This window comes from Sphingobium fluviale (genome assembly GCF_004122115.1).
Lineage (GTDB): Bacteria > Pseudomonadota > Alphaproteobacteria > Sphingomonadales > Sphingomonadaceae > Sphingobium > Sphingobium fluviale.
In genome coordinates, this window is record NZ_SBKP01000008.1 from 1 (window position 1) to 56101 (window position 56101).

Here is a 56101-nt window from a genome sequence, read left to right on the forward strand (position 1 = left end):
CTACGGCGTCTTGCACTTCCAACTCCCTTGATCGTCCAAATTATAAGCAAAACACAATGGACAGGCTTATCGTCGACAACCCATTGAAACTACAACATAAGACACGACTTGGTGTTGATATATGTTATATCATGATCCCTGCTGCCATGAGCGCGCCGAGAGAAAGGACCGCCGAAACGCTTTCGCGGCCCATCCCTGCCTGAAAAAGCGCGCCGGCTACGGCCGGGGTTATTGCGGCTCCGATGCGTCCCGCTCCCATGACAAATCCGACGCCGGTTGATCGCACATCAGGATCGAATGTTTCTACAATGGCAGAATAAAGTCCGAGTATAGACGTATAGAGAAAGGTGCCCACCAGGGCTGCCAGCATCAGCAGAACGGCAACTCCATGGGACGCCAGACCAAAAGCGACGATCGCCGCAGCCAGACCGGTGGTTTGACAAACTACCAGCCAGCGCAGCGGGATAAACTTTCCCCATATGCCCAGAGCCAGGCTGGCTACCACGCCCGCGCATGCGGCCATTGCTGATGCGAGGGTGGCGAAGGAGGCGCTGTGGCCAATGTCGGCGACTAATTGTGGCATCCAACTCAGAATGTAATAGACCGAGGTCATGAAAAGTACGTTCACCGCGGTAATCGATATTGTGTCGGCCCTGCGCGACGGGCCGAATATCTCGGCATAGGACGACGCGGATTTCAGAAGGGCAGCAGGCGCTGGCAACGACGAAACCGGAGGCTTGCCGCAGCGCCGCAGAAAATCATTCAGCTTGTCCAGTGCATTGGTGGGGCGTTTGGCAAGGAGGAACGCGGGCGGTTCCGGTAGCCAAAGGAGAGAAGCAGCCAGCAGAAGCAGGGCGGCTCCCGCACCGATGAGAAAAATGATGTGCCATGAGAAGTGCTGCAAAAGCGCCGCAGCAGCGAGGCCGCCTAACGTTCCCCCCAGCGGATAGCCGACGGACATGACGGCCATCGCAAAGCGCCTGTGCTGCGAATTTGCGAACTCGGCCGCCAGCGGAGCAATAACGGGAATGAGCGCGCCGATGCCTATACCGGTAAATATCCGCCAGCCGGACAGCGTTGCAACGGACCCCGCAAAGGCTGACATCAGCATGCCGACACCCATCAACACCAGACTGAAAAGGACGACGAAGCGCCGACCATAGCGGTCGCCCAATGGGGCGACGAAGAAGGATCCCAGCGCCATTCCGGCAAGACCGCTCGACAGGGCGATACCCAGCTCGGCCTTGTCGATGCCAAATTCCTTCGAGACACCGGGTGCCGCGAAGGTCATCGCCAGAACATCGTAACCATCGAGCGCCGAGAGCAATCCGATGATGGCGACGGCCGTCCATTGCGCGCGACTCATTGGCGTTTCGTCAAGCAGCTTCTGCACGTCGTTCACTATGCCTAATCCTCCCGTCATTGCAGCGAAGATTGGCCGCGTACGGCATATGCCTCGCCGGATCCGCCGCCGCACTGTCTCGTGCCGGTCTAAGGGATTCGCGGATCGGTATCAGATGGCGATGCAGGTCGAGCGATATATATTATGCTATCGGTCAGCTATCACGAGACATCCCACGGCAAGCTGGGGGCGTTGCCGTCGTTTTAGATGCCTTATAATCTCTGCAGGGCATTCCGTTCTCGCGCTCTCTCCAACACATGGTTGTTCGCGGCCTTGCGGATGAGGTCGCTGAACTGTTCCGCCATCGGCGTGAGCGGCAGTCCTTGGCTGCGTACGAGGCACATCGGAGCGGCGCTGATCGGCTCGATCAGATCAAACGCCTGCAGCAGGCTGGCAACCGCCTCGAAATTGAACCACTGTTGTGGAAGCATGGTCAACAGGTCCGTGTTCGCGACGGCCATGATCGTGATCAGCGAAGAGCGGGCGTGAATCATGACTCTGGGCGGGGGCAGATCGGCCCGCTCGAAAACGCCATCGAAATCGGCCTCGGTATTGCGGGTTGAAAGCGTCGGCCGCACCCAGTGCGCATCGACCAGATCAGCAAGACTGCTCGCCGATGATAGCGGGTGCCCTTTGCGCGCCACCACCCTGCGATTGTTTTCGAACAGGGTTTCGACAGCGAACTGGGATGAGACACCGGAAGGATCGAGCGGGCCTACCCAGAAATCGAACTTGCCGGACGCCAGGTCGTTCTCGATCGGCTGGAACAGGCTTTCGGAGATTTTGACGACGACGTCAGGATGCCGCTTGGTGAAACTCTCCAGCGCTTTGGGCAACAGGCTCATGCAGGTCGCCGTCGATAGAGCGACGGACACTTCACCTACCCACCGGCCTTTCAACTGCTCGACTTCCTGCTGCGCCAGCCGAAGCTGGTTCTGGAAAGCCTCAACGCGCCGGACAAATTTAGCGCCGATCTCTGTCAGGCGGATGCCCTTGGCGTGACGCTCGAACAGTGTCACTCCGAGCTCACGCTCCAGTTCCTTTATGCTGCGCGTGATGGCGGGTTGCGCGACTCCCAGATGGCGGCCAGCGGCGCGGAGACTGCCGGTTTCGACCACGGCCAGCACGTCACGGAAATGTGACAATTTCATTCGGGTCTCCTTCTTGCGTACCGCTCATCAGATGGCGGCGTCTCCCATGCATACTCGCCCGCCGATCGTCGCAAGGGCGGACAGCACTGATGCAGGTTGCGATAACATTCACGTTATCGCAACCTACGAAATTCAATCTCTACGTTCACCCCCTGCAAGGGCTACTGATGAGCCTAACAAAAAATCGGAACTGCGAAGGTCGTCCTTCGCCCCACCGAACTAAGATTATGGGAGGGAAGCAGATGATATCGAAATATTCGACACCTTTTGTCCTTGCGGCACTTATGGTGCCCAGCGTCGCTTTCGCGCAAGACGCAGCGAGCGCAGACGATGCGGGCGCCATTGCTGACATTGTCGTGACCGCCCAGAAACGCAGTGAGCGGCTGCGCGACATTCCAATCGCCGTGTCGGCGCTGACCTCCGAGCAACTGAAGGACGCGCAGGTTAATGACATTCTGTCGGTCGCGTCCCTTGCCCCCGGCCTGCAGGTTTCGAGCGCACTGGGCACGGCCCGCGTATTCATTCGCGGTATAGGCCTCACCAATTTTGCGGCCGGTGGCGAATCCAGTGTCGCCTATCATGTCAATGGCGTCGTGGTTGCGCGCCCGACGGCGCAGACCACGTCCTTCTACGATCTGGAGCGGATAGAGGTGCTGCGCGGTCCTCAGGGCACGCTCTACGGGCGCAACGCGACCGGCGGATCGCTGAACGTCATCACCAAGCGCCCGACGAAAGAATTCTCCGGCTATGCCGAGGTGACGCTGGGCAATTACTCCCTGATGACGGCGGAAGGCGCGATCGGCGGGCAGATCCTGCCGGGCTTGAACGCGCGGTTGGCAGGACGCGTTGACCGGCGCGACGGCTTTGGCAAAAATAATGTCAACGGGGGCGAAATTGACGATGAAAATATCAATTCCTTCCGCGTTAGCCTTGATTATGTCGGGTCGGATGTCCTCGGCGTCGCACTGACCTATTCCCGTTTCGAGCGTAACGACGCCGGTGGGCTGTTCCATGCGATCGGTATCGGCAATCCTCTGGTCGTTCCGCCCGAAATCGCCGCAGGTGGGAATTTCGCGGCCAACACCCGCGACCTTGACTCGGAAGTGAACATCAAGGTCCGCAACGTGATTGACCAGGCGTCAGGCGAAGTGACCCTGAACATCGCTGACGATATTCAGATCAAGTCATTGACCGGCTATCTTAAGCAGTCGCGGTTCAGCGCCGGCGACCTCAATGCGACCCGGGTGCAGTTCTTGCGCAGCGACAACACGGATAATACCAAGCAGTTCACGCAGGAATTGCAGCTGACCTGGGATTTCAACAATTTCAAGACGCTGTTTGGCGCCTATTATTTCCATGAGGATATTTTCGCCGACACCCATGTTCAGGGGCCTGTCGCCTACACCAATGTCTTGAAGCGGCCATTCATCGTCTTCAACGGCGCTCTGACCAGCAAGTCTTACGCCTTTTTCGGCAATGTGACGTGGAATATCACGGACCAGTTCGCCTTTACCGGCGGCCTGCGGTACAGCCATGACCAGAAGGATGATGCCGGCTACCAGCAGACGCCGACCGGTGCGGTGATCCCGCTGGCGCGCCATGGCAAATGGTCGGCCTGGACCCCGCGCTTCACGCTGGAATACAAGCCCAGCAACCGGACGATGATCTACGGCACGGTCACGCGCGGTTACAAGGCAGGCGTGATCAATATCGGCTCGGCCGGCAATCCGGTAAATCCGGAATTTGTGTGGAGCTACGAGGCCGGGGTCAAGACCGATGCGTTCGATGGCGCCTTGTCGATCAACGCCGACGTATTCTACACCACCATATCCGATTTGCAGGTGCAGCGGCCGATCAACGGTACACTCGTGACCGTCAACGCCGCGAAGGCCACCACCAAGGGTCTGGAACTGGAAGCCAATGCGAGGCTCGGCGGAGGCTTCGGTTTTCACCTCAACGCGGCCTATGTCGATGCCAAATATGACAGGTTCGATACGGCGAACTCGACATTCGCACCGCGGGTGGGGCCGGCACCGACCAACACGCCGATCGATCCGGTTTGCGCCGTTCCGGCAAATACCGACTCACGACCGGGCTGCTACTACAATGCCGCCGGCAACTATCTGACCAGCGCGCCCAAATATCAGGCGGAAACGGCGCTGTCCTATGAAACCGAGTTCGCTAATGGCTGGGGGCTGCGTGCCCGTGTTCAGGGCATTTACGAAAGCAAGAAATATTTCAACGAGTTTAACGAAGCGATTGCCATGCAGGGTGAAACCTTCACCCTCAACGCGAACCTGCGCGTCAACCTGCCGGGCGATCGTCTCTATGTGAATTTCTGGGGACGCAACCTGACGGACGAATATGCGCTGACCTTCGTTAACGTGACGTCGCGGCCGATCGGCCATGTCCGACTGGCGACCCTCGCGCCGCCCCGGACCTTTGGCGCCTCGCTTGGCTTCAAATTCTAGACTGAACAAAGCCCCGGCCGCGAGGTCGGGGCATATTTCCTTCCGGACGCAGGAAAGCAAATGCTTCGCGCCGGTCAGGATTCTCCGGGTCACTTCGGGGTCGAAAGTTTCAGATATGCGTGTTGTTCAGGCTCCCGGGAGGAAAGCTCTATCGCCAGGCGCGTTGCTCGGCGGAACAGACCTTTGCTTGGGTCTCACCATTTCCCGTCGGCATCAATCGAACGGAAATACTCCACGCTCCACGCGAGCACATCCTTGATAGCGTCCTGCCTTGTGCCCATCGCGTGGAGAAGGAACGCGACCGTCGTGTCGATATATGCGTCCATCTGTGTGATCTTGCGGCTCAGGATCACGCGAATGGCCGTGTGGTTTATGCCCATGACGAATTCGCTCGCCGCCTGCACGTCGGCGATGGCGAACTGGCCGGTCCGGATGCCCTGCTCCATGTCCTGTTCGATGAATTTGAGAAGCTTCGACTCATGATCGGTGAGATTGGCTCTCAGCAGATATCCGGCCCATTCAGGATCGCGGGCCGCCCGGCGCAAGATAAGCATCGTACCGACGCAGGCGCGCTTCACCGGATCGTCGAGCACGTTGTAGACCGGCAGAATTGCTTGAGAGAATTCGTCAGCGGTCTGCTTGCCCAATTGCTCAAGGGCGTCGCTGGCCGATTCGAAATAGCGATAGAAACCGCCTTTCGAAATTCTCGCAGTTTCAATGATGTCATCGATCTTGGGCAAGGAGTTTTCCTGGATCGAGCATACTTTCATCGTCGCGTCGAGGATGCGCTGGCGCATGGCCGTGCGCTTCTTCTGCGCCACGATGGTCCGATGATCGACCTTTTCCTTCGATGCTTTGGGAAAACTCATCTGATCCTGTCTCTTTGCTTTGATGCCCATCGCGGGCCTTGTTTGGTCCAGTCTACCGCCTGTCGGCGGACCTCGTCAACGAAGCCACCGGGTAACCATTCGGGATGGCGCAGACCAGCTTTTGTGTGGACGACATATTCATAATGTACTAAATAGTCATTCAAATATTATCGGAAGGTGAGGACGCTATGCGGCTCGAAACAGTTCTCTTTGGTGCGGTGCAGGCGCTGCGTCTCACGGCGTGGCGGTTTCCGGAATTTCGGGCGCGGCTTGGCGAGCATAACGCCATCGTACAGCTCAAGCTCGCTGACGATTCGGTAGGGCGCTATATCGAATTTCGCGATGGCAAAATCCTGACCAGGCCGGTTATCCATCCTGCGCCCGATGTTGTTATCTTCTTCAAGGATCGGCGGATCGCGCTGAAGCTGCTGGCGCCCAAACAGGATTTTCTGTTCCGCATCGATGCGATGAAGAATTTCAAGATGGGCATGCTCGGGCCGGACGAGCTGACCGTCTGGGTCAATGAAATTGTCAGCCTCGGTCAGTCAAGCTGGTGGAAGCAAGGGGAAGATATAGGCGGCGGCGTCACGCGTTTCACCAACAACACCAATGGCGGGCCGGTTCAAGTTTACGTCAAGGACGGCAAGATCCTGCGCATCACGCCTATCGACTTCACGGATAAAGACCCGGATACCTGGGCTATTCAGGCACGCGGGCAGGAGTTCAGGCCTCCTCGCCGCGCGACAGCGGCACCCTATGCGATCGCTTCCAAGTCGATGGTATACGCAAACAACCGCAATCTGTACCCGATGAAGCGGGTCGATTTTGATCCCCATGGCGAGCGCAACCCCCAGAACCGGGGCAAATCCGGCTACGAACGCATCAGTTGGGACGAGGCGCTTACCATCGTCACGGATGAGTTCAAGCGGGTCAAGAAGGAGTGCGGCCCGGGTGCCATCGCAGTGTCCCATGGTTCCCATCATCTGTGGGGCAATGTCGGCTATTATCTCAGCGCGATGCAGCGGTTCTTCAACAATGTCGGATTCACGCGCGTCCACCATAACCCCGACAGCTGGGAAGGCTGGTATTGGGGGGCGCAGCATCATTGGGGCCACAGCATGCGCCTGGGTATCGGCGAGGTGACCGGCCAGGTTGAGGATATCCTCAAGGAATGCGAGATGATGGTCTTCTGGTCAAGCGACCCGGAGGCGACCAATGGCTGTTATGCCGCTTATGAGGGCACCGTTCGCCGCTTGTGGGCCAAGCAGTTGGGCATCAAGTTCGTTCATATTGACCCCTATTGGAACCACACGGCAGCGCTGCTGAAAGGGAAGTGGATCGCTCCGCGTCCCGGCACCGACCCGGCGCTGGCGCAGGCGATCAGCTATGTGTGGCTCACCGAGGAATTGTACGACAAGAAATTCGTGGCCGAGCGCACCACCGGGTTCGAGGAGTGGGCGGAATATCTCGCCGGGCGCAAGGATGGCGTACCCAAGACGCCGGAATGGGCGGAGGCCGAAACCGGCGTCGCCGCGCGTGATATTCGGGCGCTGGCTCGCGAATGGGGCAAGCGCAAGACCTACCTCGCTGCAGGCGGCTATGGAAACGGCTTCGGCGGCGCCTGCCGCACTGCAACGGGCGCGCAATGGGCGCGGATGATGGTCATGATGATGGCCATGCAGGGCATCGGCAAGCCGGGCGTGAATTTCGGCAACATGCAGACGGGCGTGCCGCACGATTACAGTTTCTGGTTTCCCGGCTATGCAGAGGGCGGCATTTCCGGCGATCTCAATTTTACCGGGGCCGCCGTCAATTCCTATCAGCGCATACCGCTGATCCTGTCGATGAACCCTGTCAAGCAGGTGGTCCCGCGCCTGCAGCTTCCAGAAGCGATCATGGAGGGCAAGGCGCAAGGCTTTTTCACCGAACCGTCCTGCAAGGAAGGGCAGTTCATTCCTTATTTCTACCCGGCGCCGGGCTACTCGCCGATTCAGATTCTGTATAAATATGGCGGTGCGCAAATCGGCACGATGCCCGACAGCAACCGTTGGGCGCGCATGTACCGCTCGGAAAACCTCCCTTTTGTGGTCAGCCAGTCGATCTGGTTCGAAGGCGAGGCCCAGTTCGCGGACATCATTCTCCCTGCTTGCACCAACTTCGAGCGTACCGATGTCAGCGAATGGTGCTCGGCAGGCGGTTATGGCCACCAGTTCTTCACCCAGCTCAATCACCGCATGGTGATCATGCAGCACAAGTGCATCGAGCCGCTGGGCGAATCCAAATCCGACTATCAAATCTTCCTGGAACTTTCCAAACGCCTCGGACTGGGGCCCGTCTTTTCCGAGGGGATGACCGAGCTTGATTGGGTCAAACGCATTTTCGAGGGGTCCGATGCAGCCGACCTGATCAGCTGGAAGGAGTTTTTAAAGAAGGGCTATGTCGTTGTGCCGCCCGAAAAGGAAAAGCTCCGGGCGCCGAGAGCCTATGCCTGGTTCAATGAGGGGCGCAAAAAGGACATTCCCGAACCCCATCCGCTGCCGGGTGATTATAGCGGCGAGTGGCTGGAAGGACTGGGAACGCAATCGGGCAAGTTCGAGTTCATTCCTAACAGCCTCCTGAAGGTCGACGATCCTGACCGGCCTGCGCTCAACCGCTATGAACGCAGCTGGGAAGGGGCGAACACAACCGAGTTGCTGGGCCGCTTCCCGTTGCAATTGATGTCCGCGCATTCGCGCTACAGCTTCCATTCCATGGGTGACGGCAAGGGCTCTGCGCTCAACGATATCGAGGACCACCGCCTACTGGTCGATGGCCATTATTACTGGCGTGCGCGGATCAGCGTGGAGGATGCCCGGTCTCGGGGTATCGCGCAGAACGACCTTATCCGCCTGTTCAACGACAGGGGGTCGGTGGTGTGCGCCGCGCAGATCACCAGCCGCGTCCGTCCCGGCATTGTGCACAGCTATGAATCTTCGGCTGTTTACAAACCGGTCGGAGAAGCGGGGACGTCGACCGACATTGGCGGTTGCGTGAACATTCTGACTAGCAACCGCTCGCAGGGCGCACGATCGACATCGATGGGGCCGAATGCGACGCTCATCCAGATGGAAAAGTGGAATCCCGCTATGGCGGAGGCGGCAGAATGAAAAAGTGGAACCTTATCGTCGACGTCGAGAAGTGCGAGAATTGCTACAACTGTTTCGTCGCCACCAAGGACGAGCATGTCGGCAATGATTTTCCCGGCTACGCGGCACCGCAGCCGGAGCACGGGCATGAATGGATAAGGCTCAATACCTTCGAGCGTGGCGAAATGCCGATGGCCGAGGCCAATTTCATGCCGACGATGTGCAACCATTGCGACGAGCCTGCCTGCATGAAGCTTGCGCAAAACGGGGCAGTGCAAAAGCGCCCTGACGGGATCGTCATCATTGATCCGGTGCGGAGCAAAGGGCAGCGTGCGATCGTCGACGCTTGCCCTTATGGCGCGATCTTCTGGAACGAGGAGCTGGAAATCCCGCAGGCGTGGATTTTCGATGCGCATTTGCTAGATCAGGGATGGACCAAGCCGCGTGCCGAGCAGGTTTGCCCCACGGGAGCGATAAGTTCGGCGAAAATCAGCGACGAGGATATGGCCGAGCGGGTGGCGCAGGAAAATCTGCGCGTGCTGAAGCCGGAATTGGGGACAAAGCCCCGTATCTATTACAAGAACTTGCATCTTACGGACAGCCTGTTTGTCGGCGGCACCGTGGTGGACAGCAAGACGGACGATTGTGTCGAAGGAGCCGAAATCCGCCTGCTGAAAGGTGAAGCGGAGATCGCGACAACCCGCAGTGACTGCTTCGGCGAATTCCGGGTCGATGGGCTACCGCCGGACGACGCCGCCTATCGATTGGAGCTGAGCCAGGGCGATCGCGTCACAACGCATGAATGCCGCACGTCAGGCAGTCTCTATCTTGGGATTATTAGACTGTAATTCAACATAATTCAGGAGATGTACCATGAACGCCGTAACCAAAACGAGCTATGCACCCAACTTGAAGTTCAGCCATATGGGCTTTGCCACCTCCGACCTTGCCGCGATGGAAGATTTCTACACGCGTGTCCTCGGCTTTTCCGTGACGGACCGTGGCGAAGTCCTTGGCATGTCGCTGGTATTCCTGTCTCGCGACCCGGACGATCATCATCAGCTGGTGCTGGTCAGCGGCCGTCCGGACGATCTTCCCGCTAATCCCTATCATCCGCAGTTCGGATGCGTCATTAACCAGATTTCTTTCAAGGTTTCGTCGCTGCAGGAGCTGCGCAAGCTGAACGACATTTTCCTGAAAGAGGGCGTCAAGAACATGATGCCGTCCAACCACGGCATCGCCTACAGCATTTATTGCCACGACCCCGACGGCAACAATCTGGAGTTCTTCGTCGATACCGACTGGTATTTTCCGCAGCCCTTCCTCATCCCGCTGGATTTTTCCAAGAGTGACGAGGAAATCGTCAAAGAAACCGAGGAGTTCTCAAGACAGCAGCCAGGCTTCGAGCCCTATCCTGAATGGCGTGCGCGCTTCGGCGGGATCATGAATTTGTACCGGCCACAGGCATGACGGAAAGCATCCGCTAGACAAAGAAAGGAAATAGATATGTGGGTGCGTTCAGCATTCTGGGTAGGCAGGCCCAAGCAAGGTGAGGACGATGCGTTCGTTCAGGGCGTCAACAATATCATTGTGCCGGGGTTAAAAACATTGCCCGGTGTGCTGGACGCCGAAGCATTCTGGCCTCGCCGTCTGGAGGACAGCCCTCCAGACGTGTGCTGCCAGATCATCGTCCGCTTCGAATCCGTCTCGGATATCGACCGGATGCTCGCTTCCCCTGAACGCGCCGCCATGCGCGAAAGGGTGCTCGCAGTAACGCAGCACTTCGAAGGCGCGCTCAGCCATATCGACTATGAGGTGGGGCAGGCCTGACCCGCCCGAACCGAGAAGAAATTCCTTTCCGATCAGGAGTAATGCCGATGCCGACAACCATGGTCGTGCATATGCGGATTCATGATAGTGGCTGGTTGCGGGAATATTCCGAGGCAGTCCCTCCGCTTCTCGCCGAATATGGCGCATATTCATTTTCGGCGGGCAAGCAGGTGCATCGCCTGGAAGGAACGGCGCCACCTCCTGACCGGATTGCGGTAATCGAGTTCCCGTCCCGCGAAGCGGTGGAGGCTTTCATGGCGGATGAACGGTATCAGAAATACAAGCACATGCGCGAGGCAGGCTCGTCCTCTCAGATTTTTATCTATCCGAACGCCGTTCCTGCCAGAGGTTTTGCATGACATTGCTGCATATTCCTAGCATCCGCAAGACGCCAATGGTCCGCGTTACCGGCATTGGCGCGTTGGCTTACGCCGCGTTGCTGCTCGGCGGATGCGGCGATCATCCCCCGCAAGCGCTGGACGTAAAACCGCAGGGTGGTCGAATTATACTGACGGGCGCCACTGTAGTCGATGTCCGGGCCGGAAACCTGCAGGGGCCGGTCGATCTTACCCTGGATCAGGGCAAGATCGTTGCTATCACTCCCTCAGGCTCGCCTCCTGCGGGCGAGGCCGCCCATATTGTCAATGTCGCCGGTAAGTTTGTTGTTCCGGGCTTCAATGACATGCATGCCCATGTTCTGGGGACGCCCGATCCTACCGGCCCTCTCGCCCTGATGCTGGCAAACGGCATAACAGGTTTTCGACAGATGCAGGGTTCTGCCTTGCTGCTCCAGCAGCGCAGGAACGGCACATTGCCGTTGTTCCGGCAGGCGCCCGCGCTGCTCGCCTTGCCGGGGGAGCCATTGCTCCCGCTCAATGCCGGGACCGTCGACGACGCCGTTGCCGCTGTCCGCCAACAGAAGCAGGAAGGTGCCGATTTCATCAAGGTTGTCATGGTCAGTCCGCCCGCGTTCCTTGCCGCCCAAAAGGAGGCGAAACGGTTGGGTTTGCCATTCGCGGGGCACATCCCCCCTGGCACGGATGCCCTGCCTGCCATCCGCGGTGGCATGAAATCGATAGAACATATGGGCCCCGGAGCGGCACTCCTCATCCCCGCCTCTGCTGACCAGAACGAATTGCAGCATATGGCCGCTGCGCTCCCACCCCTCAAGGCACCGCCGAAATGGTTGCCTTTCAAGGATGCCATCGGCGCCTTTCTGTTTAAGAAAACGGCAGTAAACCCGCTCGCGAGCGTTTCCGATGATACGATACGGATCAGCGACAAGGCGCTGGCAACCGTGGACCCGCGAAAATTTCACGCGCTTGCGCAGACCCTCGCCGCAAGCGGAACATGGCAGGTTCCGACGCTGATCCGCGGAAAAACGATGGCGATGGGCGACGCGGCTGAATTCCGTCATGATCCGCATTTGCGCTATATGCCGTCCAAGACTGTCGACCTGTGGAACGGCGTCGCCGAGGATTTTTCCAAGCTTTCCCCTGCCGCCAAGCATACGCTCCGAAGCTCTTATGCGATGCAGTTGCGCATGGTGAAAGCCTTCGACGAGGCAGGTGTCAAAATGCTGGTGGGAACCGATTTCGGTGGCGGATGGCTGGTACCCGGCTTTTCCATTCATCAGGAGTTTGACGAACTGGCGAAGGCAGGCCTGCCGCCACTACGCATCCTGCAAATGACGACCATCGACCCTGCAGAATTCCTTGGCAAGACCCTACAGATGGGCACCGTGGAGGCGGGCAAGGCCGCAGATTTGGTCATCCTGGACAAGAATCCGCTGACAGACGCGAAAAACCTGCATCACATTCACGCAGTGGTTCGGCGAGGAGATTATTATTCGCCCGCTGCACTCAGGCAACTTCTGGAACAGGCGCGTCGACTCCAGCCATCGCAATAAGCCGACGCTTTAACTGCCTGGCCTGCGCTTATATCGCGCAGGTATCGAGCGGCAGCGCTGCTTTTTTACTACAGGCCGCAGCGCGAAGCTGGTCGTAACCTGCGCAATGCCTTTGATCTTGGCAAGCTTGAAGCGCAAGAAATCCTCGAAGGCTGCGAGGGATTCTACCGGCACGCGCAACTGATAATCAGCATCCCCAGACATCAGCTAACATTCCATTACCTCGGGAAATCCGGTGATTACGCTTTCGAAAAGAGCGAGATGGCGGTCGTCTTCCTGGTCTAGGGTCAGGGCACTGGGCGTTATGAGAGCGGCGCATAGATGGCAAAGGAAATATCGGACTTTGATCCTGACTTGATCATCCAGTTCTCGCCGGACCATTTTCACGGGTTCCATTATGACAACATGCCAAGTTTCTGCGTCGGCGCAGCGGCGGAGTCCTATGGCGATTATGGAACAGCCAAAGGGCCGCTCAATGTCGATGAAGACTTAGCACTTGCACGCGAGTCCGGGTTGCTGTTTGAGGGGCGTCAAGCCGGTCCTGTGTCCGGGTCGGCCTCGCCAGATGGTGCATCAGCTTCATCCGATCCTGGCGCTACGGCGCCTCTGCCAGCCGCTTCGACAGGCGAAGGCGGCGTACAAGATCGCAAGGCAGCGTTCGTCGCCACGCTCGATCCCCGCAGCGATGTCAATCCGCATGCGGTAAAGCCACCGCCATCGCCCTACACGCTGATGGCGGGGAGCGTCATCGTGGCGAGCCTCATCACTGGTATCAATTCCGATCTGCCGGGCCTGGTCACCGCGCAGGTCACCGAGAACGCCTATGACAGCGCAACCGGCAGGATCCTGCTCGTGCCGCAGGGCGCCCGCCTGATCGGGAGCTATGACAGCGTCGTTGCGTTCGGCCAGCGCCGCGCGCTCATCGTCTGGCAACGGATCATCCTGCCAGACGGCAGCTCGCTACGGATCGATAATGTCCCTGCGACCGACGCCGCAGGCTATGCCGGGCTTGCCGACAAGGTCGACTTTCACACCTGGGCGTTGCTGAAGGGCGTGGCGCTGGCGACTTTGCTTGGGGTCGGAACCGAACTCACGGTCACCGGTGAGAGCGACTTGGTCCAGGCAATCCGTGAATCCACCCAGCAGAATGTCGCGAGGGCAGGGGACCAGATCACGAGAGCCAATCTCGACATTCAGCCGACCATCCGCATCCGACCGGGCGCGCCGGTCAGATTGGTGGTCCACAAGGACTTGGTGCTTGCACCCTGGAATGGAGGAGAAAGGCCATGAGCGCTATCCGATTGCCTAAGCTTCCCGATCGGACGCCGGTCAAGCTTGCCATCAGCATCCTACCGGACCTCCATCAGCGCTTGCAGGATTACGCCGCAGCCTATGCCGAGCATTATGGCTGTGAGGAACCGGTCGCCGAACTTATCCCGGCGATGCTGACGGCCTTTCTTGAGAGTGACCGCGAGTTTGCACGATGGCGTGGTGGTCGTCAGACCATCTGACAGGATCGGTGACTATGCTCACCCTGAAAGACGCTGCCGACCTGCTGTGCGTGCATCCCAATACACTTCGCAGATGGATCAAGATCGGGCGCGTACCTGCGGTGCGACTTGGCAGGCATTGGCGGTTCATCGAAGCCGATCTTGTGGCGGCTGCGCGAGAGAGCTATTCTGCTCGCGCACGGATGCAACTGAGTGCCGACATCAAGGAGGCATTATGGCACTCTGGAAACGTGCAGGAACATATTACGTCAAACTCACAGCACATGACGGAACGCTCATTAGACGCTCTTCTGGAACGACCGACAGGAAAAAGGCCGAAGAATATCACGACAAGCTGAAGGCCCAGCTGTGGGATCTTGCCAGACTGAAGCAGAAGCCGAAGCGGACATGGGACGAAGCGGCTTTGCGGTGGTTGCAGGAGAAGAAACACAAGAAGTCCTATCAGGATGATGTGTTTCGGATCCGGTTTTTCACCCGCTTCTTGCGCGGCAAGACAATGGATCAGGTGAGCCGGGACATGATCGACGGGATCATATCGCGCCATCTCGCCCGGACCAGTAACGCGACCAAGGATCTCTATGTGGCGCTTATTCGCGCCATCTTCCGGATCGCGATGCGGGAATGGGAGTGGATCGATACGATGCCGGCTTTCAAAACCTACCGGCGGTCCGAGAAGCCTCGTGTGCGGTGGCTGACACACGCACAAGCGGATCGGCTGCTGGAAGAGTTGCCCGACCATCAAAAGGAACTGATGTGTTCGCACTGGCCACCGGCCTGCGTCAGCGCAACATTCTCGGTTTACGCTGGGATCAGATTGATCTGGCCCGCAAGGTCGCGACAATCGAGCATGGAGATACGAAAAACGGTGATGCCCTTGGTGTGCCGTTAAATGATCTCGCGCTGTCCGTGCTGGGACGTCAGAAAGGCAAGCATGAGCAGAATGTATTCACCTATTGCAGCAAGCCGATCGGTCAGGTGAATACGAAGGCCTGGAAGAACGCATTGAAGCGGGCGGGGATCGACAATTTCCGCTGGCACGATTTGCGCCACACTTGGGCCAGTTGGCTCCGGCAGAATGATGTGCCCACATGGGTGCTTCAGGAGCTGGGAGGCTGGAAATCGGAAGTGATGGTGCGCCGCTATGCGCACATGTCAGTGAAGCATTTGCAGCCTTTTGCCGACCAGCTGAATTTTGAGGTCACAAAAGGCGATTGCCAAGTGACTGAAATGGTTGGCACGCAAGGTCACAAAAATGGTCACACCAAAGGGCGTTCGACGCTCTTTCTTGTGAAATAAGGTGGGTAAGTCATTGAAAATATGGTGAGCCCTGCTGGATTCGAACCAGCGACCTACTGATTAAAAGTCAGTTGCTCTACCGACTGAGCTAAGGGCCCTCGGCGCGCAGGCTTTGCTGCGCGCGTGAGACAGGAGGCACCTAAAGGCCACGGGCGGTCTGGTCAACCGCTTCATCGCGGTTTGCGCGGTTTTTCGAGCCGGGCGAGGAGGTGGCGGGGGGAAAGCCCGCTCAGCGGATCGCGCCAGCGCGATGAGACCTCTGCCAGCGGCTTCAAAACAAAGCCGCGCGCGCGATAAGCGGGGTGGGGGATGACGAGACCATCGCTGCCCCACATGCCGCCACTCCACAGGATGATGTCAAGATCGAGCGTGCGCGCGCCCCATGTACGCTGGCGCTTGCGCCCGGCCTTGCGCTCGATCTTGTGCAGCTTGTCGAGTAGCTCCGGCGGATCGAGCCGCGTCTCGATGATCATGCATCCATTGGCATAGCGGCGGCGGGACGGGCCGAGTGGCGAGGTTTCGATGATTATGGACCGCGCAATCGCTGCGAAGGGCTTGTGCGACAGCCGCTCCATCGCCTTCTCCACCAGCCTGCGCGGGGTGAGCGTGCGTGAGCGCGGCTGGTTGGAGCCGAGCGCGATCGCGTAAATGTGGCTGGTTTTGCCGCCCACTCAAATGTCCTGTACGAGGCGCTGATAGAGATCTGGCCGCCGGTCGCGGAAGAAGCCCATCCCTGCGCGATGCCTGCGCGCGCGCTCCAGATCCAGCGTGGCGACCAGCGCCCCGGTCTGCCAATCCTCGACCTCCGCAACCAGGTCTCCCCATTCGTCGGCAATGAAGCTGTGGCCATAATAGCTCTGCCCACCCTCGACACCGTCATTGCCGATGCGGTTGGCAGCGATCACCGGCATGCAGTTGGACACGGCATGGCCGACCATTGCGCGCCGCCACATGCGGCTGGTGTCAAGCTCCGTGTCATACGGCTCCGAGCCGATGGCGGTTGGGAAGAGCAGCATTTCCGCGCCCATAAGCGCCATGATCCGCGCGGTTTCGGGATACCACTGGTCCCAGCATATGCCGACGCCGATGGTGCCGTATTTGGTGGGCCACACCTTGAATCCGCTGTTGCCGGGGCGGAAATAATATTTCTCCTCATATCCCGGCCCATCGGGGATATGGCTCTTGCGATAGACGCCCATGATCGCGCCCGTGTCGTCGATCATCGCAAGGCTGTTGTAATGATGCTGGCCGTCCCGCTCGAAGAAGCTGGTGGGGATGTAGACACCAAGCTCAGCCGCGAGCGCCTGCATCGCGAGCACGGCGGGGTGCTCGGCCGTGGGCAAAGCGTGGGCGAACAGCGACTCATTCTCCACCGTGCAGAAATACGGCCCCTCGAACAATTCTGGTGGCAGGATGATCTTCGCCCCACGCGCCGCAGCCTGACGCGCGGCGCTTTCCACCGCGGCGATATTGGCCGCCATGTCATCGGTGAAGGCGAGTTGCAGCGCGGCGACGGTGGCTTTGGTCATGAGGTTACCTGTCAGTGGGTGCGGGCATCTGCTGGCTGGTGCAGTGGAAGCTGCCTCCGCCTGCCAATATCGCATCAGACGGCAGGGCTACAACCTCTCGCCCCAGAAAAAATGGCCGGAGCGCTTCTACCGCCGCCGCGTCGTTCGGGCGGCCATAGGCAGGGACGATGACGGCCGCATTGCCGATGAGGAAGTTCATATAGGATGCGGGGATCACCGCTCCGTCCGCCTCCACCCGGCCCGGCGAGGGCATGGGCGCGACGGTGAGGCCATGCGCTTTGGCCCTCTCGCAAGCGTCGGCATAGATTGCGGCATTGGGGTCATCGTCCGTGCTCGCCTCAGGGATCGCGATCACGCCGGGTGCTACGAAGCGGGCAAGGTTGTCGACATGGCCGTCGGTATGATCATTCACGAGGCCATCGCCCAGCCACAGCATGTCGGTCAGGCCGAGGCTGCCCGCCAACAGCGTCTCGATCTGGCGGCGGTCCAGCCCCGGATTGCGATTGGGGTTGAGCAGGCAATCCTCGGTGGTGACGAACAGCCCGGTGCCATCACTATCGACCGCCCCGCCCTCGAAGATCAGCGGCACCGAGCGGCAGGGCAGGGGGGTGCCAGCCGCGAGCCGCGCGCCGATGTCTTCATCACCCGGCATCTCATATTTGCCGCCCCAGCCGTTGAAGCGAAAGTCGGTGAGCGAGCGATTGCCCGCGCCATCGACCACAGCAATCGGCCCGGTATCACGCAGCCAAACGTCGCCAATAGGTTCTATGACGATCTTCACATCACTTGTGAGCAGTATGCTGGCCTGTGCGGCGCTGGCCCCGTCATTGCAGACGAGGCGCACTTCCTCGCCCTTTCCACCCGCGCGCACGGCATCGGCAAAGGCACAGAGCTGCGCCTGCGCCCGCGCCAGCGTCTCCGCGCCGCCCCATTCGTCGGCGTTCCAGGGAAAGCCGATCCACAGCCATTCATGCGGTTCCCACTCGGCGGGCATGCGGATGGTCATCTGCGGCAATTCCTCAAACGAAAAGGGCGGCTCCTGCGAACCGCCCTTTGCATAATTCGTTGCTGTCCGAAAGCTTAGCGCGAATAGAATTCGACGACGAGGTTCGGTTCCATCTTCACCGGATAGGGCACCTCGTCCAGCGTCGGCACGCGAACATAGGTGACTTTCGCCGCGCCATCGGGGGCGACATAATCCGGGATGTCGCGCTCGGCGAGGCTCTGCGCCTCCATCACGAGGGCCATCTCGCGGGCTTTCTTGCCCAGCGTGATCTCGTCACCCACCTTCACGAGGCGGCTGGCGATGTTGCACTTCACGCCGTTCACATAGATGTGGCCGTGAGACACGATCTGGCGGGCGGAAAAGATCGTCGGCGCGAACTTGGCGCGATAGACGACCGCATCGAGGCGGCGCTCCAGCAGGCCAATCAGGTTCTGGCCGGTATCGCCCTTCATGCGCGATGCTTCGGTGTAGTTCTTCTTGAACTGCTTCTCGGTGATGTCGCCGTAATAGCCCTTCAGCTTCTGCTTGGCGCGCAGCTGGATGCCATAGTCGGAAACCTTGCCCTTGCGGCGCTGGCCATGCTGGCCGGGGCCATATTCACGCTTGTTGACCGGGGACTTCGGGCGACCCCAGATGTTTTCGCCCATCCGGCGGTCGAGTTTATACTTGGAAGAAGTACGTTTCGTCACGAATATTTCCTTACAATTGCAACAACTTGAACCATCCAGCCGACCCGAAGGCCGGATGGACGGCAAAATTCCCGGTATTCGCTCTGGTCAGCTCATGTCTGGCAGGGCTTCCGCTTCACCGGGGTGCGGAGCCAATTGCGAAGGCGCGCCTATGGCGGGGCCGGGTGCAATTGTCAAGCGGGAGAGGGCGGCAACCGCTTTCCATCAATCGCGCGGATGCGGATCGGCGAGACTGGAGAGAACACCGCGCAGCGTCCGCACCTCCAGATGGTTCCAGCCCGGCTTGGTGAGCAGGTTGCGCAGCGTGCGGCGCGTAGCGGGTGCGCGGTCTGGCGGGAAGAAATAGCCCGCCCTCTCCAGCAGCGCCTCGAACTGGGCGATCATGCCTTCCAGCTCTTCCTGTGGGGCGGGGGGCAAAAGCTCCTCCTCGGTCGGCTGAACCAGCTCCGCGTCGCTGCCTTTCGACCATTCATAGGCCACGAGGATCACCGCCTGCGCCAGATTGAGCGAGGCGAAATCGGGGTTGATCGGCACGGTCAGGATCGTGCGGCATAGCGCAACTTCTTCTGTCTCTAGCCCGGAGCGCTCCGGCCCGAATACCACTGCGCTGCGGCCCGGTGCGACATGGATTGCGCGGACGGCCTCCTCCGGCGTCACCACCGGCTTGGTCACGCCGCGCTTGCGCACCGTGGTGGCATAGACATGGGCGCAATCGGCCACCGCCTCGGCCAGCGTGCCATAGATTTGCGCCTGATCCAGCACCGCATCCGCGCCGGCCGCCGATGGCCCGGCATCTGGGTTGGGCCAGCCATCGCGCGGGGCGACGAGGCGCAGCTCCGTAAGCCCGAAATTGAGCATCGCCCGCGCCGCCTTGCCAATATTTTCACCCAGTTGCGGGCGGACGAGGACAATGACGGGCTTGGCGCCGGTCAGGGCGTCACTCACCCCCCGCTTCCTTCACAGCGGAGGCGAAATCCTCGAAATCCTGTGCTTCGCGAAAGTCCTTATAGACCGAGGCGAAGCGGATATAGGCCACGCTGTCCAGCTCTTTCAGCGCAGACATCACCAGCTCACCGATGGATTGCGCGCTGACCTCGTTCTCTCCATTGGTCTCGATCTGCCGCTGGATGCCGGAGGTGAGTTTCTCTATCCGCGCCGGGTCGATCGGGCGCTTGCGGCAGGCGATCTCCAGCGAGCGGGCAAGCTTGTCCCGGTCAAACGGCTGGCGCTCGCCATTGCTCTTGACCACCCATATGTCGCGCAGCTGGATGCGCTCGAACGTGGTGAAGCGCGCGGCGCAGGCCTCGCACTGACGGCGGCGGCGGATGGCCGCCCCGTCGTCCGTGGGGCGGCTGTCCTTCACCTGGCTGTCTTCATGTCCGCAGAATGGACAGCGCACTCGCTCTTACCCCTCGTAGATCGGGAAACGGGCGCACAGCGCCGCCACGCGCTCGCGCACATTGGCCTCGATCGCCGGGTCGCCCGCCTCGCCTTTGTCCTTGAGGCCGCCGAGCACGTCCGCGATCATGTCGCCGATCGCCTCGAACTCCACGACGCCGAAGCCGCGGGTGGTGCCCGCCGGGCTGCCGACGCGGATGCCGCTGGTCTTGGTCGGGGGCAGGGGGTCGCCGGGAATCCCGTTCTTGTTGCAGGTGATGCAGCTGCGCTCCAGCGCCTCGTCCGCATCCTTGCCACTGATCCCGTAAGGCCGCAGGTCGATGAGGGAGAGGTGAGTATCCGTTCCGCCCGAAACCACGGCGAGGCCGCGCGCTTCCAGCCGCGCCGCAAGCGCCTTGCTGTTCGCCAGCACCGCCTTGGCATAGGCCTTGAATTCCGGCGTCAGCGCCTCTCCGAACGCGACCGCCTTGGCGGCAATCACGTGCATCAGCGGCCCGCCCTGCAGGCCGGGGAAGATGGCGGAGTTGATCTTTTTCGCAATCGCCTCGTCATCGGTCAGGATCATGCCGCCGCGTGGGCCGCGCAGGGTCTTGTGCGTGGTGGTGGTTACAACATGCGCGTGGCCGAACGGGGTCGGGTGAACGCCGCCCGCCACCAGACCCGCAAAGTGCGCCATATCCACCATGAACAGCGCGCCGACCTTGTCCGCAATGGCGCGGAAGCGGGCGAAATCGATATGGCGGGGATAGGCGCTGCCGCCGGTGATGATGAGCGTGGGCTTCGATTCTACCGCAAGGCGCTCGACCTCGTCATAGTCGATGAGGTGCGTATCCTCGCGCACGCCATATTGCACCGCGTTGAACCATTTGCCGGACATGGCGGGCTTGGCGCCGTGGGTGAGGTGGCCGCCTGCGTCGAGGCTGAGGCCCATGATCGTGTCGCCTGGCTTCGTCAGGGCCAGCATCACGCCGCCGTTCGCCTGCGCACCCGAATGGGGTTGGACATTGGCAAAGCCGCAGCCGAACAGCGCCTTGGCGCGGTCAATGGCGAGCTGCTCGACATCATCGGACGGCGCGCAGCCTTGATAATAGCGCTTGCCCGGATAGCCCTCGGCATATTTGTTGGTGAAGACAGAGCCTTGCGCTTCCAGTACCGCTTTCGACACGATGTTCTCGCTCGCGATCAGCTCGATCTGGTTCTGCTCGCGCTTCAGCTCCTTGCCGATCGCGGCGGCAACCAGCGGATCGCGGCTGGCAACGCCTGCGGTGAAGAAGTCGGCGGCACGAATGTCATTCGCGGCTTCGAGGGTGGCAGGGGCGGTGCTCATGGGCGATATCCTTTCAGAGCGAAGGGTTCGAGAGTTTGTCGACGCGGCGCTGATGACGATCGCCGCCAAATTCGGTGGAGAGGAAGGCGGTAACGCAGGCTTTGGCCATTTCAGGGCCGATGAGGCGTGCGCCAAGAGCGATCACGTTGGCGTCATTATGCTCGCGCGCCAACTGCGCCGACAGAGGCTCGCTGACCAGCGCCGCGCGGCAGGCGGGGTTGCGGTTGACCGCGATGGAGATGCCGATGCCCGATCCACAGATCGCGATACCGCGCTCTGCTTCGCCCGCTGCAATGGCGGCGGCCAGCTTATAGCCATAATCCGGGTAATCGACCGACGTGCCATCATGCGGGCCAAGATCGCTCACCTCGTGGCCCTGCTCATGCAGCCAGCCAGCCAGCAGCGCTTTCAGCTCTATGGCGGCGTGGTCCGATGCTAGGGCGATGCGCATAAGCGGGCGGCTTTCTGTATAGGCGATTCGGCTGTGGCGCCTATCTAGGCGCGATGCCCCGGAATTGCCACCACCCCATTGGTGCATTATGCGCATGATCGATTAAGGAGAGATAGCCCATGAATGCCGCACCCGTTTCGGGAACCGTGCTCTCTGTGCTGATGCTGGCCGGATTGGTGCTGGCGGCGGGCGGATGCGTCTTGTTCGTGCGCCAGCCGGAAAGCCGCAAGCGCGCTTGGCTGATGATCATCGCCGGGCTGGTCATGTTTGCCAATGTGGCGATCTGGACGATCCCGGTCTAGGGACAGAATCCCTACAGCCGCCAGACTTTTCAACGCCTTGTCGTGAAAGCATGCGGCTCATCTCATTGGCTGGAACACTATGGGCAGCAGGCTGGTTTCCTCTCATGTGTCCGCATGTGGACACGCCAGTACAGGAGTTGAACATGGCTAACCCCAACCAGAACCAGAATGACAAAAGCCGTCAGCAGGGCGATCAGAATACGCCCGGCGGCCAGCAGAGCCAGCAGGATGCGGAGCGCCGCAAGCAACAGGGCGAAAATGCCGGCAACAAGCAGGACGATGAGTCCAGGCGCGAACAGCGCTAAAAGCGAACACTATGGAAAAGGCCGCCCAAGGAGGCGGCCTTTTTCACGTTTGGCGACGCTGGCCCCGGCGGATTTTATTTGATCGGGCTATCCGGGGAGAGGCGCATGTCGAGATAATTGTCGACCGACATCATCACCTGATCCAGCTCATTTTCGAAGAAATGATTGGCGTTGCGAATTTCGTCATGATGGATCGTGATGCCCTTTTGTGTGCGCAGCTTGTCCACCAGCTTTTGCACGGCAGGCGCCGTAACCACCTCGTCATGCGTACCCTGCACAATGATGCCCGATGCCGGGCAAGGGGCGAGGAAGCTGAAGTCATACATATTGGCAGGTGGCGCTACTGAAATGAAGCCGCGTATTTCCGGGCGGCGCATCAACAGCTGCATCCCGATCCACGCGCCGAAGCTGAACCCAGCGATCCATGTGGTCTGCGCTTCGGGGTGAAAGCTCTGCACCCAATCGAGCGCCGAGGCGGCATCAGATAACTCGCCAATGCCGTTGTCGAACGTGCCCTGGCTGCGGCCCACACCGCGAAAGTTGAAGCGCAGCACGGCAAAACCGCGCCGCACGAAGGTCTTGTAGAGCGCCTGTGTGATGCGGTCGTTCATCGTGCCGCCGCCCTGAGGATGCGGATGCAGGATCATCGCGACCGGAGCGCGCGGGCGGGGCGGGGGGCTGAAACGGCCCTCTAAACGGCCTTCGGGGCCGGGAAAAATTACGTCGGGCATGGCACCTGGCTGTCTGCTAAAATTTGCGGGTCCGCGCACCTGCGCTCTGCGCTGGCCACGAATGAAAGAGCGCCTATATAGGACCGAACCGCGATTTCGCAATAAAATGAGTCATTTCGTGCCAAACTCCCCGTCTTCAGCCTCCGCAGGACGCATCTATCTCGATCATGCGGCGACCACGCCCGTGTGCGATGCCGCGCGCGCTGCGATGAGGGAAGGCATGGAGCGCTGGGCTAATCCCTCCTCTCCGCATGCCGAAGGGCGGGCGGCGCGGGCCGCGCTGGAGGATGCGCGGGCGCGGATCAAGGCGGCTTTGGGGTGGGACGGAGAGTTGATTTTTACCTCTGGCGCGAGCGAGGCGATCGCGCTTGCGCTGGGTCGGGCTAAGGCAGAGCGCGTCGTCGTGTCCCCGACCGAGCATGATGCGGTGATGCGCATTGCTGGTGAGGAGGCTGGTCAGCTGGCGGTGGACGATGCCGGACGCGTGACTGAGGTGCGCACAGGCGCGCTCCATGCCATCCAGCATGTGAACAACGAGACGGGCGTGATCCAGCCGATCGCTGAACTGGCGGAGCGCATCGATTCGGAGGGCGGCTGGCTCTTTTGCGATTGCGCCCAAAGTGCGGGCAAGATTGATCTGCCGAGACAAGCCGACATGATCGCCATCTCAGCGCATAAATTCGGCGGGCCGCCGGGCGTCGGCGCGCTGCTGGTGCGGGATTTATCGCTTCTGCTGCCCACAGGCGGGCAGGAACAAGGCTATCGCGGCGGCACAGAAAATCTGCCGGGCGTACTGGCTATGGCTGTGGCGCTGGAGCAGGATCGCGGTTGGATGCGCGAGGCCGCACGGTTGCGGGATATGCTCGATGCAGCGATTGTCGAAGCAGGCGGCATGGTGGTGGCGCAGACGACAGAGCGCATCCCCACCATCGCCAGCTATCATATGCCCGGCGTATCGGCGCGGGTGCAGCTCATCCGGTTCGATGCGGCGGGGATCGCGGTTTCGGCGGGGGCGGCCTGTTCGTCCGGCACGCTGAAGACCAGCCCGGTGCTGCGCGCGCTGGGGTGGAGCGGGCAAGCGGCGGACGAGGTGATCCGCGTCAGCTTTGGCCCACAGACCAGCGAAGCCGAGCTACACCGCTTCATCGCGGCATGGCGCGGCATGGCCAAGGCGCAGGCGGCATGATCTACCTCGATTATCAGGCGACGACGCCGCTCGCGCCTGAAGCCTTTGAAGCCATGACGCCGTGGCTGCGGGATCATTTCGCCAATCCGCATAGCGCGCACCGGCCGGGCCGGGTGGCTGCCGCGGCGGTCGAGGTGGCGCGCGATCAGGTGGCGGCCCTTCTGCCGTCCAGCGGGCGGGTTGTGTTCACATCGGGCGCTACGGAAGCGCTCAACATAGGGCTTGTGGGCGCGGCGCGAATGATGCGTGGGCGAGATCCTGGCCGCACCCGGATCCTGTTGCCTGATACCGAACATGCCGCCGTGCGCGATACGGCGCTGGCGTTGCGGGCGGAGGGATTTGAGCCGGTGTTGCTGCCAGTGCGGCCCGATGGCCTGCTCGATCTGGCCGTGGTGCAGGCCTCGCTCGATGCGCGCGCTGCCCTGCTGGCGGTAATGCTGGTCAACAACGAGATCGGCGTGATCCAGCCGGTCGATACGCTCGCGAAGAGTGCGCATGACGCGGGCGCGCTGTTCCTGTGCGATGCGGTGCAGGGCGCTGGGCGGGTCGACCTGCCGGTGGAGGCGGACATGATCGCGATTTCCGCGCACAAGATTCATGGCCCGAAGGGCATCGGCGCTTTGTGGTTGCGGGACGGGTTGGAGATACCCCCGCTGATCCACGGTGGAGGGCAGGAGGGTGGCTTGCGGTCGGGGACGCTCTCTCCCGCGCTCTGCGCAGGATTCGGCGTGGCGGCGCGGCTGATGGCGGAGCGACGCGCGGACGATGCCGCGCATGTGACGGCGCTCAGCGCGCGCGCGAAGGAGCTGTTCGCAGGATGGACACTCAATGGCAGCGCCGATCATCGCTACCCCGGTAACCTCAATCTGCGGCGAGACGGGCTGGACGCCGCGCGGCTGATGGCCGATTGCCGCGACGTGGCCTTCTCGCTCGGTTCGGCCTGCGCCAGCGGATCGGGGCGGCCCAGCCATGTGCTGAGGGCGCTGGGGTTGTCGGATGCAGAGGCGCGGTCCTCGATCCGGCTGGGCTTCGGGCGCACCACCACGCTGGACGAGATCGAGCGCGCCGCTGACGCCATAAACCGCGCCGCAGACGCTCAAGGGTAAGGAAAGTCATGCCGACAGTTCGTTTCATCAGCGCTGATGGCGAGGATATTCAAGAGGTTATCGCTAATAGCGGAGACTGCCTGTTAGATATTGCTCAGGCAGCGGGTCAACCGCTTGAAGGCACGTGTGAGGGGCAGATGGCCTGCTCGACATGCCATGTCATCGTCTCGGCGGAGGATTTCGCGCGCCTGCCCCCTGCCAGCGAGGCAGAGGAAGACATGCTCGATCTCGCCGCCGCCGCCACGCGCACCAGCCGCCTCGCATGCCAGATCATCCTGCCGCCGGATATGGACAGCCTGAGCGTGCGGATGCCCGGCGAATGGCGGGATATGAAAGGCGTATGAAGAAAAAGTAGGAGCCGGAACGACCCGCAGCGGAATCACTGTGGCTGCTTCCGTCAGGACCTGACCAGGTTGGCGACGGCCACGTCCGCCCGGCTCCCGCGCCGCATATGGCGGGGGCGGCGCGCAAATGCAAGAGGGGGGGCGCGGCGCTGTTCATCCTTCGACAAGCGCCGGGCAAGCCGTTAGAACAGCCGCATGACCGATTCCCCGCCCACCACCGGCAGCGCCTATCGCGTGCTTGCCCGCAAATATCGGCCGCAGACCTTTGCCGAGCTGATCGGGCAGGATGCTATGGTGCAGACGCTGGGCAACGCCATCAGGCGGGGGCGGCTCGCCCATGCCTTCCTGATGACCGGCGTGCGTGGGGTGGGCAAGACCTCGACCGCGCGCCTCATTGCCAAGGCGCTGAACTGTATCGGCCCGGATGGGCAGAGCGGCCCGACGATCGATCCCTGCGGCGTTTGCGAACCTTGCCTCGCCATCGCCGAGGGGCGCCACATCGATGTGATCGAGATGGACGCGGCCAGCCACACCGGCGTTGACGATGTGCGCGAGATCATCGAGGCGGTGCGCTATTCGGCGGTGTCGGCGCGCTACAAGGTCTACATCATCGACGAAGTGCACATGCTCTCCAAAAACGCCTTCAACGCGCTGTTGAAGACGCTGGAGGAGCCGCCCGCCCATGTGAAATTCCTGTTCGCCACCACCGAGGTCAACAAGGTGCCGGTCACGGTGCTTTCCCGGTGCCAGCGGTTCGATCTGCGGCGGATTTCGGCGGAAAAGCTCGCCGCGCATTTCGCTCATGTGGTGCGCGAGGAGGGTGTGGAGGCGGAGGCCGAAGCGCTGTCGCTCATCGCGCAGGCGGCGGAAGGTTCCGCGCGTGATGGCCTCTCGATCCTCGATCAGGCGATCGCCCATGCCGAGACAGAGGGGGCAGGGGAAGGGGCGCGCGTCACCGCCGCGCAGGTGCGCGAAATGCTCGGCCTGTCGGACCGGGGCGCGATCCGCCGGCTGTTCGGATTGCTGCTGGTGGGAGACGCGCAAGGCGCACTGGCGATGATGCGCGAGCAGCATGATCTCGGCGTCGAGCCGCTTTCCATCCTGCGCGGCCTGCTGGAGACAGTGCACGGCGTCACGCTGCTGAAGGCGGGCGGCAGGGGCGATGACCCCGCGCAATCGGTGGAGGAGCGCGAGGCGCTGGCCGATTGGGCAAGCCAGCTGGGCTTCGCGCCGCTGCATCGGCTGTGGCAGTTGTTGCTCAAGGGGCATGAGGAGGTTGCGCGCGCCGCGATGCCCTCGGAGGCGGCGGATATGGCGCTGTTGCGGGTTATCCATGCGGCCAGCCTGCCCGATCCCTCCGAGCTGGCGCGGTTGCTTGAAGGCGGGGCGCCTGCCGCGTCGGCGCAGGGTGCCGCGAGTTCCCCCACACCGTCACCCGCTCCCGCCGCCACGCTCCCCGCCAGCTTCGAGGCGCTGGTCAAGCTGTTGTGGGATCGCAACAAGGGCCTGATCGCGGACGAGATCGAGCATTTCATCCGCCCGATCCGCTATGCCCCCCCAGAGCTGGATTTCGAGCCCGCCCGGCCGATGGCGCAAGAACAGATCGACCGCATCCGCGCGGCCATTGACGAAGTGACGCGTGGGCGCTGGCAGCTGCGGCTGGCCCAGGGTGACGCGCAGCCGACATTGTCCGAGCGGCGCGAGCAGGCCGAGCAGGCGGCCAGGGCCGAAATTCTGGGTCATCCAGTGATGCAGGCAGCGATGGCGGCTTTTCCCGATGCGGAGCTGATGCCCGCCGATGACGAAGCGAAATGGAGCGAAAGCGCATGAAGGACTTGAACGAAATATTGGGTATGGCGCAGCGTGTGCAGGAAGAGCTTGCCCGCGCGCAGGATAATCTCGACAAGATCGAGGTCGAGGGTGCTGCTGGGGGCGGCGTGGTGAAGGTCCGCGCGACTGCCAAGGGGCGGATCACCGGCGTTTCCATCGATGAGAGCCTGCTTGCCCCGTCAGAGAAGCAGATATTGGAAGATCTCGTCGCCGCCGCGTTCAACGATGCGCGCAAGAAGGCTGATGAGGCCTCAAGCGCCGAAATGGGCAAGATGACCAGCGGCCTCTCGCTGCCACCCGGTTTCAAGCTGCCGTTTTGATCGGATTACCCTCGTGTTGGATGCAATCCTATTTTCAGCTTTTTGCTCTAATCCGGCCGGGCCATTGATTGGCGCGCTATAGAACATAATATAGGGTCTGCATCCCGTTCGGATGCGCCATGGAGTATAGATTAGCAATGCAATTCCCGCTGCTGCCTTTGCGCGATATCGTTGTCTTCCCGCAGATGATCGTCCCTCTGTTTGTTGGACGCGACAAAAGCGTTGTCGCCCTGGAAAAAGCCATGGAAGCGGACAAGGAAATTTTCCTCGTCTCCCAGCTCGACCCCGCCGAAGACGAGCCGGATCGCGATGCTCTGTATGACATGGGCGTGATCGCCACGGTGCTGCAATTGTTAAAGCTGCCGGACGGCACTGTTCGAGTGCTGGTAGAGGGCAAGCAGCGTGCCCGCCTTCAGGCGGTGTCGGAATCAGACGGCTATGTATCCGCCGAGGTCGAGGCCGTCGAGGAGCAGGGCGCGAGCGGCCCGCAGGCTTCGGCGCTGATGCGCTCAGTAGCCGACCAGTTCGAAAATTACGCCAAGCTCAACAAGAAGCTGCCCGCCGAAACCCCAGTGCAGCTGCGCGAGATCGAGGAGGCAGGGCGGCTGGCCGATGCCGTCGCCGCGCACATCAGCGTCAAGGTGTCGGACAAGCAGGCCCTGCTCACGGAGACAGACGCCGCCAAGAGGCTGGAGATGGTCTTCGCCTTCATGGAGGGCGAACTGGGCGTACTGCAGGTCGAGAAGAAGATCCGCGGCCGCGTCAAGCGCCAGATGGAGAAGACCCAGCGCGAATATTATCTCAACGAGCAGTTGAAGGCGATCCAGCGCGAGCTGGGCGGTGCCGAGGGTGACGAGGCCGACGAGCTGGCCGAGCTTCAGGACAAGATCAACAAGCTCAAAATGACAAAGGAAGCGAAGGCTAAGGCCAACGCGGAATTGAAAAAGCTGAAGTCGATGCAGCCGATGTCCGCCGAGGCGACTGTCGTGCGCAACTATCTCGATGTGCTGCTGGGCCTACCTTGGGGCAAGCGCAGCAAGGTCAAGAACGATCTTCGCCAGGCGCAGGAAATTCTCGACGCCGATCACTTCGCGCTGGAAAAGGTCAAGGACCGGATCGTCGAATATCTCGCTGTCCAGGCGCGCACCAACAAGCTGAAAGGGCCGATCCTGTGCCTCGTCGGACCTCCGGGCGTCGGCAAGACCTCGCTCGGCAAGTCGATCGCCAAGGCATGCGGGAGGGAGTTTGTGCGTCAGTCGCTCGGCGGCGTGCGCGACGAGGCGGAAATCCGCGGCCATCGCCGTACCTATATCGGCTCGTTGCCGGGCAAGATCGTGGCGAACCTCAAGAAGGCGGGCAGCATGAACCCGCTGTTCCTCTTGGATGAGATCGACAAGCTGGGTCAGGATTTCCGCGGCGACCCCGCCTCCGCGCTGCTGGAGGTGTTGGACCCGGAACAGAACGCCAAGTTCCAGGATCATTATCTGGAGATCGACCTCGATCTCTCAGATGTTATGTTCGTCACCACGGCCAACTCACTCAACCTGCCTCAGGCTCTGCTGGACCGGATGGAGATCATAAGGCTGGAGGGCTATACTGAGGACGAGAAGGTCGAGATCGCGCAGCGGCACCTCGTTGCCAAGCAGATCGAGGCGCATGGCCTTAAAGAGGGCGAGCTGATTGTCACCGAGGACGCGCTGCGTGACCTTATCCGCTATTATACGCGTGAGGCTGGTGTCCGCACGCTGGAGCGCGAGATCGCGCGGCTGGCCCGTAAAGCGCTGCGCAAGATATTGGAAGGCGGCGTGACCAGTGTTGAGATCACGCCCGAAAATCTGAGTGATTTTGCCGGTGTACGCAAGTTCCGCCACGGCGTTGGTGAGGAGGAAAATCAGGTCGGTGCCGTTACTGGCCTCGCCTGGACTGAGGTGGGAGGCGAACTGCTGACCATTGAGTCTGTGACTGTCCCCGGCAAGGGTGCGATCAAGACCACCGGCAAGCTCGGCGAGGTGATGACCGAATCGGTGCAGGCGGCGTTTTCCTATGTGAAAGCGCGCGCGCCAGCCTATGGTATTCGCCCCATCATCTTCAATCGCAAGGATATTCACATCCATCTTCCCGAAGGCGCTGTGCCAAAAGATGGGCCTTCGGCAGGTATCGGCATGGTGACGAGCATCGTTTCCACGCTCACCGGTGTGCCAGTGCGAAAAGACGTCGCGATGACCGGAGAGGTTACGCTCAGAGGGCGTGTGTTGCCGATCGGCGGCCTGAAGGAGAAGCTGTTGGCAGCGCTGCGCGGTGGCATCAAGACCGTGCTGATCCCGATGGAGAATGAGAAGGATCTGGCAGAAATCCCTTCAAATATAACGGATAATCTTGAGATTGTCCCGGTCAGTCATGTTGACGAGGTGTTGGCTCGCTCGCTCGCTGTGCCACTCGAAGCGATTGCATGGTCAGAGGAGGATGATCTCGCCGCGCAGCCGGTTTCGTCGCCGGGCGCGGAGGGGGATATTGCGGTGCGTCATTAAAATTTCGCGAGGTACGCGGCTATCCTGATGCGCCGCGCACCGTAATTGCGTGATTTTTTTGCCTTTACCCTTTGACAGACGCCAAAATCCGCGCATTTATGGCGCTCCCGAATTAACGATTCCCATTTCAACACAAGCAACGAGGGGGTTCCCACACAATGAACAAGCAGGATCTTATTGGCGCAGTCGCTGACAGCAGCGGCCTTAGCAAGACCGATGCCGCCAAGGCCGTGGAAGGCGTGTTTGACGCAATCACGGGCGCGCTGAAGAAGGGTGACGAAGTCCGCCTCGTTGGGTTCGGCACTTTCTCCGTCTCGCAGCGCAAGGCATCGACCGGCCGCAATCCGCGCACCGGCGAAACCATGACGATCAAGGCATCCTCTCAGCCCAAGTTCAAGGCTGGCAAGGGTCTGAAGGACTCCGTCAACTGATCGTATAGCTGTCGGCCATCAGGGGCCGCTCGCACGGATTGCGGGTGGTGTTGTGTTGGGCCGATGGCAGCAATTGGTGATGAAGGTGCCTTTATGGTATAGTTTGAGGGCGAGGCCGAGGCTTCGCCCTTTTTCTATGGCAGCGGCGAGAGTTAGTCATTTGTCTGCTTGACGCTGCTGATTGGCGCGCTTAAGTGACCGTCCGCCCCTAGGGGGCATGCTCCATGTGGCGATCGTAGCTCAGTTGGTTAGAGCGCTGGTTTGTGGTACCAGAGGTCGTGGGTTCGGATCCCATCGGTCGCCCCATTTTCTCAAAATCTGATCTCTATACCGGTTTCAAGATGAGCGCAGAACACTCCTCGCTTCGGAATACGGTCATTCTGAAAATGCTCCAGCGACACGTCATCGCCCGATAAATTCCTTGAGCGCGCGCCACGAACGAGCCTTTTCCTCGTAACTCTGCGTATGCGCAGGGCTGCTGGAGGGCAGATCGATCAGGGTATCCACAGTTGCAGGTTGAGTGCGGGAGAAAAGCTGATGACGCCCTACGCGGCTCGCTGTCTTTCCGTTGAACGCAATGGCTGTCAACATTGGCAGACCGGTCAGCACCGTGGTCAGATCGTTTGGTACGGCTCCGGTTATCCGCATATCGAGGCTGCCGGGGCGTATCGCCTCTCCAACCACGTCCCACAGACCAATAGTATGCGCCAGTAGCCGCTTTAGCCGGGCCTCATAAGGCAGTGCGGCGAGATTTGTGTCGATCACCTCGCCTATAAGCCGCCAGAACTGGTTACGGGGATGCGCATAATATTGCTGCGCGGCCAGCGATTGCCGCCCAGGAAGGCTTCCCAGAATAAGCAGGCGTGTTTCAGGCGTGATGACCGGTGGAAAGCAGCGCGCATGATCGTCTGGTTGGGCGAGCGTCTTCATAATCAAAAGGCGCCCTATCGCCAGCCCGTGCTGATGCCCTGTCTGCTATCGCGGTCTACCGCCATAATGATGCCAATACACAGCATCACTGTGAGCATGGAGCTTCCCCCATAGGACATGAAGGGCAGCGGAATGCCCACCACCGGCGCAAGGCCCATTACCATCATCAGGTTTATCGCAACATAGAAGAATATTGTTGTCGTAAGCCCAGCGGCAACGAGTGCAGCAAATCTGTCGCGCGCGCGCATGGAGACACGGATGCCCCAACGAAACAACAGCATGAAAGCGGCAATCAGGAGGACGCCGCCTGCCAGCCCCCACTCCTCAGACATCGTGGCGAATACAAAATCGGTATGGCCTTCGGGCAGATAATCGAGATGGCTTTGCGTGCCTTGCAAATATCCCTTGCCCCACAAACCGCCGGAGCCGATTGCGATTTTGGACTGGCTGATATGATAGCCGGCGCCGAGCGGGTCGCTTTCCGGGTCCATGAAGATCAGCACGCGTTTTTGTTGATACTCATGCAGAAAGCTGAATGCTATGGGGATCGCCGCAGCAAGCGCCAGCCCCGCACCTATGAACAGGCGCAACGGCAGCCCGGCAAGGAACATTACCGTCACGCCTCCCGCCGCGATCATGGTCGCGGTGCCGAGATCGGGCTGGATAAGCACCAGCGCCCATGGCAAGCCGATCATCAGCAGCGCAGGCCAGATCGCCGTCCAGCGCCGCGTTTCACCCACAGGAAGCCGGGCATAAAAGCGCGCCACCGCCAGAACGATTACAGGCTTCATAAATTCCGAGGGTTGGAGCTGCATGAAGCCGAGGTTGATCCATCGCTGGCTGCCGCCCGCAACCCCGCCTATCAGTTCGACAATAATGAGTGCGATGAGGACGGCGCCATATGCCGGGAAGGCCAGTTGCGCAAACAGCTCAACCGGCACTCGCGAGAGCGTTAGCGCCATACCGGTGAAGAGAGTAAAGCGGATGAGCTGGTTCAGCGCCCATGGCGTCATACTGCCGCCGGCCGCGCTGTAGAGTACGATAACGCCAAAGCCTGCAATAGCGCTAACCAGCACCATGAGGCGCCATGGCAGTCGGGAAACGGTGGAGGGGACGATGCTCAATCCGTTTCCTCCTGCACGTTGCTCACACTTGCTGCGGGTGTGGAAGGCGCCTGCGCTGATGATGTATCCAGCGTGGCAGCGGGGGTCACGACAGCGGGTGTGCCATGCTGATCTGCCGCATTGGCCGTATTTTCGGCCGTAGTGGCAGGCGGCGGGGCCATGCCATGTGCCGCGCGATAGGCAGCCATCTGTGCTTCCTGCCGGGCAAAGGGATCACCGCCCCAATCCTTTTCATAGGCGACAAGCCGTTCCATCGCATCCTTGGGATCGAACAGATAGCTCATCACATCGCCAGAGATGCGCGGGGCGTCTTGAATAATGTTGACGTGCCCGCCATGCTCAATGACGGTGCCGATGGCATAGCGGGGGTTGTCTGCGGGTGCGAAGCCCATAAACAGTGCATGATCGCGGAGTTTGAACGCCAGCGAAGCGTTGGAGCGCACACCGCTGCGTCGCTCGGCCATGGTGATGCGGCGTACCTGCGCTGTGCCGGTTTTGCCCGCCATCAATATATCGGGCACAGAGAGCCGCGCGCCTCCACCGGTGCCGCGCCCATTCACCACATCGCGCATGGCGGCCCAAATAATCTCCAGATGCTCCCGCGATACTCCCAGCGGCAGGGCGGGCTCGCGCTTCGCACCAAATAACAGGTTCGGCATCAGTGCCTTTCCAGACGCCAGCCGCGCCGCCATGATCGCGATCTGTAGCGGATTGACGAGCATATAACCCTGCCCGATGGTGGCGTTTACAGTGTCGTAAACCTGCCAGTCCTGATCATATTTCTTTTTCTTCCAGGCGGCATCGGGCACCGTGCCATAGCTCTGGCTGGGGTAGGGCAGCGGGAATTTTTGCCCCAGCCCCAGCTTGCGCGCCATATCCGCGATCACCTGCATGCCGAGGCGCTGCGCCATCACATAGAAATAGATGTCGCAGCTCTGCTCTATGCCCCGGTGCATGTTCACCGCACCATGCCCGCCGCGCCGCCAGCAGTGAAAGCGGCCATTGCCGACCCGGATGGCACCGCTGCATTGCACCGTCTCGTTGGGATCAAGTCCTGCCTCCAGAAAGGAGAGCGCGACCATGGGCTTGACTGTGGAGCCGGGCGGATACAGGCCTTGCAGCGTTTTGTTGCGCAGGGGAACATGGTCGTCCTGGCTCAGCATGTCCCACTCCATATGGCTTATGCCATCGGAGAAGCTGTTGGGATCGAAGCTTGGCATAGAAGCCATGGCTAGAAGATCGCCTGTCCTGCAATCGACCACCACGACAGAGCCGCTCTGAGTACCGAGCCTGCGCCCAGCAAATTCCTGCAGTCCGGCGTCGATCGTGAGCTGGATCGTTTTGCCGGGAGTGTCGGGCCGGGTGGTGAGTTCGCGCACCACTTTGCCGCGTGCCGTCACCTCCACCCGCTTTGCGCCGGGTTTGCCATTTAGCGCTGCCTCGAAGGTGCGCTCCAGCCCATCTTTGCCGATCTTGTATCCCGGTGTGATGAGAAGCGGGTCTTTGCGCTCGTCATAATCCTTGGCCGATGCAACGCCAACATAGCCGATGAGGTGGCCTACCGATGGCCCGGCAGGATAATCGCGCGAAAAGCCCTGCGCTGGAGCGATTCCCGGCAGATCGGGTAATCTCACCGAAACAGCTGCATACTGGTCGTAACTGAGCTTGTCGGATACCTGCACAGGCTGAAACCCGGCGGCTTTGTCCAACTCCTCATTAATGCGCTCCACATCTTCCGGCGCAAGCGAGAGAAGCTGTGCCAACGTGCCGACGACGCGCGCCCGATCCTGAAGCCGGTCCGGGATGATGTCGACACGGAAATCGGTGCGGTTTTTGGCGATGGGTATGCCATGCCGGTCGATGATCCAGCCGCGGCGTGGAGGCACAAGTGTGAGGTTGACCCGGTTGCTCTCAGACAGGAGCGAATATTTTTCATTCTCGGCAATGCTGATCCAGCCCATCCGCGCAGCAAGCAGAACTCCGATGCCGCCCTGTATCGTCCCCAGCACCATCGCGCGTCGCGTGAAGCTATGGGAAAGGCTGGCCTGGGTAATGTTCTTTGGGGTGAGCTTTGGAAACTTCATGCCATCATGCGCCAGCGGTCCGTTCGGGCGACCACGCGCACAATAAGCGGATAGAGCAGGGCAGACCAGAGAATTTGTGGCAAGATCAGCGACACAGGGGCACCGCTACCGAAATGATGCACAAAACCCAACCCGCCAAAAAGAAAAAAGGCGGACGCTGTGAGGGCAATCAGCCAGTCATGCCAATAATCGCGCCAATAGAGGCGCGTGTCGACCAGTTCAATCGCGAGATTGATGGCGCACCACAGGAAGATGGCTGTGCCGAGCGGATTGCCGCTCATCAGGTCGTCGAATGCGCCCAGCGGGGCGGCGATCCACAGCGGCCATAGCTCATGATGCAGTAGCCGCCATCCAACAAACATCAGTAGGCCCAGCGGGGGCAGGGTGGGGGCCTGCGCGATCAGCGGCAGCATCGTTGGCAACGCTGAGGCCAGCAGTACGGTCACTATCGGTGTGCCATCCATGCGCCAAGGCGAGGGCGTGCTGCCCAGACGAGGAACCGGCTGGCTCATTGCACTGCTGCCTCGGAGGCAGGCGCTTCTGTCTTGGACTGTACCACCGGTGCCGGGATATTGGCATCATAGGCGCGCTCAACCATCACCAGCTCCACACGCGCGGGGTTGGCCAGAGGGACGCCGATGGCGTAGCCGTCGCGCAGTGCGACGATGATTGCCACAGGGATATTGGGCCGATAAATCCCGCCGGTTCCGGTCGTCACCACTATGTCTCCAGGGCGAAACGGGTTGGCCCCTGCGCTCAAAGGACGAATCTCGACTGTGCCATCGTCGCGACCTGTGGAGATGGCACCGATATTGTCTCTTGCCCGCCGCACAGGCACAATGTTCTGGCTGTCCGTCAGCAAGAGGATATCCGCGCTGCGTGGTCCCACGATCAGCACCCGCCCCACAAGGCCCTCTGGCGCGCGCACCGGCATCCCTGCCAAAACACCTGCTACGCTGCCTGTGTTGATCCGGGCGAGGCGGCGGCTGATGGTGGAGGAGGATGAAATCATCCGGGCCGTCGCAACCTTGTTGTCGGTCTCCTGAGTGAGCTGGAGGAGCTTCTTGAGGCGGCTATTTTCCTGTGCGACAGCTTCAGCTTCTATCAGCTTGACCCTGTTGGCCTCAACCTGACGTCGCAGCGCTGCATTCTGTGACCCGGCGTCGATATAGGCGATAATCTGCTCGTCAATCGTACCGAAACTGCGGACCATGGATTTGAGGGCAGAGGCCACCGGACTGGTTAGTGTCGCCGCGCCCGCGCGCAAGACAGAAAATCCCGCAGGGTCGGCAACGGACACCAAAACCAGCAACAGACCCGCAATCGCGCACGCTATTGTAATGACATAGCTCGCGAACAAGCCATATTGGGCCCGCCTGTTCACTCCGGGACGGCGACTGGACGGTCGCGCCATGGCAGGCGGTCTCCCTAGGCTACGCGGTTTGCAACACGCCGCGGAACATCGGATCTTCCAGCGCGCGGCCGGTGCCGATGGCGACGCATGTCAGCGGATCGTCCGCAACCGTAACGGGCAGGCCGGTCTCGTCGCGCAGTTCGTCGTCCAGCCCTTTCAGCAGCGCGCCGCCGCCTGTAAGGACAATCCCCTGATCGACGATATCCGCCGCCAGCTCTGGCGCTGTGTTCTCCAGCGCAATGCGTACGCCCTCGACGATGGTGCCGATCGGTTCGGCCAATGCCTCGGCGATCTGCGCCTGCGTGATGCTGATTTCCTTGGGCACGCCGTTGACGAGGTCACGGCCCTTGATATGGATCGTCGCGCCGATGCCGTCAGCGGGCGGCTGGGCGACGCCGAATTCCTTCTTGATGCGCTCTGCGGTCGCTTCGCCGATCAGCAGATTGTGATGGCGGCGTACGAAGGAAACGATCGCTTCATCCATCTTGTCGCCACCCACACGAACCGAGGTGGTATAGGCAAGTCCGCGCAGGGAAAGCACCGCGACTTCGGTCGTGCCGCCGCCGATGTCGACGACCATAGAGCCGATCGGCTCCGTCACCGGCATGTCTGCGCCAATCGCGGCGGCCATCGGTTCCTCGATCAAAAAGACCTGAGATGCGCCAGCGTTGCTGGCAGCATCGCGGATCGCACGGCGCTCAACTGAGGTGGAGCCGGATGGCACGCAGATCACGATTTCAGGGAAACGCCACGGGCGCGCCTTGCCGCCATGCACCTTGGTGATGAAGTGTTTGATCATCTGCTCGGCGACATCAATGTCGGCAATCACGCCATCGCGCAGCGGGCGGATAGCTTCGATGGAATCGGGCGTCTTGCCCATCATCAGCTTGGCGTCGTCTCCCACGGCCTTGACGCGCTTGACGCCGTTGATCGTCTCAACAGCCACCACTGATGGCTCATTCAGCACAATACCACGACCGCGCACATAGACCACGGTGTTCGCGGTGCCGAGGTCGATGGCCATGTCTTGCGAGGAGAATTTGAACAACCGGGTGAAAATTGACATGCCATATCCTGTTTCAATGTTCGCGTGCGCGCGCCACGTAAGGATGAAGGCGAAAAAATATCCGGCCACGGCTCGCGGAATGCGTCCGCTTGGGCTAGTCAACGGCATATGTCAATACGCCGCCTGCCCGAACACCTTGTTAACCGTATCGCCGCGGGGGAAGTGGTTGAAAGACCGGCCAGCGCGCTGAAGGAACTGGTGGAAAACGCCGTTGATGCAGGAGCATCGCGCGTTTCGATTAGGCTTTCGGCTGGTGGGACAGAACGAATCGAGGTGATTGACGATGGCTGTGGCATGAGCGCGGCCGATATGGCGCTGGCGCTGGAGCGGCACGCGACATCCAAGCTGCCGGATGAGCGGATCGAAGCGGTTGAAACGCTTGGTTTTCGTGGTGAAGCGCTACCCTCCATAGCGTCCGTAGCCCGCCTTACGCTGGAAAGCAGAGTGCGCGGTAGCGAAGGCTGGCAACGGGTTGTAGACAATGGCGCGCTGGTGGAGGAAGGGCCGTGCGCCGTTCCGCCGGGAACAAGCGTGCGGATCGAGGCGCTGTTCGAGCGGGTGCCTGCGCGCCGCAAGTTCCTGCGCAGTCCACGTGCCGAATATGGGGCCTGTCTCGATGTGGTCCGTCGTCTCGCAATGGCACATCCTGAGATCGCATTTTCGCTGGAGCATGATGGGCGGCGTTCGCTCGCGGTACAATCGGGCGAGGGGCGCGAGGCGCGTGTTGCGGCGCTGACGGATCGGGATCTGGCCGACAATCATGTGATCGTCTCGCTTGAGCGCGAGGGCGTGCGCCTGTCCGGCGTCGCGAGCCTGCCCACCTATAATCGTGGCGTGGCCGATCACCTCTATCTCTTTGTCAATGGCCGCCCGGTTCGGGACAGGCTGTTGCTTGGAGCTGTGCGGGGCGCCTATGCCGATCTTCTGACGCGAGACAGGCACCCGGTTGTCGCGCTGTTCCTTGATGTGCCGCCGACCGAAGTGGATGTGAACGTCCATCCCGCCAAGACAGAGGTGCGGTTCCGCGATCCTGCCTTCGTGCGCGGCATGATCGTGAGCGGTCTCAAGCGCGCCCTAGATGAAGCGGGGTTGCGCTCAGTGCAGCGGCCGGATTTGGCGGCGATGGCGGCATGGCGCAGCGAGCGGTCGTCGCCAACGCCCATCGGCGCGCTGCCGATCTTTGCGCATCAGCCGGAGCGCCGTCATGACTTCGCGCCTGTGGATGCCTATCTTTCGGATGCTGTGCGGCAGTGGGGCGACTACACGCCCGCCATGCCCATGCCCGCCGCGCGTGGAGAGACCGCATTAGATTCTGCTCCCTCGGCCCAGTCCTTCCCCCTTGGCGTTGCGCGCGGCCAGGTGGCGAAGACCTATATCGTAGCCGAGGCGGAGGATGGGCTTGTATTGGTCGATCAGCATGCCGCGCATGAGCGACTGGTGCTGGAGAGGATGCGTCGTGCGCTCGAAAGCGAGGGCGGCGGCATCGCCTCTCAGGCGCTGTTGCTGCCGCAGGTGGTGGAGCTAGACGAGCCTGCCTGCGATCGGCTTGAGACGCGGATTACGGAGCTGGCCGAATTCGGGCTGGAGCTGGAGCGCTTCGGCCCCGCTGCGATGCTGGTGCGCGCTACTCCGGCTATGCTGGGTGCGAACGACGCCGAGGGACTTGTGCGTGATCTGGCCGATGATCTGGCTGAGGCTGATCAGGCGCTTTCTCTCAGAGAACGGATCAACCACGTCGCCGCAACGATGGCCTGTCATGGCTCCGTGCGCGCGGGCAGGCTGCTGTCCGTCGCGGAGATGAACGCCTTGCTGCGAGAGATGGAAGTGACGCCCCACTCCGGCCAGTGCAATCATGGCCGTCCGACATGGGTGAAGCTGGCGCACAGCGATATCGAAAAGCTGTTCGGGCGCAGATAGGCTGATCAGCCAGATTTTCCAGCCCGTGTGCGCCATATACCGTTGGATATGAGCGTCATGACCAATGTGTCGTTCTGGTTGAAGACGCTCCAGCGGCTCTTGATGATGCCCATTTCCGGGCGGCTGGCTGATGGGCGCTTGTCCAGCACCTCGATTTCGCATCGCAGGACATCGCCAGGATAGACCGGGTGCGGCCAGCGCACTTCGTCCATACCAAGCCCGCCCATGCTGGCGTCGGCCGTCCCGCATTCCTTCCAATGCGATACGATCATGTTCATCGCCATGCCGCATGTGTGCCAGCCACTTGCTGGAATCTTGCCGAATATGCTTGCGGCTGCGGCGGCGTCATCGAGATGGAAGTCCTGCGGGTCGTAGCGGGAGGCGAAGGCAATCACTTCCTCGCGTGTAACCTCATACTGACCAAAACGCTCTGTTGTGCCGACCTCAATATCCTCGAAATAAACGGTCATAAGCTGCTAGTGCCCCAAGGAAAGCCGGGTGAACAGAGTATATCCCCATGGATGCTTGCCATAAGCTGCGTCAAGGGCGGCGGGCTTCAGATAGGCATTGGCGCTACCGCCGAGCGTGAGGCGAAAAGGGCTGCTGCCGAGGGGTGTTTGCCACGCATAGCCTGCCTGAAGCTTGGTCACACGAAAGGCGACATCGTGCAGCGGGTCATGATGATCCGGGAACAGTTCGGCATTCTTCACATTTTCGATACGGCCAAACAGCGCGTGATGCGCGGTGAGGGCATAGTTCGCCTCGGCGATCCACGCGGTCAGCGTATCGCCCGGATCGCGGTTCTTCGCTGAAAATGCCGCCATGGCGGAGAGGCGCCCGTCGGCATAATGGACGCTGGCGGTAGTGCGGTGTTCGTCTTCGCCGACATGGGTCGTTTCAGGCTGCTTAAGGAAGCCGTGGCTAACATGCGCGGACCAGCGTGGCGTTGGGTTCCATGTCGCGCGGATGGACCATGAATCGAGCTTGGGTGTCTCGATGTTCCATCGGTGTTCGTCCGGCTCGCGCCCGCGGAAGGTGGAAGCCTCGATCTGCCAGCGTCGGGAAGAAACGCCCGCTGTCACCACGCCATAAGTAATATGCGTGCTGTCGAACCAGTGATGGCTGATCGGCGGCTCGGGGTTATTCGCCGCGCTGCCCCGGTGCATGAAGGCGCTCGGCCCCAGCGCCGGTTCGCCAACCGGCCCGCCATAGAGGAACAGGGATGTGCCGGGCGCGACATCGACATCGAGCCTTGCGGCGAGTTCCATGAACAGGTCATGCGGGTGCTGCCGGTCAACGAGAGGCTGGCCGTATGCAACTTCGCCGGTCGCGAAGAGATTGGGGTAGCCGTCATGCCGCATCGCGGGTTCGAGGGAGAACATGGATTTGAACGCGAGGCGCGCTCCGCCGAAATCCTTGCTCGCGGTCAGCATCGCCATCGAGGTGACGTAATATTTGTCGTCCCCGCGCGGGCCTTTATGGTCGGTATATTTCGCGCTCACATCGCCGTGGAGCATGAGCATCCAGTCGTCGCCGGGCATGAAATGGAGGCCGCGCATCGCGCCTTCCTCGCCGGGAAGGCGGGAGGTCCCGGAGCCAGATACCCCTCTGCCGCGCATGCGATCGAGACACTCGAACTCGCCGGGCATGCAATCAACCCATATATCAGTTAGAGGATCACGGGTTTCTTGTTCCATCCTGCTCATATCATGCCCATTATGCTCCTGCGCCACGGCGGGGATCGAGGCCGTCATCAGCAGAGCGGCAATGGCTACGCGCATATTCTTGTCCTTTTGTTTGCAGCATTTTCGGGCGCAAAACCGGTGCCCACTTTTGCTGAAAATGCTTTGCTAACTGTGCAGAAAGTGCATCACGTCGCCGTCCTGCACCACATAAGCCTTGCCCTCGGCGCGCAGCTTGCCTGCCTCGCGCGCCTTGCTTTCGCCGCCCAAAGTCACGAAGTCGTCATAGGCGATCGTCTCAGCGCGGATGAAGCCTTTTTCGAAGTCGCTGTGGATTTCCCCCGCCGCATTGGGAGCAGTCGCCCCCTTGTGGACCGTCCATGCCCGCGCTTCCTTTGGCCCTACGGTAAAAAACGTGAGCAGATGAAGCAGCTCGTAGCCAGCGCGGATCACGCGGGCGAGGCCGGTTTCGTGCAATCCCAATTCCTCCAGATATTCCATCCGTTCCGCCCCATCCATGCCTACCAGCTCGGATTCGATCGCGGCTGAAACGACGACCGCCTGCGCCCCTTCCGCCACCGCTTTCTCAAATACGCGGGCCGAGAAGGCGTTGCCGCTCGCAGCACACTCTTCCTCCACATTGCAGACATACAATACCGGCTTCGAAGTGAGCAGTTGTGCTTGCTTGAAAACGCGCGCTTCCTCTTCGTCGCCCGGCACGACGAGCCGGGCGGGCTTGCCTTCACGCAGCAGCTCCAGCGCCTGTCCCAACACGGAGGCGATCAGCTTGCTTTCCTTGTCGCCTTGCGCCGCCTTTTTCTGTGCCGCAGGCACACGCTTTTCGAGGGATTCGAGATCCGAGAGCATCAGTTCGGTTTCAACCGTCTCGGCGTCAGCGATCGGATCGACTTTATTATCAACATGCTGGATGTCATCATTCTCGAAACATCTCAACACATGGACGATCGCATCCACTTCGCGGATGTTGCCAAGGAACTGGTTGCCCAGCCCTTCGCCCTTGCTTGCGCCACGCACCAGCCCGGCAATATCGACGAACGCGAGCTGAGTAGGGATGATTTTCTGGCTACCCGCGATTGCGGCCAGCCTGTCCAGCCGCGCATCGGGCACAGCGACATTGCCGATATTCGGCTCGATCGTGCAGAACGGATAGTTCGCCGCCTGTGCCGCCTGCGTCTCGGTCAGCGCGTTGAACAGGGTCGATTTGCCGACATTAGGCAGGCCGACGATACCGCATTTGAAACCCATCTGAAGCGCCTCTTGCAAGTGTGAGCTAGGTGATTGAAGGTGCCCATAGGCGTTCGGAGGGGCGAATTCCAGTCACAACGGGTGGCATTGGTCCATGGACAATGCTTATGCCTGGCGGCATACTCCCATATAGCCGGAGTTTGGCCGCTGCGCCTTGTTTCCTTTTACTTGCCAGGAGCCTTGAAGACATGAGCCTTGCCCATATGATGCGTCGTCTCTCGCGATCCGCTGCGCCAGTTGCTTTGGGGCTGTCGGTGTTGGGCGCCCCATGTGCGTTTGCAAGGCCAGCCGGTGGGCTTGAGGCAGATGTCACTACGCAACTGCCGCGCGTCGCTGTGCCCAGTCATTACGCCATCAGCGTGACGCCCGATGCAGTCAATCTAACATTCGCGGCCAGTGCGGCCATCGATGTAAGGGTCTATGCTGAGACGAAGTCTCTGACGCTGAACGCGGCAGATCTGACTATCTCCTCCGCAACCATCACGCCTTCGGGCCGCAAGACGGCGATGCCAGGCGCAATCAGCCTTGATGCGCAAGCCCAGACGGTCACCGTCACATTTGAAAAGGTGCTCAAGCCGGGCAAATACCGGCTTGGCTTCGCCTACACGGGCGTCATCAACACGCAGGCGAACGGCCTGTTTGCGCTGGATTATCAGAACGCGGCGGGAGAGAAAAAACGCGCGCTGTTCACACAGTTCGAGGCGCCAGACGCGCGCAGGTTCGTGCCGAGCTGGGATGAGCCAAGCTACAAGGCGACGTTCGATCTCTCTGTGGTCGTACCCAAGGGGCAGATGGCTGTTGGCAATATGCCAATCGTCTCCAGTGCCGCGCAAGCCGATGGCACCACGCTCGTCACCTTCGGCACCAGCCCCAAGATGTCCACCTATCTGTTATTCCTCGGCATGGGCGAGCTGGAGCGGATGACGACCAAGGTGGGCAAAACCGAACTTGGCGTGGTCACCGGTAAGGGTAATGTGGGTAAGGCACAGCTCGCGCTTGATGCGGCTGCGCAAATCCTGCCTTATTACAACACATATTTCGGCACCCGCTTTCCGCTGCCCAAGCTTGATAATGTGGCCGGTCCTGGGCAGAGCCAATTCTTTTCCGCCATGGAAAACTGGGGTGCGATCTTCACGTTCGAGCGCGCTCTGCTGGTCGATCCCAAATCCACATCGGAGGCTGCCAAGCGTCGGGTATACGAGATCGTAGCGCATGAAGCCGCGCATCAGTGGTTCGGCAATCTCGTGACGATGGCCTGGTGGGACGACCTTTGGCTCAACGAAGGGTTCGCAAGCTGGATGGCGACCAAGGTCACGGATGTGATGAAGCCGGAGTGGGAGATGCTGCTCACCCGTGTTGACGGGCGCGAAGCGGCAATGGGGCTGGACGCCTATGTAACAACGCATCCGGTTGTGCAGCCGATCAAGACTGTGGACGACGTCAACCAGGCGTTCGATGCCATCACCTATGAAAAGGGCGAGGCAGTCATCACCATGCTGGAGAATTTCGCCGGGGCGGATATTTGGCGTAATGGCATCCGCGCCTATATGAAGAAGCATGCATACCGCAACACGGTGACGCGTGATCTGTGGAGTGCGGTGGAGGCTGCGGGTGCGAAGGGGTTATCCGTCATCGCGCAGGATTTCACCACCCAGCCGGGCATCCCTCTGGTGAAGGTCGAAAGCGCGCAGTGCGACAATGGCGTGACCCGGCTGTCCCTCAGCCAAAGCGAGTTCAGCCGAGACACCAAGGATGCCAAGGACGCGTCGCCGATGCGCTGGCATGTGCCGGTGAAGGCGCAGGTTGTGGGTGGGGCTACCCAGTCGATGATCCTGCATGGCAGTGGCACGATGGAGCTTGCCGGCTGTGGCGCTTATGTGGTCAATTTCGGGCAGGCGGGCTATTACCGTTCGCTCTACCCGGCGGAAAATGTAGCCGCGCTGGCAAAAGACTTCACCCGGCTCGCGTCTATCGACCAGAAAGGCCTGCTTGCCGATAACTGGCAGCTGGGCTTGGGCGGCTATCAGCCGATGACACGGTCGCTGGAATTGGTCGACGCCGTGCCGACGACCGCGAGCACGGCGATCCTTACTGCACTGCCGGATTATCTTGCCGCCGTGCATGACATGTTCGATGGTGATATCGCAAACCAGCAAAAGGTACTGACATACGCATCCGCCAAACTGACCCCTATCCTCACACGCATCGGCATTGACGCAAAAGAGGGGGAAGGCGCGCAGACTGCGCTGCTGCGTCAGTCGCTGATCGCGACATTGGGCGACATGGGTGAGGGCGCGGTGTTGGCGGAGGCGCGCCGCCGTTTTGCCGCGCTTGATGGCAACCCGGCAGCGCTCGATGGTCCGATGAAGTTCGTATGGCTCAGGATCGTAGCGAAATACGCGGATCAGCCGACATGGGACACGATCCGCAAGATGGCGAACGCGGCGGCCACTCCACTGGAAAAAAGCCAGCTTTTCAGCCTTCTTGGACGAGCGAAAGACGAGAATCTCTCTGCGCAGGCGCTGAATCTTGCGCTTACAGATGAACCGGGCAAGACAACGAGCGCGGACATCATTTCATCCGTCGCGGCCGGGCATAGCATGCAGGCTGTCGATTTTGCGCTGGCCCATCTCGATCACTATCTCTCTCTGATCGACTCATCTGCGCGTAGTCAGGCCATAGGTCGGCTCGGCGCGGGATCAGCCGATCTTGCCATGGCCGACAAGCTTGCAGCCTATGCGGATGCGCGGCTTACAGACGTTTCCCGCAAGACGACCGACCGTGCCATTGCCGCTATCAAGGCACGGGCCGCCACGCGCGCACGCCTCAAGCCGGAGGTGCTTACATGGCTGGATGCCAGGGTCGCGAAATAAAAGACATGGTAATCAAGCAAAAAGGGCAGCTCCCATAGGAACTGCCCCCTTTGTTTACCACCTTGCGGCGGAAGAAGCTTACTTCATCTCGACAGTGGCGCCTGCGCCTTCGAGCTTCTTCTTCACTTCTTCGGCTTCCGCCTTGTTCACGCCTTCCTTGATGGCTTTCGGCGCGGCTTCGACCAGCGCCTTGGCTTCTGTCAGGCCGAGGCCGGTGATGGCGCGGACTTCCTTGATGACGGCGATCTTGTTGCCGCCGTCGCCGGTCAGGATTACGTCGAACTCGGTCTGCTCTTCAGCAGCCGGAGCGGCAGCAGCCGGGCCAGCGGCGGCAACCGCGACCGGAGCAGCAGCAGAAACGCCCCACTTTTCTTCCAGAGCCTTGGACAGCTCGGCAGCTTCGAGGACGGTGAGGGCCGACAGTTGATCGACCAGTGCGTTGATATCAGCCATGTAACCTATCTACCTTTCTGGGCGGGGCGTGGCCCCTAATACTAGAGTTTCTATTAAGTATCGAAATCATCCACCTGAAATCAGGCAGCTTCTTTCGTAGCGTATGCGTTGAAAACCCGCGCAAGCTGTGCGGCCGGTGCCTGGGTGATGCCTGCGAGCTTGGTCGCCGGAGCCTGAATAAGCCCGATCAACGTTGCGCGCATCTCATCCAGCGACGGCATGGACGCGAGCGCCTTGATGCCTTCCGCATTGAGCACAGTGCTGCCCATCGCCCCGCCAACGATCTCAAGTTTATCGTTGGTTTTGGCGAACTCGATTGCCACCTTGGCGGCGGCAACCGGATCGACCGAAGTGGCAAGCGCAACGGGGCCGGTCAGCAGGTCGCTGATCGGTTCGTAAGCCGTATCCTTCAGGGCGATCTTGGCGAGGCGGTTTTTCGATACCTTGTAAGTGGCCCCGGCTTCGCGCATCTTCTGGCGGAGCACCGTGGACTGCGCCACGGTCATGCCGAGGTTGCGGGTAACGACCACAACACCGACTTCGCCAAAAGTCACGTTCAGCGCGGATACCAACTCAGCTTTCTGGGTACGATCCATGCCATTCTCCATAGTATCCCGCCGGCCCATCCGGCGGGATGTTTCGCGCAGGGCGGCACCCTGGGGGCGCAACCCTGTGCATGTGTTCGAAAGGGATAAGGATCAAGTGCCCGCTCAGGCCCGGTTCCGGGCTGTTGAGCCAATGCTGCTCCGCTACATATCTCTATGCCGCGGCGATGAATCTTTGTCCCCGTCTCGGCCGGAAATTAAGAGGGGAAAACTCCCGTCACCGACTGTCTCGAACGGCGCATGACAGAACGGGTGTCCTACATGCAGAGCGCGCCATTACAGAACAGTCCGCAAAAAGTCCACTTATTTTATGCTATGGCCATTTAGCTAAAAAATGGCGGATTTTAGCGATTTATTAACCTCATATCTTCATCACGCGATCCGAAACATTCTGTGTCAAATTGAAACGGTTATGCCGAAATTCGGTTAACGCAGTCTTTCAATTATGAGATAAAATATTGAAATTAAACGATAATATCGGCTCATCGCAAATGTTGTAAAATTGCTGAAATTAACCTTCTTAGGATTTGCAGCGATGAAGCGGTTAAAATATAAGAGGAACCAAGGTCGGGACTGAGAATTTAACAGGCATGAAGCTCAATATCGGGCTCCTGCCATATGCTGACAGATTTATGTAGGGAGATACAAAATGCGGGCATTTGCCAAAATCGTATCGGCGGCGGCACTCGCCACTGCTACACTCAGCTCGGCTCATGCCGGCGTTTATGTGTATAACTTCGCGGGCAACAACAACTCGAACAGCTTCGGCGCACCGGGCAACACGATCACCCGCACCGCGACGAGCGGTTCGAACACTGTCAGCGTGACCGCTTCGGCCTGGAGCATCATCAGCGGCAACACCGTCGCCTCCTGGCTAGGCAACTATCCAGAGGGTCTCGGTGTCAAGCATTCGGCTGGCGACCAGAACTCGGTCGATAACTTCAATGGTGTCGATTATGTCCTCCTGCAGTTCAGCCGCCCGGTCAGCCTGACCAGCGCTTTCATCACCTCGAAGGGCTATCCCGCTTTCGGTCAGCCGGTGAAGGACGCTGACGCAGTAGCCAGCTACGGCTTCTCGGCGGCTACCTCGGTCGGCTCCATCACCATGCCGATTGGCCCGAACTTCATTGGTCTGCGGAACATCGCCACCAATGGTGAGACCGGCAAGTATTGGGCGATTGCTGCTGGCGGCGTGGACCGTACGTTCGACGCGTTCAAGATCGGCCAGATCACTGCAACGGCAGTTCCTGAGCCGGCGACCTGGGCGCTTATGATCCTCGGCTTCGGCGCCGTTGGTACTGCCCTGCGCAGCCGCCGCGCTAAGGCTGCCAAGGTCGGCTACGCTTTCTGATAAAATGCGCTCCGGCGCATTGAAGTGACCAAAAGATCGGCTATCCGGCACATGCCGGGTAGCCGATTTCCATTATCTCCACCTCTTTCTCTCCGCTCGGCAACACTACCCGGCGGACATCGCCTACAGCCGCGCCGCGCAACGCGCGCGCCAGCGGGGCGTCCCAGCCGATCCGCCCTGAGCCTGCATCCGTCTCGTCATTGCCGACGATCGTGATCGTGCGACAGGTGTCGTCCTCATCTGCAATCGTGACGGTCGCGCCGAAATAGACGCGGCTCTTGTCTGGCTGATCCGCCGGGTCGATCACCCGCGCATGCTCCATCTTTTTCGACAGGCGCCTCAACTGCCCGTCAATCTCGCGCATCCGCTTGCGGCCATAGAGATAGTCGCCATTCTCGCTGCGGTCGCCATTGCCAGCCGCCCAGCTCACAATATCGACGATCCTGGGCCGTTCTTCGCCGAGCAATCGGTCATATTCGGCGCGCAAGGCAGCGTATCCTTGCGGCGTGATGTAGTTGGTCTTGTCGTTCATTCAGGCAGCGGTATCAGCCTGCGCCCGCTTTGCCCAGATAGCGGCTCAACGGCGCGGCGGGCGAGGCCAGGCCCAGCTTTTGCGCGCGCATCGCATCATAGACTACCGCGTTTTCCAATACGCGCTGCACATAGTTGCGCGTTTCGGAGAAGGGAATCGCCTCGATCCAGGCGATCATGTCCGTGCTGCCGGTGCAGGGATTGCCATTGGCGGCGATCCATTTGCTCACATTGCCCGGCCCGGCATTATAGGCGGCGATGGCGAGCGGATGGCAGCCGTCATAGCGTGTGAGCATCCGCTGGAAATAGCTGCTGCCCAGCCGAATATTATAGCTGGTGTCTGTGGTGAGCGCATCGAGGCTGTAGGACAGGCCGATCTTGCCCGCGGTTTCCTGTGCGGTGCCGGGCATGAGCTGCATTAGCCCGCGCGCCTTGGCGCTGCTCACCGCAGCCCGGTCAAACTGGCTTTCCTGCCGGGTGATGGCGTGGATCATCGTCCAGTTTGCTTCATGATCCGAGGGAACAGGGAGACTGGGGAAGCTGGCGAGATTGTAGGCGCTGGTGCCATCCTTGCGCGCCTTGCGCCCCACCATCACGCCAAGGTCAGGCCTGCCGATGCGCTCTGCCAGATCGATGGCGAGCGCGCGCTCTGCATCCGTGGTGACATTGGCGGCAATGGCGCGCAGGAAAAAGCTCTGGTCGGTCCATCGTCCCGCAAGGCCCAGCGCACGGGCGGCGCGCACCACCGACCCGGCCTCGAACGCCGCACGCTCCTTGGCGCTGATCGGCGCAGCGAGCGCAGGGCGCGGGGCAGGAACGGGCTTCCCCAGCCGCTCAAGCGCCAGCTGCCCGTGAAACTGGTCGGGATAGGTCGCGGCAAGCTGTAGCAGCCGGTTGCCGTTCGCGCTGTCTCTGGCGGCCAGGGCGGCGCGGCCAGCCCAGTAATAGCCTTTGGACATGGTCTGCGGCGAGCGCGCGGCGCTGGCATAGCGGTTGAACATCGCCATGGCGTCAGAAGGGCGCCCCAGTTTCTCTAACGCCACCGTGCCAGCCAGCCAGGCGAGGCTGGTATAATCGTCCCGCTCGCCGAGTGGGCGCTCGCTCACGTCCGTGCCCGATGGATAGGCATCGTCGATCCTGCTGGCGATGCTGTAAGCCAAAGTGCTCTGGCCATCTTGAGCGGCGGCGCGCGCGTGGCTCAGCAGAATCTCATACCATTTCTCGACACTGCTGGGGCGGACTGTGAGGGTGTCCCTGCCGGCAAGCAGTTCCCGCGCGAGGAGGGCGTTGCCATTGGCGGTCAGCCATTGCGCCTTGTCGGCGATATAGCCCGCATGGCCGCGCGCGTAGGGGTCTGCCGCCTGCATCAGCGCCGAGGCATCTGCCGCCTTCCGCTGCATCGCGATGCGCGCTGCGACGATGGGCTGCGCGCGTGAGGAGAGATAGGGCAAGGCGCGCTCCGCAGACGATGCGTTGCGTACCCAAAGCGCGGCATCCGCATGAACATCGTGATCTTCAGCAGACAGCGACGAGGCGAACTGGCCGAGCATTAAGGCTTCATCCTCAGCGCTCATTGCACCCATGCGCCAAGCGTTGCGTGCAGCAACGCGCGCTTCGCCGCTTCTGCCGATTGCTTCGAGCGCGAGAGCATGACGCGCGCCGCCGGTCGCGGTGCGCGGTGGGAAGGCGCTGAAGAAGGCGACGACTTCGCTTGCGGGCGTGAGGGGGGTAACGCCACGCTCCGCCAGTCCGCGCATCCGGCTTTCCCCCGGCCACCCCGGATGCGCCATGATGAAGCGCGAATAGGCGGAAAAGCCGAGGCCGTCGCTTTGTTGCAGCCGCTTCCATTCATCGACATCGGCGAGGATCCCCACGTCCGCCGTCTGGACCGCGCGCGCGCTGGCAGTCGGCCAGTCCGGCGAGCCCTGCGGCAGCGCGGCAGATGCGCCCGGCGGGATTGGCTGCACAATTTCCTTGCGTGGTCCACTGATTTGCGCAACTGCGACCGACGCAATCAGCAGCGCACCTGTGGCCATCAGCCGCCGATAGAGTGGGGTTTGACGCATACTCTGGCTCATATTCCGGTTTCTTGCCCGATCTGATTTGTGTGAGTATGGCATGGCGATGATTATGCCGCGATGAACGGCAACTTTGAAGGAGTTTTTTGCATGTTCTCCGGGTCGATACCGGCACTGGTCACACCCTTCCGGGATGGATCGCTCGATGAAGCGGCATTTCGGGCCTTTGTGGACTGGCAGATAGCAGAAGGCAGCAGCGCGCTCGTGCCCTGTGGCACCACCGGAGAGAGCGCGACGATGACAGTGGATGAGCACAACCGTGTCATTGCTATCTGTGTCGAGCAGGCTGCGGGCCGCGTGCCGGTCATCGCGGGCTGCGGCTCCAATGACACACGCATTGCGCTGGAGCATATGTTTGCGGCGCAGGCGGCGGGCGCGGACGCTGCGCTGGTGGTGGCGCCTTATTACAACAAGCCCAATCAGGAGGGCGTCTATCAGCATTTTGCCCATCTGGCGCAGCATTGCGATCTGCCGATCATCCTCTACAACGTGCCGAGCCGCACGATTACCGATATCGGTGTGCCGGTGCTGCACCGGCTGGCCGAGGACTATCAGACGATCGTCGGGATCAAGGACGCGACCGGAAATCTGGGCCGAGTAACGGCACAGCGCCTCGCCTGTGGCACTGATTTCATCCAGCTTTCCGGCAATGACGAGACTGCGCTGGGCTTTAACGCGATGGGCGGTGTCGGCTGTATCTCTGTCACTGCAAACGTCGCGCCGCGCCTGTGCGCTGAGTTTCAGGCGGCTTGTGCGGCGGGCGAATGGGGCAGGGCGCTCGATATTCAGGACAGATTATATCCTCTGCACGATGCGCTGTTCAGCGATTCTTCACCAGGGCCGACTAAATATGCGCTCTCGCGTATTCGCCCGGAGATGCCAACCGATGTTCGCCTGCCTATTACATGGCCCAGCGCCTCTAGTCAGGCAGCGGTGGACCGCGCGCTGGAAATCGCGGGTCTGGTATAGCGGCGCCCGCGCCCCCATATCACCCTTAGGAACGCATTACGTCATGGCCCGCCCACGCCCCGAAGCCTTCAAGAAGGTCAAGACGGTCGCCGAGAATCGGCGGGCGCGCTTTGACTATGCGATCGACGAGGTGTTCGAGGCGGGCATAGTCCTGCAAGGCACCGAGGTGAAATCGCTGCGCTTTGGTGAAGGCTCGATCGCCGAGAGCTATGCCGAGGTACGCGACGAGCAGGTGTGGCTGGTCAACAGCAATATCCCCGAATTCAGCCACGGCAACCGCTTCAACCATGAGCCGAAGCGCCCGCGCAAGCTGCTGTTGCATGATCGGGAAATCGCGAAGCTGCATGGCGCAGTGGCGCGCAAGGGCATGACGCTGGTGCCGCTGTCGATTTATTTTAACGGGCAGGGGCGCGCCAAGGTCGAGCTCGCGCTCGCCAAGGGCAAGAACGCCGCCGACAAGCGCGAGACGACCAAGGAACGCGAGTGGAAGCGCGAGCAGGGCCGCCTGCTGAAGGAGCATGGTTGATGCAGAACCGGCTCACCAGCTGGTGGCATGAGCATGCGCCGCGCAGGGAAACTTTCGAGAACAGCCGCATCCTCGCGCCGATAGCGCACAGGGTGCTGGCGCCGGAGCTGTGGCGCTTTACCCGGCGCTCGGTGCCGCGTGGAGTGGCGCTGGGCTTGCTCGTCGGCATCTTCCTGATGATTCCCGGCTTGCAGATTGCGGGTGCGGCGTTTCTGGCGCTCCCGTTCCGGGCGAACATTCCGCTGGCCGCGGCGATGACTTTCTTGAGCAACCCCGCCACCACGCCGCTCATTCTTTGGGCTTCAGTCTATGTCGGAAATCTGGCGCTGGGGCGCTCCTCAGAAATAGCGCAGTTCATGGCGCTGATGGAGCAGCACGCCAGCATGGCGCGCTGGTTCCAGTGGCTGGTATCAGAGGCCGCGCCGGCCATGATATTCGGGCTGGCGTTGATCGCAATTGCTGCGGCTGTCATCGGCTATTTCCTTGCTGACTGGCTGTGGCAACAGCACCTCTGGCGCAAGTGGAAAGCCCGGCGGGGCGACTGATTTTTCCCGCATCCCATATATTTCCGCTTCATCCGGCCCGTGACTTTGCTACTGTGCCGATCCAACATTATCCGCATAAGACGATAAGGACGTAAACCCGCCATGTCTGCGGCGCAGGGAAGCAGTTACAAGCAGGATATTCTCGCCCTGACGGCGGAGCCGGACCGGCGCTATGCGTTTCCCGCGCTGTTGATCGGCGCGCTGGTGAGCGCGGCTGTCGTCTTCGTGGCGCTGGGCGACTGGATCATCGCCGCCGGGTTTGCAGCAGCGGTGATCGGCTTGGCGGGCCTCGCTTATGCGGTGCGCCCCGCAGAGCCTGCCATCGCCGCCACGCGGGAGCTTCCGCCGGATTGGTCAATCGTGCGCACGGCGGCGAATGGTGCGGGTATGGGTCTGGCGGTGACGGATCAGGCCGGCAAGCTCGTCTGCGCGAGCGACCTCTATGGCGAGTGGTTCCCCGGCTGGCCCGCGCCCTCATCGCTGCCGTTTGCGCCAGATCAGATCGTCGCGCTGGTGCAGGCCGGGCGTCTTGCCGCGCGCGATGGGGAGGGGCGGTGCGACACACTCGCCCACGGCGCGCTCAGGCTGGAGGCGCATATCACACGCACCGGCAGGGCGGACGATTATCTGATCTGGCATTTCCAGCCTGTACGCCAATCGAGCGTGGTTGAGGACTTTGGCCGGATGATCTCCGGCGAGGTCGGTGCACAGCTGGGTGACGCCGGGCTAATGGCGGCGATTATCGGCTCTGAGGGGCGCATTCGCAGCACTAACGACGCTTTCCTGATGCGCGCGGCCGGGCGCACGGATACGGATCTGACCGGTCGGGGCTTTGCGGAATTTTTCCGTCGCGACGATCAGGGCCGTATCTTTTTTCAGCGCGAGGCGACCTCGACTTTGCCGGTCGCGGTGTTCCGCGTTTTGCTGAAGGGCGATCAGTCTGATGGCCCGGCGATGATCCTGCTGGTCGATCAGCCGGGCGACGCAACATTGGGTGGGTCATCGCTGTCCTATCTGCAAGGTCTGCTGGCGCTGCTACCCTTTGGCGTGGCTATGGCGGATCGGGATGGCAGGCTGCTCTTCCTCAACGGCGTGTTCGCCCGTGCGGCGAATGTGGCGGAAGGCCAGCAACCTGCCTATCCCGGCGATCTTGTGGTGGCGGAGGATCAGGCGGCGCTGGCCTCGGCGGTGCGGCGTTATGCCGTGGGGCCGCAAATGTCCGGCGACATAGCGGTACGGCTCCGCAACCAGCCGGAGGAGCCTGTCGCTTTCAGCCTGGCCGGCGTGCGCGGTTTGGGCGAGGCGGCGGTGATCCTGACGCTCAAGGACGACAATGAGGAGGGCCGCCTCAAGCGGCAGGTGGCACAGGCGACCAAGATGCAGGCGGTGGGCCAGCTCGCGGGCGGTGTGGCGCATGATTTCAACAACATCCTCACCGCGATCATCGGCCATTGCGATCTGATGCTGATGCGCCATACGCCGGGTGACAGCGACTATGACGACATCCAGCATGTCAAATCCAACTCCAACCGCGCCGCCAGCCTGACGCGCCAGTTGCTGGCGTTCTCGCGCCAGCAGACTCTGCGCCCGCAGGTGATCCAGCTGCCCGATATCGTGTCCGATGTATCGAGCCTTTTGAAGCGCCTGATCGGCGAGAATGTGAAGCTGGAGGTGACGCATGGTCGCAACCTTGGCCATGTCCGTGCAGATCCGGGCCAGATCGAGCAGGTGATCGTCAACCTCGCAGTGAACGCGCGGGACGCTATGCCCGATGGCGGCACCGTCTCGATCCAGACCTTCGCCGTCACCGCAGCACAGGTACGCGAGCTGCGCTCCACCGTGCTGCCTGCCGCAGATTATACCGGCCTGCGCGTATCCGATACCGGCACCGGCATCCCGCCTGAAATTCTGCCCAAGATCTTCGAGCCGTTCTTCACCACCAAGGAGGTCGGCAAGGGAACCGGGCTGGGGCTTTCGACCGTATATGGCATCGTCAAACAGTCCGGCGGTTATATCTTTGCGGAGTCAGAGCCGGGGCGCGGCACGAGCTTCACCGTCTATCTGCCGGTTCACGCGGCGAACGCCGAGGAAAAGGAACCCGCCTCGATCAAATCCACCCCACCTGCGCGCAGTGAATGGGGCACCGGCACGATCTTGCTGGTGGAGGACGAAGATATGGTGCGCGCGGTGGCCGAGCGGGCGCTCACCCGGCAGGGCTACACTGTGCATACAGCGTCTGATGGCGAGCAGGGGCTGGAGCGGCTGGCCGAGCTGGGCCATGTCGATCTGCTGATCTCGGATGTGGTAATGCCCAATATGGATGGGCCGGCGATGGTGCGAGAGGCGCGGGCGATGCGGCCCGATCTGCCGGTTTTGTTCATGTCCGGCTATGCCGAGGAGCAGCTGCGCAAATCCATTGATATGGATAAGGTTTCTTTTCTGCCCAAGCCCTTTTCCGTGGCGCAGCTTTCCGAAGCAGTGGTAGAATGCTTTTCTCAGGCAGCGCAAAACCGTGCTGAGCCGTAGCGCTCGCGCGGCGGGTTGAGCCGATATAGCTTGCGCAGTGCGAGTGTCTGCGTCAGCATCTGCCGTTAGCCTTTTACGTAACTGACGGTATTTACATGGCACTATCCGATATTTCCTCTGTAGCACGCTCTGTCCTTATTGTGGAGGACGAGGCGATGATCGCCATGATGCTGGAGGAATATGTGTCGGCGCTGGGCCATCAGGTGCGCGGCGTGGCATCCAGCCTTGCCGAAGCGGCGGCGCTGATTGATGCCATCGGCGGCGAGGGCGCAGTCGATCTTGCCATACTCGATTGCCACTTGGGCAGAGAGGAAGTGTGGCCGGTTGCAGACAGGCTATTGGCGGCAGGTATCACTGTCATCCTCAGCTCAGGCGGCTCGATCTCAACGCTGCCAGAGCGTTTTTCCGCCTGTCCGATGTTGCAAAAGCCCTACACGATGGCCGCTCTGACGGAAATTCTCACTCATGCGCCTGCCTCTGTGTAAATTTTTTTGTTCCCCTCTTGTTCATGGAGAACAAATAGAATACATAGACCGCATACCCGTAATCCATATTGCACTTGGCAGGAGACAGGCCCATGACCGCACAGCTCAAACTCATCGATTCCGACAAGAAGGGCAGTATGGACAGGCAAAAGGCATTGGACGCCGCGCTGGCGCAGATCGATCGCGCGTTCGGCAAGGGCAGCGCGATGAAGCTGGGCAGCCGCGACAAGATAGAGATCGAGGCGGTCTCCACCGGATCGCTGGGTCTGGATATCGCGCTTGGCATCGGTGGCCTGCCGCGCGGCCGTATCGTTGAAATTTACGGGCCGGAAAGCTCCGGCAAGACCACGCTGGCGCTCCATGCCATAGCCGAAGCGCAGAAAATTGGTGGCACGGCGGCATTCGTCGATGCCGAGCATGCGCTCGATCCCGGTTATGCCAAAAAGCTGGGGGTGGATATTGACGAGCTGATCGTTTCCCAACCCGATACCGGCGAACAGGCGCTGGAAATCGTCGATACGCTGGTGCGCTCCAATGCGGTCGATGTGCTGGTGGTCGATTCTGTGGCGGCGCTGGTGCCCCGTGCCGAGATCGAGGGCGAGATGGGCGACAGCCATGTCGGCCTGCAG

The 56101-nt window shown here is 60.9% G+C and carries 55 protein-coding genes, 2 tRNA genes and 1 other RNA gene (1 of these 58 cut by a window edge); 30 read left to right on the plus strand and 28 right to left on the minus strand.

Annotated features, from left to right (window positions below):
* Positions 1–124: 124 nt before the first annotated feature.
* Entirely contained in the window at positions 125–1402 is a 1278-nt protein-coding gene (locus EQG66_RS09020) for an MFS transporter (protein WP_164975640.1), read from the minus strand.
* Between the two features lie 212 nt (positions 1403–1614).
* A complete protein-coding gene (locus EQG66_RS09025) occupies positions 1615–2553 on the minus strand; it encodes a LysR substrate-binding domain-containing protein (protein ID WP_129404275.1) in 939 nt (312 codons plus the stop codon).
* Between the two features lie 242 nt (positions 2554–2795).
* On the opposite strand from EQG66_RS09025, the gene EQG66_RS09030 reads away from it, so the two are divergent.
* Positions 2796–5024, plus strand: coding sequence for a TonB-dependent receptor (locus EQG66_RS09030; protein ID WP_164975641.1), 2229 nt, complete (start codon positions 2796–2798; stop codon positions 5022–5024).
* 194 nt (positions 5025–5218) lie between these two features.
* Here EQG66_RS09030 and EQG66_RS09035 read toward each other — a convergent pair whose 3' ends face one another.
* On the minus strand, positions 5219–5923 hold the full coding sequence (locus tag EQG66_RS09035) for a TetR/AcrR family transcriptional regulator (protein WP_129404277.1): 705 nt from the start codon (positions 5921–5923) through the stop codon (positions 5219–5221).
* Positions 5924–6081: 158 nt separating this feature from the next.
* Here EQG66_RS09035 and EQG66_RS09040 point away from each other — a divergent pair, with 158 nt between their 5' ends.
* Genes EQG66_RS09040 through EQG66_RS09065 form a run of 6 tightly spaced genes read left to right on the plus strand, consistent with a single transcriptional unit; the run spans position 6082 to position 12757 of the window.
* Entirely contained in the window at positions 6082–9039 is a 2958-nt protein-coding gene (locus EQG66_RS09040; RefSeq protein WP_129404278.1) for a molybdopterin-dependent oxidoreductase, read from the plus strand.
* Entirely contained in the window at positions 9036–9866 is an 831-nt protein-coding gene (locus EQG66_RS09045) for a 4Fe-4S dicluster domain-containing protein (RefSeq protein WP_129404279.1), read from the plus strand. The genes EQG66_RS09040 and EQG66_RS09045 overlap by 4 nt, the downstream gene beginning before the upstream one ends.
* A 25-nt stretch (positions 9867–9891) precedes the next feature.
* Entirely contained in the window at positions 9892–10488 is a 597-nt protein-coding gene (locus EQG66_RS09050) for a VOC family protein (protein WP_129404280.1), read from the plus strand.
* Between the two features lie 36 nt (positions 10489–10524).
* Positions 10525–10848, plus strand: a complete 324-nt coding sequence (locus EQG66_RS09055) for a hypothetical protein (RefSeq protein ID WP_129404281.1) — start codon at positions 10525–10527, stop codon at positions 10846–10848.
* Positions 10849–10895: 47 nt separating this feature from the next.
* The gene (locus EQG66_RS09060) at positions 10896–11207 is read left to right on the plus strand and encodes a DUF1330 domain-containing protein (protein WP_164975642.1); all 312 of its coding nucleotides are present in this window, start codon (positions 10896–10898) and stop codon (positions 11205–11207) included.
* Entirely contained in the window at positions 11204–12757 is a 1554-nt protein-coding gene (locus tag EQG66_RS09065) for an amidohydrolase family protein (RefSeq protein ID WP_129404283.1), read from the plus strand. Before EQG66_RS09060 ends, EQG66_RS09065 begins: the two co-directional genes overlap by 4 nt.
* A 9-nt stretch (positions 12758–12766) precedes the next feature.
* On the opposite strand, the gene EQG66_RS15575 is transcribed toward EQG66_RS09065, so the two are convergent.
* A complete protein-coding gene (locus EQG66_RS15575) occupies positions 12767–12961 on the minus strand; it encodes an Lrp/AsnC ligand binding domain-containing protein (protein ID WP_245987981.1) in 195 nt (64 codons plus the stop codon).
* 117 nt (positions 12962–13078) lie between these two features.
* On the opposite strand from EQG66_RS15575, the gene EQG66_RS09075 reads away from it, so the two are divergent.
* The 4 genes from EQG66_RS09075 (at position 13079) to EQG66_RS15445 (ending at position 15564) form a co-directional block, all read left to right on the plus strand.
* Positions 13079–14047, plus strand: coding sequence for a TraB/TrbI/VirB10 family type IV secretion system protein (locus tag EQG66_RS09075; RefSeq protein WP_129404284.1), 969 nt, complete (start codon positions 13079–13081; stop codon positions 14045–14047).
* Positions 14044–14268 carry a DUF2274 domain-containing protein gene (locus tag EQG66_RS09080; protein ID WP_129404285.1) on the plus strand — a complete coding sequence of 75 codons (225 nt, stop codon included), beginning with the start codon at positions 14044–14046 and terminating at the stop codon, positions 14266–14268. The genes EQG66_RS09075 and EQG66_RS09080 overlap by 4 nt, the downstream gene beginning before the upstream one ends.
* Before the next feature lie 14 nt (positions 14269–14282).
* A complete protein-coding gene (locus EQG66_RS15440; protein ID WP_164975643.1) occupies positions 14283–14606 on the plus strand; it encodes a helix-turn-helix domain-containing protein in 324 nt (107 codons plus the stop codon).
* Positions 14607–15021: 415 nt separating this feature from the next.
* Positions 15022–15564 carry a site-specific integrase gene (locus EQG66_RS15445; protein ID WP_220428647.1) on the plus strand — a complete coding sequence of 181 codons (543 nt, stop codon included), beginning with the start codon at positions 15022–15024 and terminating at the stop codon, positions 15562–15564.
* A 22-nt stretch (positions 15565–15586) separates the two neighbouring features.
* On the opposite strand, the gene EQG66_RS09095 is transcribed toward EQG66_RS15445, so the two are convergent.
* The 9 genes from EQG66_RS09095 to rpiB all read right to left on the minus strand — a co-directional run bounded on the left by EQG66_RS09095 (position 15587) and on the right by rpiB (position 21964).
* Positions 15587–15662, minus strand: a tRNA-Lys gene (locus tag EQG66_RS09095).
* Positions 15663–15734: 72 nt separating this feature from the next.
* A complete protein-coding gene (gene folK / locus EQG66_RS09100; protein ID WP_181951796.1) occupies positions 15735–16235 on the minus strand; it encodes a 2-amino-4-hydroxy-6-hydroxymethyldihydropteridine diphosphokinase in 501 nt (166 codons plus the stop codon).
* Positions 16236–17093 carry an N-carbamoylputrescine amidase gene (aguB, locus tag EQG66_RS09105; protein WP_129404287.1) on the minus strand — a complete coding sequence of 286 codons (858 nt, stop codon included), beginning with the start codon at positions 17091–17093 and terminating at the stop codon, positions 16236–16238. It abuts the gene before it with no gap.
* A gap of 4 nt (positions 17094–17097) precedes the next feature.
* Positions 17098–18099: an agmatine deiminase family protein gene (locus EQG66_RS09110; RefSeq protein WP_129404288.1), complete on the minus strand. Its 1002-nt coding sequence runs from the start codon at positions 18097–18099 to the stop codon at positions 17098–17100.
* Positions 18100–18173: 74 nt separating this feature from the next.
* Complete coding sequence (gene rpsD / locus EQG66_RS09115; protein ID WP_129404289.1) at positions 18174–18788, minus strand: 30S ribosomal protein S4; 615 nt, start codon at positions 18786–18788, stop codon at positions 18174–18176.
* Positions 18789–18992: 204 nt separating this feature from the next.
* Positions 18993–19733: an RNA methyltransferase gene (locus EQG66_RS09120; RefSeq protein WP_245987983.1), complete on the minus strand. Its 741-nt coding sequence runs from the start codon at positions 19731–19733 to the stop codon at positions 18993–18995.
* Positions 19726–20187, minus strand: coding sequence for a transcriptional regulator NrdR (nrdR, locus tag EQG66_RS09125; protein WP_129404290.1), 462 nt, complete (start codon positions 20185–20187; stop codon positions 19726–19728). The genes EQG66_RS09120 and nrdR overlap by 8 nt, the downstream gene beginning before the upstream one ends.
* Positions 20188–20193: 6 nt before the next feature.
* Positions 20194–21513: a serine hydroxymethyltransferase gene (gene glyA, locus EQG66_RS09130; protein ID WP_129404291.1), complete on the minus strand. Its 1320-nt coding sequence runs from the start codon at positions 21511–21513 to the stop codon at positions 20194–20196.
* A gap of 13 nt (positions 21514–21526) precedes the next feature.
* Positions 21527–21964 (minus strand): ribose 5-phosphate isomerase B, encoded by a 438-nt coding sequence (rpiB, locus tag EQG66_RS09135; RefSeq protein WP_129404292.1) that lies wholly within the window; start codon positions 21962–21964, stop codon positions 21527–21529.
* Positions 21965–22083: 119 nt separating this feature from the next.
* Between rpiB and EQG66_RS09140 the strand changes: the two genes are divergently transcribed.
* On the plus strand, positions 22084–22266 hold the full coding sequence (locus tag EQG66_RS09140) for a hypothetical protein (protein WP_129404293.1): 183 nt from the start codon (positions 22084–22086) through the stop codon (positions 22264–22266).
* Between the two features lie 143 nt (positions 22267–22409).
* Positions 22410–22571, plus strand: a complete 162-nt coding sequence (locus EQG66_RS15325; protein WP_164975644.1) for a hypothetical protein — start codon at positions 22410–22412, stop codon at positions 22569–22571.
* A 74-nt stretch (positions 22572–22645) separates the two neighbouring features.
* On the opposite strand, the gene EQG66_RS09145 is transcribed toward EQG66_RS15325, so the two are convergent.
* Complete coding sequence (locus tag EQG66_RS09145; RefSeq protein WP_129404294.1) at positions 22646–23302, minus strand: alpha/beta hydrolase; 657 nt, start codon at positions 23300–23302, stop codon at positions 22646–22648.
* A gap of 106 nt (positions 23303–23408) precedes the next feature.
* Between EQG66_RS09145 and EQG66_RS09150 the strand changes: the two genes are divergently transcribed.
* The 3 genes from EQG66_RS09150 to EQG66_RS09160 are packed head-to-tail and all read left to right on the plus strand — an operon-like array spanning position 23409 to position 25938.
* Positions 23409–24488, plus strand: coding sequence for a cysteine desulfurase family protein (locus EQG66_RS09150; RefSeq protein ID WP_129404295.1), 1080 nt, complete (start codon positions 23409–23411; stop codon positions 24486–24488).
* Positions 24455–25594 (plus strand): cysteine desulfurase family protein, encoded by a 1140-nt coding sequence (locus tag EQG66_RS09155; RefSeq protein ID WP_129404296.1) that lies wholly within the window; start codon positions 24455–24457, stop codon positions 25592–25594. Before EQG66_RS09150 ends, EQG66_RS09155 begins: the two co-directional genes overlap by 34 nt.
* Positions 25595–25602: 8 nt before the next feature.
* Positions 25603–25938 carry a 2Fe-2S iron-sulfur cluster-binding protein gene (locus tag EQG66_RS09160; RefSeq protein WP_129404297.1) on the plus strand — a complete coding sequence of 112 codons (336 nt, stop codon included), beginning with the start codon at positions 25603–25605 and terminating at the stop codon, positions 25936–25938.
* Positions 25939–25942: 4 nt separating this feature from the next.
* Here the strand turns inward: EQG66_RS09160 and ffs are convergent.
* An RNA gene (gene ffs, locus EQG66_RS09165) (signal recognition particle sRNA small type) lies at positions 25943–26038 on the minus strand.
* 95 nt (positions 26039–26133) lie between these two features.
* Here ffs and EQG66_RS09170 point away from each other — a divergent pair.
* From EQG66_RS09170 to EQG66_RS09190, 5 genes are all read left to right on the plus strand, one after another.
* Complete coding sequence (locus tag EQG66_RS09170; RefSeq protein WP_129404298.1) at positions 26134–27768, plus strand: DNA polymerase III subunit gamma/tau; 1635 nt, start codon at positions 26134–26136, stop codon at positions 27766–27768.
* Entirely contained in the window at positions 27765–28088 is a 324-nt protein-coding gene (locus tag EQG66_RS09175) for a YbaB/EbfC family nucleoid-associated protein (RefSeq protein ID WP_129404299.1), read from the plus strand. The genes EQG66_RS09170 and EQG66_RS09175 overlap by 4 nt, the downstream gene beginning before the upstream one ends.
* A gap of 137 nt (positions 28089–28225) precedes the next feature.
* Positions 28226–30616 carry an endopeptidase La gene (lon, locus tag EQG66_RS09180; protein ID WP_245987989.1) on the plus strand — a complete coding sequence of 797 codons (2391 nt, stop codon included), beginning with the start codon at positions 28226–28228 and terminating at the stop codon, positions 30614–30616.
* 158 nt (positions 30617–30774) lie between these two features.
* Positions 30775–31047, plus strand: a complete 273-nt coding sequence (locus EQG66_RS09185) for an HU family DNA-binding protein (RefSeq protein ID WP_129404301.1) — start codon at positions 30775–30777, stop codon at positions 31045–31047.
* A 229-nt stretch (positions 31048–31276) separates the two neighbouring features.
* Positions 31277–31353: transfer RNA gene (locus EQG66_RS09190), tRNA-His, on the plus strand.
* Positions 31354–31449: 96 nt separating this feature from the next.
* On the opposite strand, the gene EQG66_RS09195 is transcribed toward EQG66_RS09190, so the two are convergent.
* From EQG66_RS09195 to EQG66_RS09220, 6 genes are read right to left on the minus strand one after another with little or no spacing between them, the layout of a single operon-like run.
* Positions 31450–31977 (minus strand): DNA-deoxyinosine glycosylase, encoded by a 528-nt coding sequence (locus EQG66_RS09195; RefSeq protein WP_129404302.1) that lies wholly within the window; start codon positions 31975–31977, stop codon positions 31450–31452.
* Positions 31978–31991: 14 nt separating this feature from the next.
* Positions 31992–33056: a rod shape-determining protein RodA gene (gene rodA / locus EQG66_RS09200; protein ID WP_425470236.1), complete on the minus strand. Its 1065-nt coding sequence runs from the start codon at positions 33054–33056 to the stop codon at positions 31992–31994.
* Between the two features lie 41 nt (positions 33057–33097).
* Complete coding sequence (mrdA, locus tag EQG66_RS09205) at positions 33098–35185, minus strand: penicillin-binding protein 2 (protein WP_129404304.1); 2088 nt, start codon at positions 35183–35185, stop codon at positions 33098–33100.
* Entirely contained in the window at positions 35182–35697 is a 516-nt protein-coding gene (locus tag EQG66_RS09210) for a rod shape-determining protein MreD (protein ID WP_129404305.1), read from the minus strand. Before EQG66_RS09210 ends, mrdA begins: the two co-directional genes overlap by 4 nt.
* Positions 35694–36599, minus strand: a complete 906-nt coding sequence (gene mreC / locus EQG66_RS09215; RefSeq protein WP_129404306.1) for a rod shape-determining protein MreC — start codon at positions 36597–36599, stop codon at positions 35694–35696. The genes EQG66_RS09210 and mreC overlap by 4 nt, the downstream gene beginning before the upstream one ends.
* Before the next feature lie 19 nt (positions 36600–36618).
* Positions 36619–37665: a rod shape-determining protein gene (locus tag EQG66_RS09220; protein WP_129404307.1), complete on the minus strand. Its 1047-nt coding sequence runs from the start codon at positions 37663–37665 to the stop codon at positions 36619–36621.
* Between the two features lie 108 nt (positions 37666–37773).
* On the opposite strand from EQG66_RS09220, the gene mutL reads away from it, so the two are divergent.
* Entirely contained in the window at positions 37774–39582 is a 1809-nt protein-coding gene (gene mutL, locus EQG66_RS09225; RefSeq protein ID WP_129404308.1) for a DNA mismatch repair endonuclease MutL, read from the plus strand.
* Positions 39583–39587: 5 nt separating this feature from the next.
* Here mutL and EQG66_RS09230 read toward each other — a convergent pair whose 3' ends face one another.
* The 3 genes from EQG66_RS09230 to ychF form a co-directional block, all read right to left on the minus strand.
* The gene (locus EQG66_RS09230) at positions 39588–40052 is read right to left on the minus strand and encodes a MaoC family dehydratase (protein ID WP_129404309.1); all 465 of its coding nucleotides are present in this window, start codon (positions 40050–40052) and stop codon (positions 39588–39590) included.
* A gap of 6 nt (positions 40053–40058) precedes the next feature.
* Positions 40059–41363, minus strand: a complete 1305-nt coding sequence (locus EQG66_RS09235; RefSeq protein WP_245987991.1) for a hypothetical protein — start codon at positions 41361–41363, stop codon at positions 40059–40061.
* Between the two features lie 69 nt (positions 41364–41432).
* A complete protein-coding gene (ychF, locus tag EQG66_RS09240; protein ID WP_129404310.1) occupies positions 41433–42530 on the minus strand; it encodes a redox-regulated ATPase YchF in 1098 nt (365 codons plus the stop codon).
* A gap of 188 nt (positions 42531–42718) precedes the next feature.
* Between ychF and EQG66_RS09245 the strand changes: the two genes are divergently transcribed.
* Positions 42719–45403, plus strand: a complete 2685-nt coding sequence (locus tag EQG66_RS09245) for a M1 family metallopeptidase (RefSeq protein WP_129404311.1) — start codon at positions 42719–42721, stop codon at positions 45401–45403.
* A gap of 78 nt (positions 45404–45481) precedes the next feature.
* On the opposite strand, the gene rplL is transcribed toward EQG66_RS09245, so the two are convergent.
* Complete coding sequence (gene rplL, locus EQG66_RS09250) at positions 45482–45856, minus strand: 50S ribosomal protein L7/L12 (RefSeq protein WP_129404312.1); 375 nt, start codon at positions 45854–45856, stop codon at positions 45482–45484.
* A gap of 80 nt (positions 45857–45936) precedes the next feature.
* Positions 45937–46452 (minus strand): 50S ribosomal protein L10, encoded by a 516-nt coding sequence (gene rplJ, locus EQG66_RS09255; RefSeq protein WP_129404313.1) that lies wholly within the window; start codon positions 46450–46452, stop codon positions 45937–45939.
* 658 nt (positions 46453–47110) lie between these two features.
* On the opposite strand from rplJ, the gene EQG66_RS15580 reads away from it, so the two are divergent.
* A complete protein-coding gene (locus EQG66_RS15580; RefSeq protein ID WP_245987992.1) occupies positions 47111–47812 on the plus strand; it encodes a PEPxxWA-CTERM sorting domain-containing protein in 702 nt (233 codons plus the stop codon).
* 40 nt (positions 47813–47852) lie between these two features.
* Here EQG66_RS15580 and greB read toward each other — a convergent pair whose 3' ends face one another.
* The gene (gene greB / locus EQG66_RS09265; RefSeq protein WP_129404314.1) at positions 47853–48344 is read right to left on the minus strand and encodes a transcription elongation factor GreB; all 492 of its coding nucleotides are present in this window, start codon (positions 48342–48344) and stop codon (positions 47853–47855) included.
* A 13-nt stretch (positions 48345–48357) separates the two neighbouring features.
* Positions 48358–50409 carry a lytic transglycosylase domain-containing protein gene (locus EQG66_RS09270; protein WP_245987994.1) on the minus strand — a complete coding sequence of 684 codons (2052 nt, stop codon included), beginning with the start codon at positions 50407–50409 and terminating at the stop codon, positions 48358–48360.
* 102 nt (positions 50410–50511) lie between these two features.
* Here EQG66_RS09270 and dapA point away from each other — a divergent pair, with 102 nt between their 5' ends.
* The 6 genes from dapA to recA form a co-directional block, all read left to right on the plus strand.
* Complete coding sequence (dapA, locus tag EQG66_RS09275; RefSeq protein WP_129404315.1) at positions 50512–51390, plus strand: 4-hydroxy-tetrahydrodipicolinate synthase; 879 nt, start codon at positions 50512–50514, stop codon at positions 51388–51390.
* Between the two features lie 43 nt (positions 51391–51433).
* Positions 51434–51916 (plus strand): SsrA-binding protein SmpB, encoded by a 483-nt coding sequence (gene smpB / locus EQG66_RS09280; protein ID WP_129404316.1) that lies wholly within the window; start codon positions 51434–51436, stop codon positions 51914–51916.
* Positions 51916–52461, plus strand: coding sequence for a DUF2062 domain-containing protein (locus EQG66_RS09285; RefSeq protein WP_129404317.1), 546 nt, complete (start codon positions 51916–51918; stop codon positions 52459–52461). The genes smpB and EQG66_RS09285 overlap by 1 nt, the downstream gene beginning before the upstream one ends.
* A gap of 102 nt (positions 52462–52563) precedes the next feature.
* Positions 52564–54987 carry a hybrid sensor histidine kinase/response regulator gene (locus EQG66_RS09290; RefSeq protein WP_129404318.1) on the plus strand — a complete coding sequence of 808 codons (2424 nt, stop codon included), beginning with the start codon at positions 52564–52566 and terminating at the stop codon, positions 54985–54987.
* 95 nt (positions 54988–55082) lie between these two features.
* On the plus strand, positions 55083–55472 hold the full coding sequence (locus EQG66_RS09295) for a response regulator (protein WP_129404319.1): 390 nt from the start codon (positions 55083–55085) through the stop codon (positions 55470–55472).
* A 92-nt stretch (positions 55473–55564) separates the two neighbouring features.
* Positions 55565–56101 carry the start of a recombinase RecA gene (gene recA, locus EQG66_RS09300; protein ID WP_129404320.1) on the plus strand. 540 nt of this gene lie beyond the right edge of the window, so only the first 537 of its 1077 coding nucleotides appear in the window; its start codon is at positions 55565–55567; the stop codon falls past the right edge of the window.

Bases quoted from the DNA above. Each gene is read 5' to 3' on its own strand.
- EQG66_RS09025 (WP_129404275.1), bottom strand. From the start codon at position 2,553: ATGAAATTGTCACATTTCCGTGACGTGCTGGCCGTGGTCGAAACCGGC.
- EQG66_RS09030 (WP_164975641.1), top strand. From the start codon at position 2,796: ATGATATCGAAATATTCGACACCTTTTGTCCTTGCGGCACTTATGGTG.
- EQG66_RS09035 (WP_129404277.1), bottom strand. From the start codon at position 5,923: ATGGGCATCAAAGCAAAGAGACAGGATCAGATGAGTTTTCCCAAAGCA.
- EQG66_RS09040 (WP_129404278.1), top strand. From the start codon at position 6,082: ATGCGGCTCGAAACAGTTCTCTTTGGTGCGGTGCAGGCGCTGCGTCTC.
- EQG66_RS09045 (WP_129404279.1), top strand. From the start codon at position 9,036: ATGAAAAAGTGGAACCTTATCGTCGACGTCGAGAAGTGCGAGAATTGC.
- EQG66_RS09050 (WP_129404280.1), top strand. From the start codon at position 9,892: ATGAACGCCGTAACCAAAACGAGCTATGCACCCAACTTGAAGTTCAGC.
- EQG66_RS09055 (WP_129404281.1), top strand. From the start codon at position 10,525: ATGTGGGTGCGTTCAGCATTCTGGGTAGGCAGGCCCAAGCAAGGTGAG.
- EQG66_RS09060 (WP_164975642.1), top strand. From the start codon at position 10,896: ATGCCGACAACCATGGTCGTGCATATGCGGATTCATGATAGTGGCTGG.
- EQG66_RS09065 (WP_129404283.1), top strand. From the start codon at position 11,204: ATGACATTGCTGCATATTCCTAGCATCCGCAAGACGCCAATGGTCCGC.
- EQG66_RS15575 (WP_245987981.1), bottom strand. From the start codon at position 12,961: ATGTCTGGGGATGCTGATTATCAGTTGCGCGTGCCGGTAGAATCCCTC.
- EQG66_RS09075 (WP_129404284.1), top strand. From the start codon at position 13,079: ATGGCAAAGGAAATATCGGACTTTGATCCTGACTTGATCATCCAGTTC.
- EQG66_RS09080 (WP_129404285.1), top strand. From the start codon at position 14,044: ATGAGCGCTATCCGATTGCCTAAGCTTCCCGATCGGACGCCGGTCAAG.
- EQG66_RS15440 (WP_164975643.1), top strand. From the start codon at position 14,283: ATGCTCACCCTGAAAGACGCTGCCGACCTGCTGTGCGTGCATCCCAAT.
- aguB (WP_129404287.1), bottom strand. From the start codon at position 17,093: ATGACCAAAGCCACCGTCGCCGCGCTGCAACTCGCCTTCACCGATGAC.
- EQG66_RS09110 (WP_129404288.1), bottom strand. From the start codon at position 18,099: ATGACCATCCGCATGCCCGCCGAGTGGGAACCGCATGAATGGCTGTGG.
- glyA (WP_129404291.1), bottom strand. From the start codon at position 21,513: ATGAGCACCGCCCCTGCCACCCTCGAAGCCGCGAATGACATTCGTGCC.
- rpiB (WP_129404292.1), bottom strand. From the start codon at position 21,964: ATGCGCATCGCCCTAGCATCGGACCACGCCGCCATAGAGCTGAAAGCG.
- EQG66_RS09140 (WP_129404293.1), top strand. From the start codon at position 22,084: ATGAATGCCGCACCCGTTTCGGGAACCGTGCTCTCTGTGCTGATGCTG.
- EQG66_RS15325 (WP_164975644.1), top strand. From the start codon at position 22,410: ATGGCTAACCCCAACCAGAACCAGAATGACAAAAGCCGTCAGCAGGGC.
- EQG66_RS09145 (WP_129404294.1), bottom strand. From the start codon at position 23,302: ATGCCCGACGTAATTTTTCCCGGCCCCGAAGGCCGTTTAGAGGGCCGT.
- EQG66_RS09150 (WP_129404295.1), top strand. From the start codon at position 23,409: ATGAGTCATTTCGTGCCAAACTCCCCGTCTTCAGCCTCCGCAGGACGC.
- EQG66_RS09155 (WP_129404296.1), top strand. From the start codon at position 24,455: ATGGCGCGGCATGGCCAAGGCGCAGGCGGCATGATCTACCTCGATTAT.
- EQG66_RS09160 (WP_129404297.1), top strand. From the start codon at position 25,603: ATGCCGACAGTTCGTTTCATCAGCGCTGATGGCGAGGATATTCAAGAG.
- EQG66_RS09170 (WP_129404298.1), top strand. From the start codon at position 26,134: ATGACCGATTCCCCGCCCACCACCGGCAGCGCCTATCGCGTGCTTGCC.
- EQG66_RS09175 (WP_129404299.1), top strand. From the start codon at position 27,765: ATGAAGGACTTGAACGAAATATTGGGTATGGCGCAGCGTGTGCAGGAA.
- lon (WP_245987989.1), top strand. From the start codon at position 28,226: ATGCAATTCCCGCTGCTGCCTTTGCGCGATATCGTTGTCTTCCCGCAG.
- EQG66_RS09185 (WP_129404301.1), top strand. From the start codon at position 30,775: ATGAACAAGCAGGATCTTATTGGCGCAGTCGCTGACAGCAGCGGCCTT.
- EQG66_RS09195 (WP_129404302.1), bottom strand. From the start codon at position 31,977: ATGAAGACGCTCGCCCAACCAGACGATCATGCGCGCTGCTTTCCACCG.
- rodA (WP_425470236.1), bottom strand. From the start codon at position 33,056: ATGGTGCTGGTTAGCGCTATTGCAGGCTTTGGCGTTATCGTACTCTAC.
- mrdA (WP_129404304.1), bottom strand. From the start codon at position 35,185: ATGAAGTTTCCAAAGCTCACCCCAAAGAACATTACCCAGGCCAGCCTT.
- EQG66_RS09210 (WP_129404305.1), bottom strand. From the start codon at position 35,697: ATGAGCCAGCCGGTTCCTCGTCTGGGCAGCACGCCCTCGCCTTGGCGC.
- mreC (WP_129404306.1), bottom strand. From the start codon at position 36,599: ATGGCGCGACCGTCCAGTCGCCGTCCCGGAGTGAACAGGCGGGCCCAA.
- EQG66_RS09220 (WP_129404307.1), bottom strand. From the start codon at position 37,665: ATGTCAATTTTCACCCGGTTGTTCAAATTCTCCTCGCAAGACATGGCC.
- mutL (WP_129404308.1), top strand. From the start codon at position 37,774: ATGTCAATACGCCGCCTGCCCGAACACCTTGTTAACCGTATCGCCGCG.
- EQG66_RS09230 (WP_129404309.1), bottom strand. From the start codon at position 40,052: ATGACCGTTTATTTCGAGGATATTGAGGTCGGCACAACAGAGCGTTTT.
- EQG66_RS09235 (WP_245987991.1), bottom strand. From the start codon at position 41,363: ATGCGCGTAGCCATTGCCGCTCTGCTGATGACGGCCTCGATCCCCGCC.
- ychF (WP_129404310.1), bottom strand. From the start codon at position 42,530: ATGGGTTTCAAATGCGGTATCGTCGGCCTGCCTAATGTCGGCAAATCG.
- EQG66_RS09245 (WP_129404311.1), top strand. From the start codon at position 42,719: ATGAGCCTTGCCCATATGATGCGTCGTCTCTCGCGATCCGCTGCGCCA.
- rplL (WP_129404312.1), bottom strand. From the start codon at position 45,856: ATGGCTGATATCAACGCACTGGTCGATCAACTGTCGGCCCTCACCGTC.
- rplJ (WP_129404313.1), bottom strand. From the start codon at position 46,452: ATGGATCGTACCCAGAAAGCTGAGTTGGTATCCGCGCTGAACGTGACT.
- EQG66_RS15580 (WP_245987992.1), top strand. From the start codon at position 47,111: ATGCGGGCATTTGCCAAAATCGTATCGGCGGCGGCACTCGCCACTGCT.
- greB (WP_129404314.1), bottom strand. From the start codon at position 48,344: ATGAACGACAAGACCAACTACATCACGCCGCAAGGATACGCTGCCTTG.
- EQG66_RS09270 (WP_245987994.1), bottom strand. From the start codon at position 50,409: ATGCGTCAAACCCCACTCTATCGGCGGCTGATGGCCACAGGTGCGCTG.
- dapA (WP_129404315.1), top strand. From the start codon at position 50,512: ATGTTCTCCGGGTCGATACCGGCACTGGTCACACCCTTCCGGGATGGA.
- smpB (WP_129404316.1), top strand. From the start codon at position 51,434: ATGGCCCGCCCACGCCCCGAAGCCTTCAAGAAGGTCAAGACGGTCGCC.
- EQG66_RS09285 (WP_129404317.1), top strand. From the start codon at position 51,916: ATGCAGAACCGGCTCACCAGCTGGTGGCATGAGCATGCGCCGCGCAGG.
- EQG66_RS09290 (WP_129404318.1), top strand. From the start codon at position 52,564: ATGTCTGCGGCGCAGGGAAGCAGTTACAAGCAGGATATTCTCGCCCTG.
- EQG66_RS09295 (WP_129404319.1), top strand. From the start codon at position 55,083: ATGGCACTATCCGATATTTCCTCTGTAGCACGCTCTGTCCTTATTGTG.